This is a genomic window from Mycobacterium sp. MUNTM1, from assembly GCF_054660795.1.
Genome location: NZ_BAAGDE010000023.1, coordinates 1 through 53,113, shown reverse-complemented (window position 1 = coordinate 53,113; position 53,113 = coordinate 1). Strand labels below are relative to the sequence as shown.

Annotated in this window: 62 protein-coding genes and 1 pseudogene (1 of these 63 cut by a window edge); 33 read left to right on the top strand and 30 right to left on the bottom strand. The window is 67.3% G+C overall.

Going from position 1 to position 53,113, the window contains the following annotated elements:
• Both ACYQ8K_RS15145 and ACYQ8K_RS15140 read left to right on the top strand, forming a co-directional pair.
• Window positions 1-626: the 3' portion of a class I SAM-dependent methyltransferase gene (locus tag ACYQ8K_RS15145; RefSeq protein ID WP_459970217.1), read on the top strand. Its footprint begins 133 nt before the window's first position; the window shows 626 of its 759 coding nt (coding positions 134-759); the start codon falls outside the window, past its left edge; the stop codon is at window positions 624-626.
• Complete coding sequence (locus tag ACYQ8K_RS15140; protein ID WP_459970215.1) at window positions 613-1,689, top strand: prenyltransferase; 1,077 nt, start codon at window positions 613-615, stop codon at window positions 1,687-1,689. The genes ACYQ8K_RS15145 and ACYQ8K_RS15140 overlap by 14 nt, the downstream gene beginning before the upstream one ends.
• Before the next feature lie 12 nt (window positions 1,690-1,701).
• Here ACYQ8K_RS15140 and ACYQ8K_RS15135 read toward each other — a convergent pair whose 3' ends face one another.
• Window positions 1,702-2,364, bottom strand: coding sequence for a class I SAM-dependent methyltransferase (locus ACYQ8K_RS15135; protein WP_459970214.1), 663 nt, complete (start codon window positions 2,362-2,364; stop codon window positions 1,702-1,704).
• Window positions 2,365-2,540: 176 nt separating this feature from the next.
• Between ACYQ8K_RS15135 and ACYQ8K_RS15130 the strand changes: the two genes are divergently transcribed.
• From ACYQ8K_RS15130 to ACYQ8K_RS15110, 5 genes are all read left to right on the top strand, one after another.
• Window positions 2,541-3,182: a cutinase family protein gene (locus ACYQ8K_RS15130; RefSeq protein ID WP_459970212.1), complete on the top strand. Its 642-nt coding sequence runs from the start codon at window positions 2,541-2,543 to the stop codon at window positions 3,180-3,182.
• A gap of 85 nt (window positions 3,183-3,267) precedes the next feature.
• Entirely contained in the window at window positions 3,268-4,752 is a 1,485-nt protein-coding gene (locus ACYQ8K_RS15125; protein WP_459970210.1) for a UbiD family decarboxylase, read from the top strand.
• Window positions 4,749-5,384: a UbiX family flavin prenyltransferase gene (locus ACYQ8K_RS15120; protein WP_459970208.1), complete on the top strand. Its 636-nt coding sequence runs from the start codon at window positions 4,749-4,751 to the stop codon at window positions 5,382-5,384. The genes ACYQ8K_RS15125 and ACYQ8K_RS15120 overlap by 4 nt, the downstream gene beginning before the upstream one ends.
• A 250-nt stretch (window positions 5,385-5,634) precedes the next feature.
• Window positions 5,635-6,162, top strand: a complete 528-nt coding sequence (locus ACYQ8K_RS15115; RefSeq protein ID WP_459970207.1) for a TetR/AcrR family transcriptional regulator — start codon at window positions 5,635-5,637, stop codon at window positions 6,160-6,162.
• Window positions 6,163-6,257: 95 nt separating this feature from the next.
• Complete coding sequence (locus tag ACYQ8K_RS15110; RefSeq protein WP_459970206.1) at window positions 6,258-6,899, top strand: carboxymuconolactone decarboxylase family protein; 642 nt, start codon at window positions 6,258-6,260, stop codon at window positions 6,897-6,899.
• 380 nt (window positions 6,900-7,279) lie between these two features.
• Here the strand turns inward: ACYQ8K_RS15110 and ACYQ8K_RS15105 are convergent, their stop codons facing one another.
• Window positions 7,280-7,492 (bottom strand): hypothetical protein, encoded by a 213-nt coding sequence (locus tag ACYQ8K_RS15105; protein WP_081286866.1) that lies wholly within the window; start codon window positions 7,490-7,492, stop codon window positions 7,280-7,282.
• A 248-nt stretch (window positions 7,493-7,740) separates the two neighbouring features.
• Between ACYQ8K_RS15105 and ACYQ8K_RS15100 the strand changes: the two genes are divergently transcribed.
• Complete coding sequence (locus ACYQ8K_RS15100; RefSeq protein WP_459970204.1) at window positions 7,741-8,589, top strand: glycoside hydrolase family 16 protein; 849 nt, start codon at window positions 7,741-7,743, stop codon at window positions 8,587-8,589.
• Between the two features lie 10 nt (window positions 8,590-8,599).
• Here the strand turns inward: ACYQ8K_RS15100 and ACYQ8K_RS15095 are convergent, their stop codons facing one another.
• Complete coding sequence (locus ACYQ8K_RS15095) at window positions 8,600-9,442, bottom strand: class I SAM-dependent methyltransferase (protein WP_459970203.1); 843 nt, start codon at window positions 9,440-9,442, stop codon at window positions 8,600-8,602.
• Window positions 9,443-9,472: 30 nt separating this feature from the next.
• Window positions 9,473-10,141 carry a hypothetical protein gene (locus ACYQ8K_RS15090; RefSeq protein ID WP_459970201.1) on the bottom strand — a complete coding sequence of 223 codons (669 nt, stop codon included), beginning with the start codon at window positions 10,139-10,141 and terminating at the stop codon, window positions 9,473-9,475.
• Between the two features lie 169 nt (window positions 10,142-10,310).
• Here ACYQ8K_RS15090 and ACYQ8K_RS15085 point away from each other — a divergent pair, with 169 nt between their 5' ends.
• On the top strand, window positions 10,311-10,565 hold the full coding sequence (locus tag ACYQ8K_RS15085; protein WP_459970200.1) for a hypothetical protein: 255 nt from the start codon (window positions 10,311-10,313) through the stop codon (window positions 10,563-10,565).
• Window positions 10,566-10,637: 72 nt separating this feature from the next.
• Here ACYQ8K_RS15085 and ACYQ8K_RS15080 read toward each other — a convergent pair whose 3' ends face one another.
• The 5 genes from ACYQ8K_RS15080 to ACYQ8K_RS15060 form a co-directional block, all read right to left on the bottom strand.
• Entirely contained in the window at window positions 10,638-12,092 is a 1,455-nt protein-coding gene (locus tag ACYQ8K_RS15080; protein ID WP_459970199.1) for an aldehyde dehydrogenase family protein, read from the bottom strand.
• Window positions 12,093-12,204: 112 nt separating this feature from the next.
• Entirely contained in the window at window positions 12,205-12,615 is a 411-nt protein-coding gene (locus tag ACYQ8K_RS15075; protein WP_459970197.1) for a VOC family protein, read from the bottom strand.
• Window positions 12,616-12,619: 4 nt separating this feature from the next.
• Window positions 12,620-13,072, bottom strand: coding sequence for a helix-turn-helix transcriptional regulator (locus ACYQ8K_RS15070; RefSeq protein ID WP_459970195.1), 453 nt, complete (start codon window positions 13,070-13,072; stop codon window positions 12,620-12,622).
• Between the two features lie 67 nt (window positions 13,073-13,139).
• A complete protein-coding gene (locus ACYQ8K_RS15065) occupies window positions 13,140-13,994 on the bottom strand; it encodes a lysophospholipid acyltransferase family protein (RefSeq protein WP_459970193.1) in 855 nt (284 codons plus the stop codon).
• Window positions 13,987-14,805, bottom strand: coding sequence for a class I SAM-dependent methyltransferase (locus ACYQ8K_RS15060; protein ID WP_459970191.1), 819 nt, complete (start codon window positions 14,803-14,805; stop codon window positions 13,987-13,989). The genes ACYQ8K_RS15065 and ACYQ8K_RS15060 overlap by 8 nt, the downstream gene beginning before the upstream one ends.
• Before the next feature lie 79 nt (window positions 14,806-14,884).
• On the opposite strand from ACYQ8K_RS15060, the gene ACYQ8K_RS15055 reads away from it, so the two are divergent.
• The gene (locus tag ACYQ8K_RS15055) at window positions 14,885-15,454 is read left to right on the top strand and encodes a TetR family transcriptional regulator (RefSeq protein ID WP_459970189.1); all 570 of its coding nucleotides are present in this window, start codon (window positions 14,885-14,887) and stop codon (window positions 15,452-15,454) included.
• A gap of 28 nt (window positions 15,455-15,482) precedes the next feature.
• Here ACYQ8K_RS15055 and ACYQ8K_RS15050 read toward each other — a convergent pair whose 3' ends face one another.
• Window positions 15,483-16,385, bottom strand: a complete 903-nt coding sequence (locus ACYQ8K_RS15050) for an NAD-dependent epimerase/dehydratase family protein (protein ID WP_459970187.1) — start codon at window positions 16,383-16,385, stop codon at window positions 15,483-15,485.
• A gap of 48 nt (window positions 16,386-16,433) precedes the next feature.
• Window positions 16,434-17,618, bottom strand: coding sequence for an acyl-CoA dehydrogenase family protein (locus tag ACYQ8K_RS15045; RefSeq protein ID WP_459970185.1), 1,185 nt, complete (start codon window positions 17,616-17,618; stop codon window positions 16,434-16,436).
• A 78-nt stretch (window positions 17,619-17,696) separates the two neighbouring features.
• On the opposite strand from ACYQ8K_RS15045, the gene ACYQ8K_RS15040 reads away from it, so the two are divergent.
• Together ACYQ8K_RS15040 and ACYQ8K_RS15035 are read left to right on the top strand one after the other, a co-directional pair.
• On the top strand, window positions 17,697-18,077 hold the full coding sequence (locus ACYQ8K_RS15040) for an NYN domain-containing protein (RefSeq protein ID WP_459970183.1): 381 nt from the start codon (window positions 17,697-17,699) through the stop codon (window positions 18,075-18,077).
• A complete protein-coding gene (locus ACYQ8K_RS15035) occupies window positions 18,074-19,042 on the top strand; it encodes an NAD(P)H-dependent flavin oxidoreductase (RefSeq protein ID WP_459970182.1) in 969 nt (322 codons plus the stop codon). Before ACYQ8K_RS15040 ends, ACYQ8K_RS15035 begins: the two co-directional genes overlap by 4 nt.
• 19 nt (window positions 19,043-19,061) lie before the next feature.
• Here ACYQ8K_RS15035 and tpx read toward each other — a convergent pair whose 3' ends face one another.
• Entirely contained in the window at window positions 19,062-19,556 is a 495-nt protein-coding gene (gene tpx, locus ACYQ8K_RS15030; RefSeq protein ID WP_459970181.1) for a thiol peroxidase, read from the bottom strand.
• Window positions 19,557-19,677: 121 nt separating this feature from the next.
• Between tpx and ACYQ8K_RS15025 the strand changes: the two genes are divergently transcribed.
• Window positions 19,678-20,628 carry a GlxA family transcriptional regulator gene (locus ACYQ8K_RS15025; RefSeq protein WP_459970179.1) on the top strand — a complete coding sequence of 317 codons (951 nt, stop codon included), beginning with the start codon at window positions 19,678-19,680 and terminating at the stop codon, window positions 20,626-20,628.
• A gap of 19 nt (window positions 20,629-20,647) precedes the next feature.
• Window positions 20,648-21,391 carry a DJ-1/PfpI family protein gene (locus ACYQ8K_RS15020; RefSeq protein ID WP_459970178.1) on the top strand — a complete coding sequence of 248 codons (744 nt, stop codon included), beginning with the start codon at window positions 20,648-20,650 and terminating at the stop codon, window positions 21,389-21,391.
• A 65-nt stretch (window positions 21,392-21,456) separates the two neighbouring features.
• Here ACYQ8K_RS15020 and ACYQ8K_RS15015 read toward each other — a convergent pair whose 3' ends face one another.
• A complete protein-coding gene (locus ACYQ8K_RS15015) occupies window positions 21,457-21,933 on the bottom strand; it encodes a nuclear transport factor 2 family protein (RefSeq protein ID WP_459970176.1) in 477 nt (158 codons plus the stop codon).
• Between the two features lie 58 nt (window positions 21,934-21,991).
• Between ACYQ8K_RS15015 and ACYQ8K_RS15010 the strand changes: the two genes are divergently transcribed.
• Window positions 21,992-22,762 carry an SDR family oxidoreductase gene (locus ACYQ8K_RS15010; RefSeq protein WP_459970174.1) on the top strand — a complete coding sequence of 257 codons (771 nt, stop codon included), beginning with the start codon at window positions 21,992-21,994 and terminating at the stop codon, window positions 22,760-22,762.
• 5 nt (window positions 22,763-22,767) lie between these two features.
• Here the strand turns inward: ACYQ8K_RS15010 and ACYQ8K_RS15005 are convergent, their stop codons facing one another.
• A complete protein-coding gene (locus tag ACYQ8K_RS15005) occupies window positions 22,768-23,445 on the bottom strand; it encodes a hypothetical protein (RefSeq protein ID WP_459970172.1) in 678 nt (225 codons plus the stop codon).
• Between the two features lie 49 nt (window positions 23,446-23,494).
• On the bottom strand, window positions 23,495-25,333 hold the full coding sequence (locus tag ACYQ8K_RS15000; protein ID WP_459970171.1) for a fatty acyl-AMP ligase: 1,839 nt from the start codon (window positions 25,331-25,333) through the stop codon (window positions 23,495-23,497).
• Window positions 25,334-25,542: 209 nt separating this feature from the next.
• On the opposite strand from ACYQ8K_RS15000, the gene ACYQ8K_RS14995 reads away from it, so the two are divergent.
• Window positions 25,543-26,010, top strand: coding sequence for an SRPBCC family protein (locus ACYQ8K_RS14995; protein WP_459970169.1), 468 nt, complete (start codon window positions 25,543-25,545; stop codon window positions 26,008-26,010).
• 57 nt (window positions 26,011-26,067) lie between these two features.
• Here the strand turns inward: ACYQ8K_RS14995 and ACYQ8K_RS14990 are convergent, their stop codons facing one another.
• From ACYQ8K_RS14990 to ACYQ8K_RS14965, 6 genes are all read right to left on the bottom strand, one after another.
• On the bottom strand, window positions 26,068-26,451 hold the full coding sequence (locus ACYQ8K_RS14990) for a hypothetical protein (RefSeq protein WP_459970168.1): 384 nt from the start codon (window positions 26,449-26,451) through the stop codon (window positions 26,068-26,070).
• Between the two features lie 167 nt (window positions 26,452-26,618).
• Complete coding sequence (locus tag ACYQ8K_RS14985; protein WP_459970166.1) at window positions 26,619-27,782, bottom strand: LLM class flavin-dependent oxidoreductase; 1,164 nt, start codon at window positions 27,780-27,782, stop codon at window positions 26,619-26,621.
• Between the two features lie 170 nt (window positions 27,783-27,952).
• Window positions 27,953-28,297: a hypothetical protein gene (locus tag ACYQ8K_RS14980; RefSeq protein WP_459970165.1), complete on the bottom strand. Its 345-nt coding sequence runs from the start codon at window positions 28,295-28,297 to the stop codon at window positions 27,953-27,955.
• 151 nt (window positions 28,298-28,448) lie between these two features.
• Window positions 28,449-28,667, bottom strand: a complete 219-nt coding sequence (locus tag ACYQ8K_RS14975) for a hypothetical protein (RefSeq protein WP_459970164.1) — start codon at window positions 28,665-28,667, stop codon at window positions 28,449-28,451.
• A 261-nt stretch (window positions 28,668-28,928) separates the two neighbouring features.
• Window positions 28,929-31,217 carry an isocitrate lyase ICL2 gene (gene aceA / locus ACYQ8K_RS14970; RefSeq protein WP_459970162.1) on the bottom strand — a complete coding sequence of 763 codons (2,289 nt, stop codon included), beginning with the start codon at window positions 31,215-31,217 and terminating at the stop codon, window positions 28,929-28,931.
• Window positions 31,218-31,462: 245 nt separating this feature from the next.
• Window positions 31,463-32,176 (bottom strand): MBL fold metallo-hydrolase, encoded by a 714-nt coding sequence (locus ACYQ8K_RS14965; RefSeq protein ID WP_459970160.1) that lies wholly within the window; start codon window positions 32,174-32,176, stop codon window positions 31,463-31,465.
• Window positions 32,177-32,281: 105 nt separating this feature from the next.
• Between ACYQ8K_RS14965 and ACYQ8K_RS14960 the strand changes: the two genes are divergently transcribed.
• The 5 genes from ACYQ8K_RS14960 (at window position 32,282) to ACYQ8K_RS14940 (ending at window position 35,063) form a co-directional block, all read left to right on the top strand.
• On the top strand, window positions 32,282-32,608 hold the full coding sequence (locus ACYQ8K_RS14960; protein ID WP_459970158.1) for an ArsR/SmtB family transcription factor: 327 nt from the start codon (window positions 32,282-32,284) through the stop codon (window positions 32,606-32,608).
• On the top strand, window positions 32,605-33,021 hold the full coding sequence (locus ACYQ8K_RS14955) for an SRPBCC family protein (protein ID WP_459970157.1): 417 nt from the start codon (window positions 32,605-32,607) through the stop codon (window positions 33,019-33,021). Before ACYQ8K_RS14960 ends, ACYQ8K_RS14955 begins: the two co-directional genes overlap by 4 nt.
• Window positions 33,022-33,071: 50 nt before the next feature.
• Entirely contained in the window at window positions 33,072-33,518 is a 447-nt protein-coding gene (locus tag ACYQ8K_RS14950; RefSeq protein WP_076056250.1) for an SRPBCC family protein, read from the top strand.
• A 65-nt stretch (window positions 33,519-33,583) separates the two neighbouring features.
• Window positions 33,584-34,192 carry a YbhB/YbcL family Raf kinase inhibitor-like protein gene (locus ACYQ8K_RS14945; RefSeq protein WP_459970155.1) on the top strand — a complete coding sequence of 203 codons (609 nt, stop codon included), beginning with the start codon at window positions 33,584-33,586 and terminating at the stop codon, window positions 34,190-34,192.
• 70 nt (window positions 34,193-34,262) lie between these two features.
• Window positions 34,263-35,063, top strand: a complete 801-nt coding sequence (locus ACYQ8K_RS14940; protein WP_459970153.1) for a lipase family protein — start codon at window positions 34,263-34,265, stop codon at window positions 35,061-35,063.
• 4 nt (window positions 35,064-35,067) lie between these two features.
• Here ACYQ8K_RS14940 and ACYQ8K_RS14935 read toward each other — a convergent pair whose 3' ends face one another.
• Window positions 35,068-36,645: a phytoene desaturase family protein gene (locus tag ACYQ8K_RS14935; protein WP_459970151.1), complete on the bottom strand. Its 1,578-nt coding sequence runs from the start codon at window positions 36,643-36,645 to the stop codon at window positions 35,068-35,070.
• Window positions 36,646-36,757: 112 nt separating this feature from the next.
• Between ACYQ8K_RS14935 and ACYQ8K_RS14930 the strand changes: the two genes are divergently transcribed.
• Window positions 36,758-37,357 carry a TetR/AcrR family transcriptional regulator gene (locus tag ACYQ8K_RS14930; protein WP_459970150.1) on the top strand — a complete coding sequence of 200 codons (600 nt, stop codon included), beginning with the start codon at window positions 36,758-36,760 and terminating at the stop codon, window positions 37,355-37,357.
• A gap of 27 nt (window positions 37,358-37,384) precedes the next feature.
• Here ACYQ8K_RS14930 and ACYQ8K_RS14925 read toward each other — a convergent pair whose 3' ends face one another.
• The gene (locus ACYQ8K_RS14925; protein WP_459970148.1) at window positions 37,385-38,254 is read right to left on the bottom strand and encodes a LysR family transcriptional regulator; all 870 of its coding nucleotides are present in this window, start codon (window positions 38,252-38,254) and stop codon (window positions 37,385-37,387) included.
• Between the two features lie 109 nt (window positions 38,255-38,363).
• Between ACYQ8K_RS14925 and ACYQ8K_RS14920 the strand changes: the two genes are divergently transcribed.
• The 7 genes from ACYQ8K_RS14920 to ACYQ8K_RS14890 all read left to right on the top strand — a co-directional run bounded on the left by ACYQ8K_RS14920 (window position 38,364) and on the right by ACYQ8K_RS14890 (window position 43,184).
• On the top strand, window positions 38,364-38,756 hold the full coding sequence (locus ACYQ8K_RS14920; protein WP_459970146.1) for a tautomerase family protein: 393 nt from the start codon (window positions 38,364-38,366) through the stop codon (window positions 38,754-38,756).
• 8 nt (window positions 38,757-38,764) lie between these two features.
• Window positions 38,765-39,736 (top strand): NAD(P)H-dependent flavin oxidoreductase, encoded by a 972-nt coding sequence (locus tag ACYQ8K_RS14915; RefSeq protein ID WP_459970145.1) that lies wholly within the window; start codon window positions 38,765-38,767, stop codon window positions 39,734-39,736.
• A gap of 65 nt (window positions 39,737-39,801) precedes the next feature.
• Window positions 39,802-40,284 carry a carboxymuconolactone decarboxylase family protein gene (locus ACYQ8K_RS14910; RefSeq protein WP_459970144.1) on the top strand — a complete coding sequence of 161 codons (483 nt, stop codon included), beginning with the start codon at window positions 39,802-39,804 and terminating at the stop codon, window positions 40,282-40,284.
• Window positions 40,285-40,301: 17 nt separating this feature from the next.
• On the top strand, window positions 40,302-40,943 hold the full coding sequence (locus tag ACYQ8K_RS14905; RefSeq protein WP_459970142.1) for a nitroreductase family protein: 642 nt from the start codon (window positions 40,302-40,304) through the stop codon (window positions 40,941-40,943).
• Window positions 40,943-41,437 carry an SRPBCC family protein gene (locus tag ACYQ8K_RS14900; RefSeq protein WP_459970141.1) on the top strand — a complete coding sequence of 165 codons (495 nt, stop codon included), beginning with the start codon at window positions 40,943-40,945 and terminating at the stop codon, window positions 41,435-41,437. The genes ACYQ8K_RS14905 and ACYQ8K_RS14900 overlap by 1 nt, the downstream gene beginning before the upstream one ends.
• A 68-nt stretch (window positions 41,438-41,505) precedes the next feature.
• Window positions 41,506-42,147, top strand: a complete 642-nt coding sequence (locus tag ACYQ8K_RS14895; protein WP_459970139.1) for a hypothetical protein — start codon at window positions 41,506-41,508, stop codon at window positions 42,145-42,147.
• 71 nt (window positions 42,148-42,218) lie between these two features.
• A complete protein-coding gene (locus tag ACYQ8K_RS14890) occupies window positions 42,219-43,184 on the top strand; it encodes an FAD-dependent oxidoreductase (protein ID WP_459970137.1) in 966 nt (321 codons plus the stop codon).
• On the opposite strand, the gene ACYQ8K_RS14885 is transcribed toward ACYQ8K_RS14890, so the two are convergent.
• Entirely contained in the window at window positions 43,181-43,576 is a 396-nt protein-coding gene (locus tag ACYQ8K_RS14885; RefSeq protein WP_459970135.1) for a phage holin family protein, read from the bottom strand. The genes ACYQ8K_RS14890 and ACYQ8K_RS14885 overlap by 4 nt on opposite strands.
• Window positions 43,577-43,623: 47 nt before the next feature.
• Window positions 43,624-44,691, bottom strand: coding sequence for an amidohydrolase family protein (locus ACYQ8K_RS14880; protein ID WP_459970134.1), 1,068 nt, complete (start codon window positions 44,689-44,691; stop codon window positions 43,624-43,626).
• Window positions 44,692-44,767: 76 nt separating this feature from the next.
• Here ACYQ8K_RS14880 and ACYQ8K_RS14875 point away from each other — a divergent pair, with 76 nt between their 5' ends.
• Window positions 44,768-46,030 (top strand): MFS transporter, encoded by a 1,263-nt coding sequence (locus ACYQ8K_RS14875; RefSeq protein WP_459970132.1) that lies wholly within the window; start codon window positions 44,768-44,770, stop codon window positions 46,028-46,030.
• Window positions 46,031-46,108: 78 nt separating this feature from the next.
• Here ACYQ8K_RS14875 and ACYQ8K_RS14870 read toward each other — a convergent pair whose 3' ends face one another.
• Window positions 46,109-47,395, bottom strand: coding sequence for a competence/damage-inducible protein A (locus tag ACYQ8K_RS14870; protein ID WP_459970131.1), 1,287 nt, complete (start codon window positions 47,393-47,395; stop codon window positions 46,109-46,111).
• 39 nt (window positions 47,396-47,434) lie between these two features.
• Here ACYQ8K_RS14870 and ACYQ8K_RS14865 point away from each other — a divergent pair, with 39 nt between their 5' ends.
• The gene (locus ACYQ8K_RS14865) at window positions 47,435-47,929 is read left to right on the top strand and encodes a macro domain-containing protein (protein ID WP_459970129.1); all 495 of its coding nucleotides are present in this window, start codon (window positions 47,435-47,437) and stop codon (window positions 47,927-47,929) included.
• Here ACYQ8K_RS14865 and ACYQ8K_RS14860 read toward each other — a convergent pair.
• Window positions 47,908-48,231: an MTH1187 family thiamine-binding protein gene (locus ACYQ8K_RS14860; protein ID WP_459970127.1), complete on the bottom strand. Its 324-nt coding sequence runs from the start codon at window positions 48,229-48,231 to the stop codon at window positions 47,908-47,910. The genes ACYQ8K_RS14865 and ACYQ8K_RS14860 overlap by 22 nt on opposite strands.
• Before the next feature lie 51 nt (window positions 48,232-48,282).
• Between ACYQ8K_RS14860 and dtd the strand changes: the two genes are divergently transcribed.
• Together dtd and ACYQ8K_RS14850 are read left to right on the top strand one after the other, a co-directional pair.
• The gene (gene dtd, locus ACYQ8K_RS14855; protein WP_459970125.1) at window positions 48,283-48,714 is read left to right on the top strand and encodes a D-aminoacyl-tRNA deacylase; all 432 of its coding nucleotides are present in this window, start codon (window positions 48,283-48,285) and stop codon (window positions 48,712-48,714) included.
• A 65-nt stretch (window positions 48,715-48,779) separates the two neighbouring features.
• Window positions 48,780-49,691, top strand: a complete 912-nt coding sequence (locus ACYQ8K_RS14850; RefSeq protein ID WP_459970124.1) for a class I SAM-dependent methyltransferase — start codon at window positions 48,780-48,782, stop codon at window positions 49,689-49,691.
• Between the two features lie 4 nt (window positions 49,692-49,695).
• Here the strand turns inward: ACYQ8K_RS14850 and ACYQ8K_RS14845 are convergent, their stop codons facing one another.
• From ACYQ8K_RS14845 to ACYQ8K_RS14835, 3 genes and pseudogenes are all read right to left on the bottom strand, one after another.
• A complete protein-coding gene (locus ACYQ8K_RS14845) occupies window positions 49,696-50,721 on the bottom strand; it encodes an alcohol dehydrogenase catalytic domain-containing protein (RefSeq protein ID WP_459970122.1) in 1,026 nt (341 codons plus the stop codon).
• A gap of 28 nt (window positions 50,722-50,749) precedes the next feature.
• On the bottom strand, window positions 50,750-52,681 hold the full coding sequence (locus ACYQ8K_RS14840; RefSeq protein ID WP_459970121.1) for a flavin-containing monooxygenase: 1,932 nt from the start codon (window positions 52,679-52,681) through the stop codon (window positions 50,750-50,752).
• 106 nt (window positions 52,682-52,787) lie between these two features.
• Window positions 52,788-53,113: pseudogene (locus ACYQ8K_RS14835) on the bottom strand (hypothetical protein); the annotation flags it as partial.

The following is a 53,113-nucleotide window of genomic DNA, read 5'->3' as shown; positions in this document are numbered from 1 at the left end:
AAGCCGAATTGCGTTCGGTGGACACCGTTCTGCGCGCGATGGCCGAAGCCGGCGAGGCGCCCGCCGGCGCGTCGGCAAAGGTGATCGTCGGTGACGCACTCAAGCTGCCCTACGCCGACCAGACGTTCGACTGCGTCATCGCGTCGGAGATCCTGGAGCACATCCCCCACGACGACGCGGCGATCGCCGAGCTGATCAGGGTGCTCAAAGTCGGTGGCACGCTGGCGGTCAGCGTGCCGCGATGGCTGCCCGAGCAGGTGTGCTGGTGGCTGTCCGACGAGTACCACGCCAACGAGGGTGGCCACGTACGCATCTACCGGGCCAGCGAATTGCGCACCAAGATCCTGGGCGGCGGACTGGAACTGACCCACACCCATCACGCCCACGCACTGCACTCCCCCTTCTGGTGGCTCAAATGCGCTGTGGGCGTGGAGAACACCGATCATCCCGCGGTGACCACCTACCACAAGCTGCTGGTGTGGGACCTGATGCAGCGGCCGAAGATCACCCAGCTGGCGGAGTCGCTGCTCAATCCGCTGGTGGGCAAGAGCGTAGCGATGTACTTCGTCAAGCCGCAGGAGGCGAAAAGCCAAGCCACTGAAGGATATTCAGTTGCATCGGTCTAACTTGCCCGCCGTCCCGGGAGTCCTGACTCCCGAACAATGCCGACAGACCGCTCTTTCCATCGTCGCCGCACAGGAACCATCAGGGGCAATCCCCTGGTTCGAGGGCGGCCATACCGATCCGTGGGATCACATCGAGTGCGCGATGGCGCTCACCACCGCCGGGCTGCTGGAGCCGGCGCGCGCCGCCTTCGACTGGAGCCGCCGCACCCAGCGCCCCGATGGCTCGTGGCCCATCCAGTTCCGCGCCGGTGTCATCGAGGACGCCAACAGCGACAGCAACTTCTGTGCCTACATCGGCGCCGGCGTGTGGCACCACGTGCTGGTCACCGGCGACGAGACGTTCGCCGCCGAGATGTGGCCGGTGGTGCACAAAGCGATCGACTTCGTCATCGACATGCAATTCGGCTACGGCGAGATCGGTTGGGCGCGAAGCGAAGCCGGTGTGTTGCCGGAAGCCCTGCTGACCGGATGCTCGAGCATCTTTCATAGCATCCGCTGCGCCCTGGCCCTGGCCGCCTTGGTCGATGACCCGCAGCCGGAGTGGGAATTGGCGCTGGGCCGGTTGGGTCACGCCATCTCCGCGCACCCCGAGGCGTTCACCGAAAAGGACCGCTACTCGATGGACTGGTACTACCCGATCCTCGGCAGCGCCCTGCGCGGTCCGGCGGCGGACGCGCGCATCAAGCAGCGTTGGGACGCCTTCGTGGTGGACGGCCTGGGAATCCGGTGTGTCGGCGACCGTCCCTGGGTGACCGGGGCCGAAACCTGCGAGCTGGTGATGGCGCTAAACGCCATCGGGCAGCACGCGGATGCTCACCGGCAGTTCGCCGCGATGCAGCATCTGCGGGAAGGCGACGGATCTTATTGGACGGGACTGGTTTTCGCGGACGGCAAGCGGTGGCCCGAGGAGCGCACCACCTGGACCGGTGCGGCGATGATCCTGGCGGCAGACGCCCTGTCGAACACCACCGCCGGGGCGGGAATCTTCCGCGGCGATGAGCTGCCGGTGGGCCTGCAGACCGACTTCGATTGCGAATGCGTGGTCACCGGTCCGGGCCGGTGACCCGGCGCCTCGCTAGAGCTGCTCCCCCGGCTGGCCACTGACACGTTCGAGCAGCCGCAGCGATCCGGTGGCCGATACCTCCCGGAACTGTCCGGAATCGAGTGCGCGACAGTAGATGTAATAGGGCGGCCGCCCGCCGTCCTTCGGGTCGGGGAACACGTCGTGGATGACCAGCGCCCCACCAATGTCGACCCATTTGGCCCAGCCGTCGAAGTCCTGGTTCGCGGCGGCCTCGCTGTGTCCGCCGTCGATGAACAGGAACTGCAGCGGCGCGCGCCAGGCCCGCGCCACCAGCGGTGACTTGCCGACGATCGCGACGATGTGGTCGGCCAACTGGGCGGTATCGAGCGCACGACGAAACGTCGGCAGTGTGTCGAACAGGCCCGTGACCTCATCCACCATCGATGCGTCGTGGTACTCCCACCCGGCCTGGTGCTCCTCGGAACCGTGATGATGGTCGACCGTGTAGATCACGCCACCGGTCTGTTGCGCCGCCGCACCCAACAAAAGGGTGGACTTGCCGCAGTAGGTGCCGATCTCGACGCCGATGCCGGCGCCGAGATACCGCAGCGCGGCGTCGTACAGCGCGCGGCCCTCGTCGACCGGCATGAAGCCCTGCACCTGTTCGGCCAGCGCGAACAAGCGGTCGGGCGCATTCGCGTCGACGTGACTCATCAGCTGAACCTATCGTCTCGATCGACGCCGCCGACACCGTGGTCGTTGTTCGCGCTGAGCGATCATCCGCGATCCCTATACCGGCTGCCCAGCGGGCGCAGCCGGTTCGCTCTACCATCATCTGCGTGCGCGCGTTGCTTGTCTGCAGATTTGCTGGTGTTGGTGTTGCCGCGGTCATGACCGCGGCCGCCCTGATGTTGCCCGCCGCGGTGCTGCCGCCCGGGACGCCGGGGGCGGCGGCGCCGGCCGCGGCCGCGAACTGCCCACCCGTGCAGATCGTGTTCGCCCGCGGCCGTAACGAGTCCCCCGGTCCGGGTGTGCTGGGCAATGCGTTCATCAGCGATGTGCGCAGCAAGGTGAACAGGACCGTCGGCGTCTACGCCGTGCAGTATCCGGCCGACACCGAGGTCGCCCAGGGCGCCAACGACATGAGCCACCACGTCCAGGACATGGTCAACAACTGCCCCGACACCCGGCTGGTGCTGGGCGGCTACTCGCTGGGCGCTGCGGTCACCGATGTCGTGCTGGCGGCGCCCATCGGTGCGTTCGGTTTCGACAGCCCGCTGCCGCCGGGCGTCGATCAGCACGTCGCCGCCGTCGCTCTGTTCGGCAACGGAAGCCAGTGGGTGGGGCCGATCACCAACTTCAACCCGACCTACAACGACCGGACCATCGAGTTGTGCCACGGCGCCGATCCCATTTGCAACCCGGCCGACCCGAACACCTGGAAGGAAAACTGGCCGCAGCACCTCGCCAGCGCCTACATCGACGCGGGCATGGCCGATCAGGCCGCCGACTTCGTCGCCGGCAAGCTCTGACCGGCTTCACCCAACGCGGCCCCTGTCCGGTTATCTCGCGTAAGCGGGTACTACACTTCCAAGCGCGCGCGGAAGGGATCAGCCATTGTCGGATGACCAGATCGGCGACCTCAGATCCGCGCTGGCCCGGCTGGCGCGTCACTCCGGGCAGCTGATCGAGACCGATCATCCGATCGACCCGATCGGCGAGCTTGCCGGCGTCTATCGGCGCATCGGCGCGGGCGGCACCGTCGAACGACCGACCCGCATCGGACCGGCGATGATCTTCAACAACGTCACCGGGTTTCCCGGCTGGCGGGTACTGGTCGGACTGATGGCGAGCCGTAAGCGCGTCGGCATACTGCTCGAGTCGCCCGCGAACCGGCTCACCCAGCGGATGGCCGAAGCCTACGAGAACGCCTTGGGTCCGGCCGACTTCGGCGACGGTGATGCGCCCTGCCAGCAGGTCGTCCATCGCGCCGACGACCCGAGCTTCGATCTGCGCACACTGCTGCCCGCACCCACCAACACCGACCTGGACGCGGGGCCCTACTTCTGCCTCGGCCTGGTGCTGGGCAGCGACCCCGAACTGGGCACCGACGTCACCATTCACCGGTTGTGCGTGCAGAGCCGCGACGAGATGACGATCTTCTTCGCGCCCGGCCGGCACATCGACGCCTTCCGGCAGCGCGCCGAAGCCGACGGACGCAAGTTCGAGATCACCGTCAATATGGGGCTCGACCCGGCGATCCCGCTCGGCGCCACCTTCGAAGCGCCCACTACCCCGCTCGGCTACAACGAGCTGGCCATCGCGGGCGGTCTGCGCGGCAAACCGGTCGAACTCGTCAACGGCGTCACCGTCGAACAGAAGGCCATCGCGTCGGCCGAGGTGGTCATCGAGGGCTACATCATCCCCGGCCAACGCCAGGCCGAAGACCAGAACACCCACACCGGTCACGCCATGCCCGAATTCCCCGGCTACGACGGGCCGGCCAATCCCGCGTTGCCGGTGATCAAGGTGACGGCGGTGACCACCCGCGCCGACCCGATTCTGCAGACCCTCGTCGGCCCCGGGGAAGAGCACGTCAGCCTCGCCGGAATCCCCACCGAGGCAAGCATCTTCCATGCCCTGCACGCCGCCATGCCCGGCTTCGTGACCGATGTGTACTCGCACAGCGCCGGGGGCGGCAAGTTCCTGGCCATCCTCAAGTGCAACAAGACCAAGGCCTTCGACGACGGCCGCGCCCGGCAAGCCGCCTTGGTGGCGTTGGGCGTGTACTCGGAGTTGAAGAACGTCATCCTGGTCGATGGCGACGTCGACATCTTCGACAGTGAAGATGTGTTGTGGGCGATGCAAACCCGGATGCAGGGCAACCGCGACATCATCACCATCCCCGGCGTCGCCGGTCACGTTCTGGATCCCACCCAGCAGCCCGAGTACGACCCGACCCTGCCGGCCAAAGGCACCAGCTGCAAAACCATTTTCGACGCCACCGCACCGTTTCGCATGCGAGCCCAGTTCGAACGGGCGCACTTCCGCGACGTCGACCCCCGCCCCTACGCCCCCGATCTGGACTTGGAGTATCCGTGACGACCCGGCCGAACCAGCCCGACCGCGTCATCGTCGGCATCACCGGCGCCACCGGAATCATCTACGGTGTCCGCGCCCTCGATGTGCTGCGCAGCGTCGGCATCGAGACCCACCTCATCGTCACCCGCGCCGGACATCTGACCCGGGCGTACGAAACCGATTTGACCCGAGAGGAAATCGAGGCGCACGCCGACCACGTGTACAGCGTCACCGACGTCGGCGCCCCGATGGCGTCGGGGTCCTTCCTCACCCGTGGCATGCTGATCGCGCCCGCGTCGATGCGCAGCGTGGGCGAGATCGCCAACGGTGTGTCCAGCTCGCTGCTGTCCCGCGCGGCCGACGTCGTCCTCAAGGAGCGTCGCCGGCTGGTGCTCATGGTGCGTGAAGCGCCGCTCAACCTGATCCACCTGCGCAACATGGCGACCATCAGCGAAGCCGGCGGCACCATCTTCCCGCCGGTACCGGCCTTTTATTTCCGGCCCACCAGCATTGAAGACCTCGTCGACCACTCCGTCGGTCGCGCCCTCGACCAACTCGGCATCCATACCGACGTCTTTCCCCGCTGGGACGAGAACCTGCGCCGGGCCATCGTCCAAAGCGAAGCGCATGACGTCCCGACCGGTAACGCGTAACGCGTAACGCAGGTTGGTGGGATTGAGACGCTGCCCGGGATTTGTCACGTCAACGGTCGCGTTGACAGTCGCGTTAAACCTCAGGTCAGCTCGCCCGATGGCGTATTTTGGCATCGCAGAACCCGCACAACAGGACTCCGACGACTCCAGCCGTACGTCAGCAGAGCGATAACGCTCGGCGCCGCAACGAGCGGCGGAACGCGGACCGTCCAACGAGCGGTGGCAGACCGTCCTCAAGGGTGCGGCGGAGGTGTTCCGCCGCCAGGGATTCGCCCGGGCGCGGCTCGAAGACGTCGCCGTCGAGGTGGGCATCAACCGGGCCTCGCTGTATTACTACGTGGGCACCATTGAGGAGCTGCTGGTCGCGCTCATCGAGGCGCCCGCCTACGAGATGACCCGGCACTGCCGCGAAGCGCTCGAATCGGACGCGGCGCCCGAGGAGAAGTTGCGTCGCGCCCTGGGCTCCTACATCGAGGACTTGGCCACCCATCCCGAGCTCTTCGTGTTGCTCGGCGAAAGTCAGTACATTGCAACCATTCCCGAGGCGCAAGGCATCGTCACCAACGCCGACGACTACGGCAAGACGGTCGTGGCGATCATCGAAGAGGGCGTGACGGGCGGCGTCTTCCGCTCGGACCTGGACCCTCGGCTGGCGATGCTGGGCATTCTGGGCATGTACAACTGGATCCCCCGCTGGTATGTCCCCGGTGGGCGCAATTCGCTGACTGAGATCGGCGACGCCTTCGCCGCGATGGCGCACTCCGGCCTGCGCCCCTGAGCCGCCGCGCACTGCGATGCCACGGCGGCAGAACCTACGATCGAATGCAATCTGCAGTATTGGCACATCCGAGCTGCCAGCCGAGAGGAGACGCAATGCCGCGTCTGAAGCCGATCCCGCGGGGTGAAGTCAGCGACGAATTCACGCTGAAGATGTACGACTTCATGTTCGGCGATCGCGATCCGGTCGCCGAGCCGGGTGCGGTCGGTGGCACTCCCGGCAACTGGTGGACGGTAATGGCGCAATCCCCCGCCGCCCTGCGCCATGCGGTGGCCGGTTTCCGCCTCTACCGCGAAGAGGTCTCCATCCGGGCCGATCACCGCGAGTTGGGCCAGATCCGGGCAGGCTGGGTGATCGGCAGCCAGTTCGTCTTCTCTCAACATTGCAAGGCCTGCCGTTCGGCGGGGTTGTCCGAGGAGAAGATCGCGGCCATACCGGGGTGGCAGACCGCCGAATGTTTCGACCACGCCGAGCGGCTGTTGCTGGCGTATGCGGATTGCCTGGCGGGACAGCACGGCCGGGTGCCCGAGCGGCTGATGACCCAATTGCGCGAGGTCTTCACCGATACGGAGATTCTCGAATTCACCTACACCACGACCATGTACGTGATGCACGCAATCATGTCTCGGGCGCTGCGGCTGGAGTTCGACGACGTCGACGACCCGATCGTCGAGGTAGACGATCCGGCGGGGGGCGGTGTGCTCGATATCGGCGCCGCGACATCGGGGCGTGACTGACGTGATCGCGTTAAGCAGGTTCTCGACGGCGTTGAATGGACACGGCCTCTCCGCGCCGCGGCGGGCCCGCGTCGCCAAAAATCGGCCGTCCACGTAAACATCCCGCCGAAAATGATCGACTCCAATGCGAGCGCAAACGCGGCCCGCAGGTGACCATTGCCGCGGTTAGCGAAGGGAGCGTTGTCACCGCGTGCCAGTCGTTGGACATTGGCGGGTCGCGACCAATGGCTACTATGCACAGTAGTAGTTATTGGAGCGGCAAAACACCTCGACTAGACCTTGAGAGTTTCGGGGCTCCCCGGGGAGGATTAACGTTTGCTCCGAGACCAATTTTTTCAGGGCCCGGACGCGAACGGGTTCACGCCAATTGGGCGGCTAATTCAGGCGGGAGTGTTGCCGCTGGAGTACAGCTTGAAGTTGCGGACCATCGGAACCACCGGGTTGCCAGCTGCGGCGCGCTGACGGGCGCGGAACGAAGGGTGACGGCGCATTGCCTCATTGCGTTCGCGTTCGCGGCGTTGGGCGGCAGCCCATGCCGGATGGGACTGAAGGAATATAACCGTGCCTTCTTGTGTATTCGCCACGATCGTCACTCCTCTCAGCACCACCCGCAAAAGCTACAACAGTGTGGTTATCGGATCGTGATTCCAGAATGCCCGCCGAATCCTGAGACCAAACCACCTGTCAAGGTGAGAATTGGCCGTGAATTCGCGAACGTAATCCGTTGCCACTGCCCGCTGTCGTCCGTGCTGGTACGACCGCGATCAGAACGATAGCGACGGGCACCGACAGAATTCCCGTTTGAGCTTCCTGCGCGGTTGGCTGCTAGGGTCCCTTGCTTATGCCGGAGATCGATCGCCGCCGCATGATTCTGACAACCGGGATCGGTGTGCTGGCAGCCGTGCTGCCGGCCCCGAAAGCCTGGGCCAACCCGCCCCGACGGGACGAACCTGCCGGGCGGATACCGCCGCCCGCGGCGCCGAGCGGCCAAAGCGGGACGTACATCTTCTCGGACGAGTTCGACGGCCCGGCCGGTTCGGCCCCCGACCCGTCGAAGTGGGCGATCGCCAAGGCCCGCGAGACGATCAAGGACCCGACCTATTGGGAGCTGCCCGAGCACATCGGGCAGTACCGCGATGATCGCCGCAACGTGTTCGTCGACGGCAATTCCAACCTCGTCCTGCGCGCCGCGAAGGACGGTCCCACGTACTACAGCGGCAAGGTGCAGAGCAATTGGCGCGGCGGCGTCGGCCATACCTGGGAAGCCAGGATCAAACTCAACTGCCTGACCCCGGGCGCCTGGCCCGCCTATTGGCTCGGCAACGACGATCAGGGCGAGATCGACGTCATGGAGTGGTACGGCAACGGCAAATGGCCGTCGGCCACGACCGTGCACGCCAAGGCCAACGGCGGCGAGTGGAAGACGCACAACATCGCGGTGGACAGCGCCTGGCATACCTGGCGCACGCAGTGGGACGAGGCGGGCATCCGGTTCTGGAAGGACTACACCGACGGCGCTGCGCCCTACTTCGACGTGCCGGCGAGCTCGCTGCCGGACTGGCCGTTCAACGGGGCGGGCTACACGGTCTATCCGGTGTTCAACCTGGCGGTCGCCGGATCGGGTGGCGAAGACCCGAGCCCGGGCACCTACCCCGCCGACATGCTCGTCGACTGGATACGCGTCTGGTAGGCGGCGCGTCTCAGTGCGTCAGCAGCGCGACCGCAGTCGTGGGCCTGCCACCCGGATGGCGCAAATCCGATCGCAGCCACGCAAGCGGGCGCATCCATATCGGTAAGCGGCCGAACCGTTTCGCGGCCACCAGCAGCGATTCCGCTTGGAGGGGTCGCCAGCCGAGGTCTTCGAAGAAGGCCAGCCCGTTTTCAGGCGCGAACTTGAAAGGCGCGTTTTCCGAAATCCCGGCGACGTTCTTGTTGATTCGCTCTCTCAGGCCGGGGAAGGCGAAATCGATCATCCACCAGGCGACCTCGGGTCGCTTGATCGCACCCGAAAGGGCCGCGACGTCGGAGGCCTCCAGATACATCGACAGGCCCTCGGTCAGCACGAAGGCCTTCGTCGCGCCGTCGAGCGCCTCGTTGAAGAAGGCGTCCCGGGCCTGTGGGTCGGCGAGGTCGACCGCGATGCGGTTGAGCCGGCAGCGCGGGGCCTGATCGGCAAGCACGTGCGTCTTCTCGGCGAGCAGCTTGGGTAGATCGGCCTCGATCCAGGTGAGATCCGGTGGGAGGTCTAACCGATAGGGCCGGGTGTCCAGGCCGGCGGCCAGGTTCAGAACGCGGTCGCAGCCGTGCGCGAGTGCGTCGGCGATGGCGTCGTCGATGAGCTTGGTCCGCGCGACCAGCCACCAACCGCTGCGATCCGTCCACGGAACGTTGTCGACGATTGCGCGGCCCCGCTCACCGGCGAGGCGTTCCGCCAGGTGGTCGTTGAACAGCGCGTCGGGGCGGGCTGATTCGGTGGCCCGGTGCAGCGCCGTCCACCTGGCCGTATCGGAGACATGGGTAATGGTGTGCGCGGGACCAGACATACGTTGCGTTATAGCAGGACCGGCTGCGCCCTACTGACCAGCCCTGCCTCCGGCGAACCAGGCCTCGGTCACCATGCGGGTCGCAGGCGGTGGAAGGACGGCGTCCGGTGCGCCGAGCCGACCGACCTTGACGGTCCACGCCGGCGATGAGCGGTCGATGCACGATCCGGCGCCCTGGCTGGGCAGCCACAGCACGGCAAGGTCGCTGCCGCATCCGTAGACGCCGCTGTACCCGTCGGCTCGGCCACCCCACGCGCCGCCGTTGCGCAGCAGGCAACGGGTGCCGTCGTCGAGGGTGAGCGCGAACGGATCCGGGGTGGCGGTCGGATGCACGGGCGGGAGCTGACCGTCGAACATCACCCGGTGCATCTGCATGTCCCACGGATTGTCCACGCACAGAAGCGATCCCGGAGTCGACGGCCAGCAGGTGCCGGCCCCGGCCGCGCTCGGCGAACAGTAGTAGACGTTGTCGGCAACCGCTGACGGCGACGGTTCCGAGCAGGCGCTGGCCTGTCCGACGTTGCCCGGGCCGGATGCCACCTTGTAGCCGTTGATCGCTTCACCGCCGGGGCCGACGGCCATCACCGTGATCACCTGTGTGACCGGCGGATCGGCGACCCCGGGGCCGGCCGTCGAGATCGCCATCATCGCGGTCGGCACGGCGATCCAGACCAGCGCCATGCGGGGCACCATGTTCATCGAGCCAACCCTTCTGCCCGCCCCCTTTGTGCAGAGTAGAGCGTGGGTTGGATTCGTCGGGCCGGTTTGGGCGGTGACGGGTGATTGGGATCGGTAGCCGCGGGACGCGTCTGTACTTACCGCAACGACGCCGCCGCGGTGGTGGCGCCCCACGAAAGGAAGACAGCAAATGAACATCGTGCCGACCAGCATCCAAGAGCAGATCAACCGTGTCGATCGCCAACGAAGCCTGTACATCGGGATCAGCACCGGCCTGCTCGCGATGTGGAGCGTTTACCGGCTGATCTGGATGCTTTACCTCGGAATGACTTTCGGCTGGTTCTTCGGCGCGATGGCTTTCCAGGTGGTGCTGTGGGGCGTGATCGGGACCGCCGCCGCGGTGGCCTCCGTCGGATTCCTCACCCGCTACAACAAGGGATCTTGACTCGTCTGATGGCCGTCGGAGAAGTCCCGGACCTGGTTGGGGTCCGGGACTTTCCGTTGTGAGGCAACAGCTTCAGAGCTGAGCCCAGACCGACTTCGTCTTCAGGTAGATCTCGAGGCCCTCTTTACCGAACTCGTGCCCCCAGCCGGACTGCTTGTAGCCACCGAACGGCACATCGTGGTCGAAGACCAACTGGCAGTTGACCTGAACGCTGCCGGCCTGCAGTCGCCGCATGATGCGATGGGCCCGGCCCAGGTTCTCCGTCCAGGCGGTGGCCGCCAGGCCGTAGGTGGTGTCGTTGGCCAGGGCCACGGCCTCGTCCTCGTCGTCGAACGGCAGGATGGTGACCACCGGCCCGAAGATCTCCTGCTGGTACAGCCGCATGCTGGTGTCGACGTTGGTGAGCACCGTGGGGTGCACGAAGTACCCCTTGCGGTCCAGGCGATGGCCGCCGGTGACCACCTCGACGCCGTCCTTCTTGCCCTCGTCGATGAAGCCCATCACGCGGTTCAGTTGCTTCTCGCTGATCAGCGGGCCGCTGACGCAGCCCTCCTCGCTGGGCGCGCCCAGCTTGAACGAATTCGCCATCATGGCAATGCCTTCCACGACCCGGTCGTAGACGCCGCGCTGGGCGAAGATGCGCGACCCGCACACACAGCCCTGGCCGGAGTGCACGAAGATGCCCAGCGACGCCATCATGATGGCGTTGTCCAGGTTGGCGTCGTCGAAGATCAACACCGGCGACTTCCCGCCGAGTTCGAGCGTGACCTTCTTCAGGTTGTCGGCCGAGGCGCGCACGATCTCCTTGCCGACCTCGGTCGAGCCGGTGAAGGCGACCTTCTGGACGTCGGGGTGCGCGGTGATCGCGGCGCCCGCGGTGTGGCCGTAACCGGTCAGCAGGTTCACGACACCCTCGGGCACGCCGGCCTCGTGAATGAGCCTGTCCAACAGCAGCGCCGACAGCGGCGTCTCCTCGGCCGGCTTGACCAGCAGGCTGCCGCCCGCGGCCAGGGCCGGAGCAAGCTTCGCGCTGGCGTTGAAGATCGGGCCGTTCCACGGGAAGATCAGGCCCACCACGCTGTACGGCTCTTTGAGCGTGTAGGCGTGCATGTTGACGTAGTTGTCGGTGGCGATGCCGTCGGTCTTCACGTCGTATGCGACGCCGTTGATCTTCGAACACCAACCGGCGTAGTAGCGGAAGAACTCCGAACAGGTCGACATCTGCAGCTGGGCCTGCATCAGCGGCATGCCGGTGTTGAGCGAGTCGAGTTGGGCGAACTCTTCGGCGTGCGCGTCGATCAGCTCGCCGATCCGCCATAGGATCTTGGCCCGCTCACGGCCCGGAAGGTCCGCCCAGACGCCCGACTCGAAGGTCGCCTTCGCTGTCGCCGCCGCCTCGTTGACCGCTTCTTGTCCGCAGTCGGTGAATTCGGTGATCGTCTCCTCGGTCGCGGGATCGATGACCGAGATGACGTCACCCGTTCCGGGGCGCTTGCGAATGTCGTCCAATACCGCCTGCACCGTCATCTGATCCCTTTCGTATTGCCGGTCGTGGCGCCCCGGCGCCCAATGCGCTCAGTGCTGAGCACTTGCTTAGCATTGTGCACACGACTGGTCAAGCATCCGCACGCGGATCCGCTCAGGACAGTTCTTGGATGCGAACGAGGTTTCCCGCGGGATCGCGGACGGCGCAGTCGCGGAGCCCGTACGGCTGGTCGGTGGGCTCCTGGACGACGTCGACGTCGCCGGCCTGCAGCCGTTCGAAGGTGCCGTCGAGGTCCTTGGTGGCCAGCAGCAGCGTGGCGTAGCTGCCCTTGGCCATCAGCTCGGCGATGGTGCGACGCTCGTCATCGGTGATGCCCGGGTTGGCGGCGGGCGGATTCAAGACGATTGACGTGTCCGGCTGGTTCGGCGGACCGACCGTGATCCAGCGCATCGCGCCCCCGCCGACGTCGAGCCGGACCTCGAACCCGAGGACGTCGCGGTAGAAGGCGAGCGAAGCTTCCGGGTCCTGATGGGGAAGGAAGCTCGAGTGAATGGTGATGTCCATGCGGTCAGGCTAGGTGCGGCCCGACGGCGGACGCTTCTTGATTCCTGATCGGTCTCGTCACCTGTTTGGCCACGCAGGGCGGCATGCCCGCCAGCGCGCCGGCCGACCGGCGGCGGTACGCACTGGGTGGTACGCCGACCAGTTCGGTGAATCGGGTGCTGAAGGTGCCCAACGACGAGCACCCGACCGCGAAGCACACCTCGGTGACGCTCAGATCGCCGCGGCGCAGCAAGGCCATCGCACGCTCGATGCGTCGAGTCATCAAGTAGGAGTACGGCGATTCGCCGTAGGCGCGCCGGAATTCGCGGCTGAGGTGGCCGGCCGACATGTGCACCCCGCGGGCGAGCGCTTCGACGTCCAGCGGCTGCGTGTAGTCCCTGTCGATGCGGTCGCGCACGCGGCGCAACAGGACCAATGTGCGCAGGCGTTGCGCGGCCGCCTCGGAAGTGTTGGTCACCCGTGTGATGCTGCCACCCGGACCGTAAATCGCCTAGGAGCGCCCCGATCTCGGGCTGTTGCGCACGTCAGACCGTCGTGGCGCTGTGTCGCGCCAGCGGGTTCAACCCGCGATAGGGATCATGATCGCGCAGCCGGAGCAAGTCGGCCAGCATGTCTTCCAGCCGGTGGCGAGTCTCTTCTTTGACGATATTCACCCACTGATCGTTTCCGACACCCAGCGGTGTCGTCGTGTCGATCGGCGCGCCGAACCGCAGATACATCCGCTGCGGGCGCGGGATGAGCGTCGGTCCGATACCCCGCAGCAATGGCATCGCCATGTCCGGTCGGCCACCGAGTCGACGGCTCAGTGCCACACTGAATTTCGCGTATGCGCTGTCGCGTGTGGTCCAACTGCGATAGACGTCGTCGCCCCCGACCAGCCCGACCGGCACGATCGGGTAGCCATGCTCGACCGACAGGCGGGCGAAGCCGGAGCGCCCGTGCCAGCGCAGTGTGTACTCCTCGCCTTTGAATTTCGCGATCTCGCCTCCGCCGCCGGGAAACACCAGGATGGTTTCGTCGTGACGCATCAGTTCACGGGCATTCTCGGGCGCGCCGATCACACCGCCGAAGGCCGCCACCAGGTCGGCGGGCAATCCGCGGAGCCGACTGAAATTGCGATCGGCCAGCGGCCGTACCCGCGTTCCAATGCTGCGCCGCACCGCGTCTGGGATCATGAAGACCTCGGAACCGAACTGAGTGTGGTTGCCCACCAGCAAGAATCGCCCGTCGGGCGGTAGATTCACCAGGCCGTCGATGTAGGGTCGGGACAGGTTTACAACGGGGTGCAGCCTGTCGGTCACCGCATCAAGTACCCGGCGCAGCGACCGGACACGTTCGTTAGGTTCCATGATGGCGACGAGATCAGTTCCGTCACTCATGGTCGGCGAGTCCGTCCGGGCGCGAGAACACGACGGCGTTCGAGGGCATCCCGCGCCGCCACGGCGACGGCAGGACCTCCATCCGTATCCCCGGGCCCGCGGTGTGACCCAGGGTCTCGAGCGCCGATGTGCTGTATGCCCTCAATGCACTGATGAACCCGTCGTGCAGGCACGGTTGTATCCAGGACCACGGCAACAGCACGAGGTTCACCGGCAGCGTCAGCACCGGAAACAGTAACGTGGCCAACGGTGTTCGCCTCTTGAGGTCAATGACCAAGAACCGCTTCCCGACCCGCGTTGCTTCGGCGATGGCACGACAAGCGATTGCCGGTGGCAGGTGGTGAAACCCCATTGCGAACACCACCAAGTCGTAGCTGTAGTCCGCAGCGTCGATCGCCGTTGCGTCGATGATCTCGATGTGCGCCCGAGGATGCGCGCCAAGCTCACTCGCGCTGATGTTGGCCACCGAGGTGGAGTTCACATCGGAGGCGGTGACCGTCGCGGTGGGGTGCAACTCGAGAATCGTAGCGGACAATTTGCCGTGACCCGCGCCCAACTCCAAGACGCGGGGGTTAGGGATATCCGCCACGACGTCTAGGGCGATCCGCGCGTATTTCTCGTGCTGGTTGGTTAGGGTGCCGATGCGATCCAGCATCCCGATAACCTTCTGCTTGACCTCGTCGGCGACGTCGTCGCGATCGAGATACTCGGGCGCATCGGTTTCGAACCGACGATCCAGCCACGACGCATCGGGGCCACCCCGCGGCATCGTCGCAATGGCCGCCTGATCGGGCGTTTTGGCCGTACCCATCAGAACGTCTCCTTCTCGTCTTTTAGCGTGCTTCCACCACCGTAACAAACGAACCAGTTCGTCTGCTTATGATGTGTCTGTGAGGACCACCACTGAGCTGCGCGGCGAGATTCTCGCTGCCGCTCGCGCGGAATTCGCGCAATACGGATTGGCGGGAGCCCGGATCGACCGCATCGCCCGGGCCGCCAGCGCAAGCAAAGAACGCCTCTATGCGCATTTCGGCGACAAAGAAACCCTGTTTCGCGACGTGGTCGCCGCGGACGGCGCGGAGTTCTTCCGTGCCGTGGCGTTGCGCCCCGAAGCCGTACCCGAGTTCGTCGGTGACATCTTTGATCTCGCGCAGAACCGACCGGAGCACCTGCGGATGATCACCTGGGCGCGGCTGGAAGGCTTTCCTCTCGACAGGCCGGATTTCGACGGGGAATCTCCGCCCGATACGGCCATCGCGGCACTCGAACAGGCCAGACTAGATGGTCATATCGATCCGGCGTGGGACCCCAGCCAATTGTTGGTCCTGCTGTTCGGAATCGGACTCGCGTGGGCCCACTGGCCCGACCCCGACGCGGCGACCACGGACGCGGATGTCATCGCACGACGCCGCGCCGCCGCGGTGGAGGCGGCAGCGCGCCTTGTGAAGGGCCGAGCGTAATTCGGTCGGCCCACGCGCCGTGTCGCCCCTAGACGCCGACGAGTTCGGGATGAAACTTGGCCGCCATGCGGCGGATTCCGTCGCGCCAGTCGACCGACGTGCCGCCGATGAGTTCGTGCATCCGGTCGATGGTGGTGGGATTGCCGCGCAGCGCTTGGTCGCTCGCCTCGAAGATCGGCTCCCTGCCGACGAGCGAGCCGAGGTAATCGCACCACTCCTGCAGGCTGACCGTCTGGTCGCCGCACCAGTTGACCGTGGTCGCCGGGACCGACGCGACCTCGAGCAGCTTGGGGATGGTCGCGATGATGTCGTCCTCGTGAATGGGGTTGTAGCGGGCGGGTTCACCGGGTGGAACGGGAATCGGGATGCCGGCCAGCATCATCTCCATGTGGTAGAACGGCCACCCGCCGTTGTCGCCGTAGGGGACGTTGAGCCGGGCGATCGTGGTGGGCACGCCGACGACTCGCGCCACCGACCGGGCGACCACTTCCCCGGCGATCTTGGAGATGGAATAGGTGGGGAACAACGGCTTGTGGTTGTCGCCCAGGGCCGACCGCTCGCTGCGCGGGTCGTCGCCCGGCGGGTCGTACACGGCGGCCGACGAGCAGTGCAGGAAGGCCTTCGCGTTGCGGCAGTGGGCCATCAGCGGGCCGACCGACTCCGCGTTGGCCGCCAGGTCCTTATCCCAGCTTCCGCTCTTGGCCACCGCCAAGTTCAGGACATAGTCGAAATCCGTTGGCAGAGCACTGAAGTCGCCGGCCGCCAGATTCACTTTCTCGCAACGAATGCCGGCCTTCTCCAGGCCTTCTCGCGCGGCGGGGTCGGTGAAGCGGGCGATTCCCCAGACCTCGTTGTCGGCGGCGAGCGCCCGGGCGATGGGGGTGGCGAGTTGCCCGGTTGGGCCGGTGATCAGGATTTTTGAGCCGCGCATGCGCGCAATGGTAGCGAGGACCTCTCGGGCGTATCTAGATTCAGCGCATTACAAGCCGGGCTGGTCGTCGATGATGCCCAGCCAGATCTGGGCGACGTCGATGGCGACCTTCTCGCTGATGAAGGCGTGCTGTGTTCCGGTGTAGATGTCCCGGAAGGCACGCTCGAGCCGGCTGCCCTCGCGGATCGAGCTGGTCCCGGCGACCAGGTGGGCCCATTCGGCGCAGCTGCGGGCCGTGTCGGTGGCGTAGACGGCGGCCACCCGCATGTCGGCGCGCAGCGCCGGTGTCAGGTCCTGTCCCGATGCCACCGCCCCCTCGGCGGTGGTGAACGCGTCGAGCACCAGCAGGCGCGCGGCACGCCAGGCCGCGCGGTGATGCGCCAGGTCCTTCTGGAAGGTGGGGCGGCTGGCCAGTGCCGCCATGTCGCTCATCCGGAACTTCGTGGCGGCCAACTCCTGGACGTCGTCGAGCATGCTCTTGGCCACGCCCAGCGCCCACGAGGCGTGCCCGGCGGCGGTCACGGGCATCAGCCCCATCCGGGTGGCCGGCGAGGCCCCCCGGTAGGGCTGCCGCACGAACAGTTCGAACGTGCGGCTCTCGGGTACGAACACCTGCTGCGCGCTGTAGTCGTAGGAGCCGGTCCCCTTCAGCCCTTGCACGAACCAGCCGTCGTTGAAACTGATCTCCTCCCGCGGAATCACCGCGACCCGCATCTCGGGGAAACCCTCACTGATCCAGCGCATCTCGCCGTCGTCCATCGGGAAGAAGCCGGCCGCAACGTATTGCGCGTGACCGGTGCCCGAGCCGAAGTTCCAGGCGCCGGTGACCCGGTAGCCGCCGTCGACGGCGGCGCCTTGGCCGTTGGGAAAGAACTGGCCTCCCAGGGTGACCCGGTTGTCGTGCGCGGTAAACACTTCGGCGAAGCCCTCGTCGGGCAGGTAGGCCGACGCGGCGAAGGACGACGGCAGATTGGCGATCCCCACCCAGCCGAATGACCCATCCTGCCAAGCCATTTCGATCCACGTTTCGATCATCTCGGTGAACGACGGCTCGACTCCCCCGGCCACGACCGGGTTGAACGCCGACATCAGCCCGCTGGCCCACATCGCGTCGACGATCGCCGGGGTGAGGGTGCGCGCCCGCTCGGATTCGGCGGCTTCGGCGCGCACCAGGTCCCGCATACCGCGGGCCAGCGCGATCACCCGGTCTTCGGTGTCGGCGATCGAGGTCATGAGGGTGACCGTATCAACCACAGATGGCTTCCCGAACGAAAATCAGTCGGTCGCGCCGGGTCGTTTACGGTGTGGGTTGTGCGCTGGATCGTCGACGGCATGAACGTGATCGGCAGTCGTCCCGATGGCTGGTGGAAAGACCGCACCGGTGCCATGGTCACATTGGTGGAAAGCCTGGATCGATGGGCGTCGGGTCGAGGAGAAACGGTGACAGTGGTTTTTGAACGACCGCCGTCGAAGGCCATCACGTCATCGGTGGTCGAGATCGCGCACGCCCCCCGCGCGGCCGCGAATTCGGCCGACGACGAGATCGTCCGGCTGGTCGCCACCGACGCTGCGCCACACGACATTCGCGTCGTGACGTCCGACCGGGCGTTGAGCGAGCGAGTGCGAAGCCTCGGCGCATCGGTCCGCCGGGCGGAGGGCTTCCGCGACCTCATCGATCCGCGGGACCCATGACCACCGGCGCCCCGAGTCCCGCGGCCAACCGGGTCTGCACGCTCGCGCACATCGACATCCCGATCATCCAGGCGCCGATGACCTACATCGCCGGCGCCCAGCTGGCCGCCGCGGTGTCCAACGCCGGTGCCCTTGGCATCATCGAGACCACCTCGGACCAGGGTCGGGCCGACCTGCGACGGGTGCGCGAGCTGACCGACGGTGCCGTCGGCGCGAACATCGCGTTGCTGTTCAACCGCGACCCGGCGATGCTGGATCTGCTCGTTGCCAACGGCATTCGGTTCGTCACCACCTCGGCCGGCAGCCCGTCGGTGTTCACCGAGCGCCTGCACGACGCGGGCATCACCGTGTTCCACGTGGTGGGCACGCTGGCGGCGGCCAAGAAGGCCGTCGATGCCGGAGTCGACGGGCTGGTGGTCGAGGGCGTCGAAGGAGGCGGATTCAAGAACCGGTTCGGCGCGTCGACCATGGTGCTGCTGCCGCTGGTCGCGGCGCACGTCGATGTCCCGATCGTGGCGGCCGGCGGGATCTGCGACGCGCGGTCCATGGCGGCCGCGTTTGTCCTCGGCGCCGAAGCGGTGCAGATGGGCACCCGGCTGCTGGCCTCCGCGGACTCGCCGGTGCACGGCAACCTCAAGCAGGCGGTCGTCGACGCCGACGAGACGGGCACGGTGATGCTCCCCCTGGACGGCACGCGAATGATGCGCGTCATCCGCACCCCGGCCGCCGAGCGGCTCGACGCCGCGACATCGGCCGAAGCGGGCGCCGCTGCGCTACAGCGCGTGCAGCGGCTCTACTTCGAGGGCGACCTGGACGCCAGCGTCGCCAACACCGGGCAGGCGGCCGGGCGCATCCAGGATCTACCGCCGGCCGCCGACATCATCGACGAGATGTGGCGAGGCTGCCGCGAGGTGCTGGCGGCCACGTCGGAGCGGGTGGGCCGGGCCGAATTCGAAGAGGCCTAGCCCAAGGCGGGCGCGAAGGTCAGCCCGCCGCCGCCAGCGCCGCGTCGTAGTTGGGCTCCTGCGCGATTTCGGGCACCAGCTCGGTGTAGGCGACGTTGCCGTCGGCGCCGATCACCACGATGGCCCGCGCGAGCAATCCGGCCATCGGACCGTCGGTGATGGTGACCCCGTAGTCCTCGCCGAAGCTGTCGCGGAACGCCGAACCGCTCTTGACGTTCTCGATGCCCTCGGCGCCACAGAATCGCGCCTGCGCGAACGGCAGGTCCTTCGAGACGTTCACCACGGTCGCCCCGCCGCCGGCGGCGCGCTCGTTGAAGGTCCGCACGCTGGTGGCGCACACCGGCGTGTCGATGGACGGAAAGATGTTGAGCACCAAGGGCTTACCACCGAATTGTTCGCTGCTCACCGGGGCCAGATCGCCGCCGACCAGACTGAAGGCCGGGGCTTTGGATCCGACGGCAGGCAGCTCGCCGACAGTGTTGATCGGGTTTCCACGCAACGTTATCTGTGCCATGGGCAACAGTCTGCCAAGGCCGCCGTGGCCGCCGCTGGGCAGGGTGCGTGCAGGTCCCATGTCCTAATTGGTGGGATACATGGCGTAGACGACAGGCCCTGGCGTGCCCAACACTGAATCCATGCCTCGCAAGGTGGTCATCGCCGGCTTTCCCGGCGTGCAGGCGCTCGACGTCGTGGGCCCGTACGACGTGTTCACCGGCGCATCGCTGTTGACGGGCGGTGGCTACGACGTCGCGGTGGCCTCCGTCGGTGGCCAACCGGTGCAGACAGCCACCGGGTTGGCTTTCGTGGCGACCCCGTTGCCGGACCCGGGAGACCCGATCGACACCGTCGTCCTGCCGGGCGGGGCAGGCATCGACGCCGCCCGCTCCGACGCCGACCTGGTCGCCTGGATCAAGGCCGTCGCCACCCACGCCCGCCGGATCGTCACGGTGTGCACCGGCGCGTTTCTCGCCGCCGAGGCGGGCCTGCTGGACGGGCACCGGGTGACCACGCATTGGGCGTTCGCCGAGCGGTTGGCGAGTGAGTTCCCCGCCATCGACGTCGATGCCGACCCCATCTTCGTGCGAAGCTCGGACACCCTGTGGACCGCCGCGGGCGTCACCGCGGGCATCGACCTCACGCTCGCGCTGATCGAGGACGACCATGGAACCGAGCTCGCCCAGACGGTTGCCCGCTGGCTCGTGCTGTATCTGCGCCGGCCCGGCGGTCAGACCCAGTTCGCCGCGCCGGTGTGGATGCCGCGGGCCAGGCGGGACTCGATCCGCGAGGTGCAGGAGACGATCGAGGCCGAGCCGGGTCGTCCGCACAGCATCGAGGAGCTGGCTCGCCGCGCCGCGATGAGCCCGCGGCATTTCACCCGGGTGTTCACCGCCGAAATCGGTGAGGCGCCCGGCCAATACGTCGAACGTGTCCGCACCGAAGCAGCACGCCGGCAATTGGAGGAGACCGACGACACCGTCGTCGCGATCGCCGCTCGGTGCGGCTTCGGCACCGCGGAAACCATGCGACGCAATTTCCTTCGGCGCGTTGGCATTTCGCCGGACCAATACCGCAAAGCCTTCGCCTGATATCGAAAGGACGACCCTGATGACCCAAATCGCCATCGTGACCTATCCGGGATTCACCGCGCTGGACATGATCGGTCCCTACGAGGTGCTGCGCAACCTGTCGGGCGCCGAGGTGCGCTTCGTCTGGCACGAGGCCGGACCGATCATCGCCGACTCCGGAGTGCTCGTCATCGGCGCCACCCACTCGCTGGCCGAAACCCCCTCCCCCGACGTGATTCTCGTCCCCGGGGGACCGTCGACACCGGTTCACGCCCGCGACGACGCGCTGCTCGACTGGCTGCGGCAGGCCCACCACAGCGCGAGCTGGACGACGTCGGTGTGCTCGGGGTCGGTGATTCTGGCGGCCGCCGGCCTGCTGGACGGGCGCCGGGCGACGTCGCATTGGCTGACGGTCCCCGCGCTGAAGGCGTTCGGCGCGGTTCCCGTGGCCGACGAACGGATCGTGCACGCGGATGACATCGTCACCTGTGCCGGCGTGTCGGCCGGGCTCGACCTCGCGCTATGGCTGGCCGGCCAAATCGGCGGCGAATCCCGCGCGAAGGCAATCCAACTCGCGATCGAATACGACCCGCAGCCGCCGTTCGACTCGGGTCACATGTCGAAGGCGTCGGCGACCACGAAGGCCGCCGCGACGGCGCTGCTGTCCCGCGACAGCGTGAAGCCCGCCAACGTGAAAGCCACGACCCTGCTCGCGTGGGAGCAGGCGCTGGGCAAGGTCCGGTCGCGGCGCCGCGCGCGGACGGTCGCTTCCGGTACGGCGTAGGTGGGCCTGAAAAAAGCCGGCGCCGGTGACAGGGCTTGGCGCGCAAGCACTGTCGCTTCGCGACGCTAGGCGCCGGGCTGCAGGATCTCGGTGGTGGCGAGCTGACCGCCGGCCTGCAGCCACGCCGCGACGACGCCGGGAGCGTCCCGGTCGGGGTTGTAAATGTCTTCTTCGCTGGAGAACAGCCCGTCGCCGGCGTACACCAGCCGGGTCCAGTTCGGAAACCAGAACGGTTCGCCGTTCGGGTCCGTCGGGTGATCGAGCAGGTTCTTGATCATGACCACGACGGCGTCGTTGTCCTCGTCGTGGGCGACCCAGTCGTTGGGAAAACGCATGTGCGGGAAGGGCGCCATCACCGCGACGATCCAGTCGCGAACCGCCTCGCGCCCGTGAAAGACGCCGTAGTGGTGTTCGGTGTAGACCACGTCCTCGGTGAAGAGGTCCGCGAATGGCCGCCAGTCGCCCGAAGCGCTGCACCCTTCGACGACTTTGGTGTAGTTATCGACGGCTTTGTCGATTTCTGCCCTGGTGAATCTGCCCATAGCGGACACACTAGAACGTGTTCCGGTTTTGGGTCGCTTGTATGGATGGGGATCTCGGATGAACGTGATGGACTTGTTCGGCCTGCGCGGCAAGAGGGCGTTGGTCACCGGGGCCTCCAGCGGCATCGGCAGGACGGTGGCCCAGGCCTACCTGCAGGCCGGTGCCGACGTGGCCATCGCGGCGCGGAATCTCGAGGCGCTGGAACGCATCGCCGGCGAACTGGCGGCGGACGGTGACGGCAAGGTGGTGCCGATCCGATGCGACGTGACCCGGCCCGATCAGGTGACCGGCATGGTGGACCGGGCGATCGCGGAGCTGGGCGGCCTCGACATCGCGGTCTGCAACGCCGGCATCATCGACGTCGTCCCGATGCTGGACATGTCGCCGGAAGAATTCCAGCGCATCCAGGACACCAACGTGACCGGTGTTTTCCTGACCGCGCAGGCGGCGGCGCGGGCCATGGTGGCCCAGGGGCGCGGCGGCGTCATCATCACCACCGCCTCGATGTCGGGCAGCATCATCAACATCCCACAACAGGTCGGCCACTACTGCGCCTCCAAGGCGGCCGTCATCCACCTGACCAAGGCCATGGCGGTCGAGTTCGCGCCGCACAACATTCGGGTGAACAGCGTCAGCCCCGGCTACATCCTCACCGAGCTTGTCGAGCCGCTGACGGAGTACCACCGGCAGTGGGAGCCGAAAATTCCGCTGGGGCGCATCGGCCGCCCCGAAGAGCTCACCGGCCTCTACGTCTATCTGGCCAGCGAGGCCTCCAGCTACATGACCGGTTCGGACGTCGTGATCGACGGCGGCTACACCTGTCCCTAGGCCGGCTATCGCTCCAGCTCGCCGGATATCCCTCGCTCGAGGTTCGCCTGTGTCGCCGTCGGCAACACCAGCAGGCCGTCGAGTTCGTTGCGGGCCACGTCGTAGGCGCGCTGGCGTTCGTGTGAGGCCGCCGCGGGGTCGGCCGCGACCCGCAACAGGTTCTGCGCCCGCGCAATTCGCTGCTGATCCGGCCGGGAGAAATCGTTGCGGCGCCGGCGGATCGCTTCGGCCTCGGCCGCGTTGAATGCGGTGACGTAGTCCTCGACGGCGGCCATGTATCGCGCGGCGCTGTCGCGGTCGTCGAGCAGATCCTCGGCCTTGACGGGGCGCAGGAAGTCGGCCCGTAGCTTGGCTTTGTGAAACGCGATCGTGTTTGCATCGCGCATGTCGGTCATCAGGGGGAAGTCCAACAGCTTGGCGACGTCGAGCTCGTACTCGAGCCAGCGCGCGTCGGTGCGGCCGTGCTCGTCGAGAACGCGGCGGATCGAGCGCCAGTGGGCCGCCTGATTCACGCCGGCCCCGTCCGCGGCGGGCGCCTCGGGCGGTGGAGTCCGATCGATTTCCCGCGACCGCTCGTCGGTGCGCCGGCGGTAGGCGCCGAACGCGCGCACCGCGGCGACGATCGCCCCCGTCAGCGGCAGGATCAAGATCAGCAGCTCCGCCAACCGGAATATCAAGCCCACCTGGCCAGGATGCCACCCGCGACGGCCGGCGTTCGGTCAACTCTGCGGGTCAGCGGACGCCCAGAGTGCCGTCGAGGTATTCCGCCCGGCAGGCCCGGCGGGCCAGCTTGCCGCTGGTGGTGCGTGGGATGGCGCCGGCCGGCAGGAGACGCACGTCCGAGACGGTCAGGCCGTGCCGCTGCGCGACCGCCGCGCGGATCGCCTCGATCGCCGGCTGCGGATCCTGACGGCTGGTGCCCGCGGCCCGTTCGGCGATCACGACGAGCCGGGCGGCATCTGGGTCATCGCCGGCCGGCGCGCAGAATGCCGTCACGTATCCGCGCCGGACGATTTCCGACGCTTCGGCGACGGTGGCCTCGATGTGTTGCGGGTAGTGGTTGCGGCCGTCGATCGTCAGCAGGTCCGCGATCCGGCCGGTCACGTACAGCTCACCGTCCAGGTACACCCCCAGGTCGCCGGTGCGCAGCCAGGGGCGGTCCGGATCGGCGCCGTCGGCGTGGCCGCCCTCGGCGAGCCGGGATCGCAGCTCGGCGCCGAACGTCCGCCGCGTCTCATCGGGCAGCCCCCAATAGCCGCGCCCGATGTTGTTGCCCTGCAACCAGATTTCGCCCACAGCACCGTCCGGCAACTCGGATCCGCTGGCCTGGTCGACGATGACGGCCCATTCGCTGCGTGCGACCTGGCCACACGACACCTGCGCGACCGCGTTGGGATCATCCGCGTCGACGCGCACCGCATGCCCCGCGCCGAGCCGCTCTGAGTCGAAGTAGACTGCCGTCGCCTCGGCGCCTGGGGCGATGGTCGCGACGAACAACGTGCCCTCGGCGATGCCGTAGGACGGCTTGAACGCGGTCCGCGGCAACCCGTACGGAGCGAACGCCTTGTTGAAGGTCCGGATCGCCTCGATGCTGACGGGTTCAGAGCCGATGATCATCACCACGTTGCGCAGGTCGATCTCCGCACCTTGGCCGGGCAGGCCGCGCTGCGCCGCCCACTCGTAGGCGAAGTTCGGCGCGGCGGTGACGACGTTGCCCTGCCGCGACCCGTCGGACAGCGCCTGGATCCATCGCTGCGGCCGGCGCACGAACGCGGTGGGAGACATCAGCGTGGAGTGACCGCCGTAGACCGCCGGGAAGCCGATCATCGACAAACCCATGTCGTGGTAGAGCGGTAACCAGCTGACGCCGTGGGTATTTCGGTCCAGCAGGTCGATCGACAGGATCATCTGCACCAGGTTGGTGCCCACCGCGCGGTGGGTGATCTGGACGCCGACCGGCGGCCGGGTCGAGCCCGACGTGTATTGCAGGTGCGAGACGTCGTCCATGCCGATCTCGGTGGGCACGAACGAGTCCGCCGCCGAATCGGGTATCTGGTCAATGGCGATCACCCGCGGCCGGCGCAGGTGCGGGTGGCCGGCCAGGAACTTCTCCACCGCCTCTCGGGCGGGCGTCGTCGTGAGTACGGCGGTGGGCTCGGAATCGCGCAGCGCGGTGTCGAGCCGTTCGGCGTGGCCGGGCAGTTCGGGGGCGAACAACGGCACCGCGATGGTTCCGGCTTTGACCGCCGCATAGAAGCCGGCGACGTAGTCGATGCCCTGCGGCGCGAGGACCGCGACGCGTTCACCGTGACCGGCGACGTGCTGGATGCGCGCGCCGATGGCCTCCAGCCGGACGCCGAACCGGCTCCACGTCACCTCTTCGGCGCCGCCGTCCGCCGAACGGCTGTAGTCGAGGTAGCGGTATGCCACGGTGTCACCGACGTTCGCGATGTTGCGATCGATGAGCGAGATCAGGTTGACCCCGGGCGGCAGCACGACTCGGCCGGCCGCGTCCAGGCAGTCCTCGATTCGAAGTAGGCCTGGGTCGTCCTGCCGGGAACCGCGATCCATCACTGCAGTCTAGGCAAACCGATGTGACCGTCCCCGCAAGGTGGATCGGCAAACATCAAGAGCGGCGGGCGCATTCGCCGATTCCGGCAATCGCCCGATCACCGGGTTGACGGCAGCGATCCACCCGATCCGGCCGACGCCGGGCGCGGGCGGTAGCCTACCGGCGAGCGGCGTACAGGGCCGTCCGTCTGCTACCACCAGGAGTTGTCATGCCGGGCCGGAACTTTTCCTTCGAAATCACCCGCACCAGCAGCGCGCCCCCGGCGACGGTGTTCCGGTTGGTGGCCGACGGCGCCAACTGGTCGCGGTGGGCCAAGCCGATTGTCATGCACTCGAGTTGGGCCCGACAGGGCGATCCCGCGCCCGGCGGCGTCGGGGCGATCCGCAGGGTGGGCATGTGGCCCGTCTACGTGCAGGAGGAGACGGTCGAGTACGAGCCGGACCGTCGCCACGCCTACAAGCTGGTGGGCCCGGCCACCCCGGCCAAGGACTACGCCGGTGAGGTGGTCCTCACCCCCAATGCGTCGGGCGGGACCGACATCCGCTGGACCGGGTCGTTCACCGAAGGCGTTCGCGGGACGGGCCCGCTGATGCGCGCCGCGATGGGCGGAGCGGTCCGGTTTTTCGCGGGCCGGCTGGTAAAGGCGGCCGATCGCGAATCCGCCGGGGGCCGCTAGGTTCTCGCATGGCGCATGACGGCCGCGCGCAGCGGCCGCCACGCTTCGATACACGATTTACGGGTTGTTGAACTGATTCTCGTAGGTCTGTTGCTGCTGCATGTCCTGATTGAACTGCTGCTGGGCCTGCTCGTTCTGCTCTTCGGCCTGTTGCATGGCCTGCTGCAGCTGCTGCTGATTCAGCTGCTGTTGCAGCTGGGCCTGGTCGTCGCCGTCATCGGCCGCGAAGCCGTCGCCGGTGAGCCCTGGCGGCGCCTGGGGTGAAAAGGCCATGTCCGTCAGGCGCACCGATTCCGATCCGAGCGGGCTTCCGGGGGTCTGGGGCTGCGCCGCGTCGCAGAGGGCCAGGGCGGCCAGGGTCGCGGCGCCCGCAATGGTGAGGCGCAGTAGTCGCCGACGGCGCCCGCCGGCGGTCGTGGGGTCAGCGGTGTGGGTGGTCATCCTCCAGGTATGCGCCGCGTCCCTAGCTGCCCCCTGGGACCCGGCTGTCGCCTAAATATGAAGCCGCGCGACGGCCGCCGGGCCCGGGTCGTCACCGGAAACGTTGCCGAATTGCAGCGAAAGAGTTGTCCACCGAGGGAATTCGCGAGCGTACGCGTGTGTGACGCCTACTTCGCGTCGACCTCGTCCTGGTACTTCTTGGTCATGTGGGCCACGGCGTCCAACTGCGACTGTGCGAGGTTCTCCCGGGCCTGGCCGGCGCGCGCGGCGGCGTCCAGCGTCGGCTGCGCCTGCCCCTGGAAGTGCGGCATCACCTCGGCGGCGAACAACTCGGCGGACCGCCGGGTGGCGGCCGGGTTGGCCCACTCGTGGCCCATCTGCAGCATGCAGCCGAAACCGCCGGACTGATCCCACAACCGCTGCACCTGTTCGCGCGCCCGCTCAGGCGTGCCGATGACGCCCGCCCCGTTCTCGTTGATGACGTCGATCATCTCGTCGAGCTGCTCGCCGGGCATCGTCATCTGCGGGAACGCGGCCACTTTCTGGAAGTACCGGAACCACGGCTCGATGCCGAACTTGACCTCTTCGCGGGCCTGCTTCTCGGTCTCGGCGAGGTGGAACAGACCGACCAGGCTCCAGTTCTTGCGGTCGACCTGCGTGCTGAACGCCGCGGCGCGCTCCTCGACGATGCCCCAGTGGTAGGACAGCGCGTTGAAACCCTCGACGGTCAGGGTCGCCCCGATGGACAGCAGGCCGATGCCGTGCTTGCCGGCCAGCCGCGCGCCCGTCGGCGACGCGACCGCGGCGACGGACAGCGGAATCCCGCCGTCGGAGAAGGGGGCGAGCTGCAGCTTGGCATCGAAGAGCTGATGGGTGGCGGTCTTGGCGCTGACCGTCTCCCCCGCCAGCAACCGCACGACGATGTCGAGGTTGGTTTCCAGCAGCTCACGGGTGTCGGTGGGGGTGAGCCCGATCATCGACGAGTCGCTGGGCAGCGAGCCGGGCCCCACACCGCCGATGATGCGACCGTGCGTCAGGTGATCCAGCAGCATCAGCCGGTCGGCGACCCAGAGCGGGTTGTGATACGACAACGAGATGACCCCGGTGCCGAACCGGATCCGCTTGGCCCGCTCGGCGGCCGCGGCGATGAAAATCTCTGGGGAGCTGATGATTTCGCTGCCGGCCGAGTGGTGCTCACCCAACCACACTTCGTCGAAGCCGAGGGCATCGAGGTGTTCGATGAACGCAAGATCGCGCTGCAGGGCCAGCGTCGGGTTGGTGCCCGCGCGGTGGAACGGGGCGATGAAGTATCCGAATCTGAGCTTCGACATTGAAGTCCCCTTGCATCCGAGTTGGCCAGAACCATAACCCGGATCGCGGGGTCGCCCTAGGGCCCGCAGCAGGGTTCAGCCGATGGGGCCAGGTAATCCCGGCCCCACCGGCTAGGGAAACAAGTCTTTTGTGTGGTGCGATTCAGCGCCGGGTCAACGCGGCACGGCGATCAGTAGCCGCCGCAGACGTTGCCGACGCAACCGCCACCGCCACCCGGTCCGCCGCCGCCACCGCCGATGCCGGGAATGCTGCCGCCGCCTCCCCCGGGGCCGCCGCCACCGGTCGGGCCGCCGGGAATGCTGCCGCCGCCGCCCCCGGGGCCGCCGCCACCGGTCGGGCCGCCGGGCACACCGCCACCGGGTGCAGTGGTGGGCGCGACGCTGGACGACGGGGTGGTCGTCGGGGTGGTGGTACTGCTTGGGCCGCCTTTATGACCGCCGCCGCAGGCGACCGACAGCACGAGCATCGCCGCACCGCCGAACAGCGCGACCGTCGTCCTCGGTCCAGATCTCATCAGATCCCCCAATCTCCACTTGCGTCACTTCGCCCCGCCCACTTTTTCTTACCCCCGGCCGCGGCAGCGCAAACAGATTTCGGCGCCGAGATTGCGCCCAACGAAGATGGCCCATCACGCCGGTGTGATGGGCCATCGCGGAGGTGATCGGCTAGCAGTTGGCTCCCGGGATGCAACCGGCAAGCGTGGCGACGTGCACGCCTGGCGCGGGCGCGCCCGGCTGCGACACGGCGACACCGGGTGACTGATGCGTGCCCGCCGTCGATGCGCTGCCCGTCGAGCTAACGCCGCCGGCACCGAATCCGACCGCCAGAGCAACCGCCGCCGCACCACCGAACACGGCGACTGCCTCCTTGACTGTGGGTCTCATCAGGCACTCCTCTCTGTTCCGGCGCGTTTGTTAAATCTGAGCGCACAATTGTTACAAGCTAATTCTACACCTGGGCAACTGTTCGCAAGGCAGATTTTTGGCCTGGGTTACGGTGGCGAACGACGCGGGCCGGACACGCGCGCGAAAGGGATGGCGCGGACCGAGGCCCGCGCCTCAAGCGAAAGCGGGCCGGCCTGGATCGATAACGTCGGTCAGCGGCCGCCGGACGCGTCGATGGTGCGGCCGCTGCCGACTCGCTGGCTAATTTTCTTTCGTGATCAGCTTGCGCAGCGCGACCCGGTCGGGCTGCAGCAGCTCGGCGATGCGGGGCCGGTTTACCTCGGCAACGATGATCTCGCCGACCTCTTGGTAGACCTCGCTGAAGATGCCGTGCGATTTCATCTTCTCGGTCTGATACTGGTTGTCCTCGGTCGGCGTCACGTAGATCACCGCGTCGGCCTTGAAGCGGTGCACCAGCCAGAGGTGGATCAGCGTCATCAGCCGCTTCTGCCGCAGCTTCTCGGCGAAGGTGTTCTGGTCGCGCACCTGCAGGATGCTGCGCCCGTGCCGGTCCTTGATCGGGTCGACGACGACGTTGGCGAGCTGCTCGTCGTCGTTGCCGTAGATGCCCAGTTCGAGGACGTCCGAGCCGGCCCGGCGGGGCCGCAGTTGCACGCGGAGTTTCTCGCCGAGGTTGTAGTTGTCGCTCCACATCGCCAGCCACTCCTCGAGCAGCTTCTTCGGCACCTCGGTCTGCACCAGGTGCTGGTGCTGGGTGGAGCCCTCGCCCATCGCCTTGGTGGTCGCGGTGCGACCCGAGGAGGCGGTGAGCGCCGCGTCGCTGCGCGGCCCGCCGACCAGGGTTTGCGGTGTGCGGTAAGGCGATTCGACCAGCCGCATTTTGCGCTGCAGGCGGGCCAGCGCCAGCATGCCGTCCTGTTGCAGCGAGGTGGCGAACTCCTCGGCCGCGACTCCATCGATCTGGTGCCCGCCGTAGGTGATGAAGTTGAAGACGAAGCCCATCTTGCCCAGCTCTTCGGGGAACTGCTTCATCTGTTCGTCGGTCATGCCGGTGGTGTCCCAGTTGAACGACGGCGACAGGTTGTAGGCCAGCATCTGGTCGGGGAACTCGGCGTGGATGGCGTCGGCGAACTGCTTGGCGTCGGCCAGGTCGGCGGTCTTGGTCTCCATCCAGAGGATGTCGGCGAACGGCGCGGCCGCCAGTGATTTGGCGATCGCGTACGGGATGCCGCCGCGGATCTGGTAGTAGCCCTCGGGAGTCTTGGACAGCTCGCAGTCCCAGCCGGGGTCGACGCCCAACTGCTTCGCCTTGGTCTTGGCGGAGTACAGGGAGGCACGCGCGGCGAAAGCGCGCCACTCGTCCACGCTCATGTCGGCCGGCTCGCCCTCGCTGGCATCGAATTCGAGCACTTCGGCCACGGCCTCGCCGTACGTCATCAGCCCGGCGTCATCCTCCCAGGCCGCCACGAACCGCGATTCGACCTGGTCGAACAGGTCGTCGATCGATTTCTGACCGTTCTCGCGCCACGTGTTGACGGCCTCGGAGATCACGCCCTGGATGCCCTGCCGTTCGAGCCAGGCGCCGGCCTCGGCGTACTCGCCCTCGGGCAGCGCGTAGAGCAGGTGACCGTTCAGGTCTTTGACCCCAAGCTCGTAGAAACGGCGAACCATCGCCAGGAAGCACGACTTGTACGACGGGATGTTGAGGTTGGTGGCGCCGAGCAGGAACGGCTGGTCGCGCTCGTCGGCCCTGCTGTCGAGCAGGTTGGCCGCCTCCGCGTCGGTGCGGGCGACGATGATGCCCGGCACCTTCATGATGTCGAGCTGGAAACGCGCGGCGTTGAGGCGTTTGATCTGCTCGTCCGACGGGACGAGCACCTTGCCGCCCTGGTGGCCACACTTCTTGGTGCCGGGGCGCTGATCCTCGATGTGGTACCCGGGCACGCCGACCTCGACGAACCGGCGGATCAGGTTGCGCACGTGCGGATCACCACCGTGGCCGGTGTCCGCGTCGGCGATGATGAACGGCCGGTAGTCGTACTCCGTGGCGGTGGCGCGCTGCTGCTCGCTCATGTTCAGGCGCTGGTACTGCTGGTTGCGGTCGGCGGTCAGCAGCGCACGCACCAACACCGCTGCGTCGTCGGGCACCTGACTCAGCGGGTAGCTGGCGAGGTCGGGTCCGGGATCCTCGGTCGTGGAGCCCTTGGCGGACGTCGCCCAACCGCCCAGATAGATCCCCTCGATGCCCATGCGCTTCATCGCGACGGCCTGGCCGGGCGAGTACGGGCCAAAGGTGGTGATGCTCTTCTTCTCGGCGAACAGCTCACGCAGCCGCTCGTAGAAGGCGGCCGCCGCGTTGCGGGCGACGGTGTAGTCGGTGGGAATGGTGCCGCGCTGCTCGGCTACCTGGCGGGCCGTGAAGAGGCGCGTGATGCGAGAAAAGCGCGGGTCGTCGAAGTATTGCTGCGTGGCAGCGACCTCGTCGTCAAACGACGGCCGGACTTGTGTGTCCCTGTCAATGATCGCCATGTCTTCCGCTCCTCTTCGCGCACGATTCCACTGAACGTGAGTCTATCCCCGGGAACGGCAGTTCAATCAGGCGTCGAAGGACTCGAGCCAAAACTGTTGCCGCACCCAGTACTTGCGAGAGCTTTTCGGCGGCGGCTCAGTGATCGCCACGGTTCGTTCGCCTCCCGGGCGCTCGCCGATCCGGGTGCCGCGCCATGGTGGGACGCCGATACCTTGGGAGACAATACTTTTCGGCATGGTGTCGATCACCGGGCGGCTGCGCGACGGGCCAGCCAGTCCCGCTGGCGCCGGACGAACCCCGCGCCGACGACGGCGCCATGGCCCGGGACGTAGATCGCGTCGGGGCCGCCGACCGCCAGCAGCCGGTCCAGGGTCGCGGGCCAGGCCGCGACATCGGAGTCGGCGTCGATCGCGGGGTCGCCGGACTCCTCCACCAGGTCACCGGTGAACACCACGTTCCGCTCGCCATCGTCGGCCGCGGGCGCGACCACCACCAGGTCCGACGCGGTGTGGCCCCGGCCGAGGTGGGCGATCGCCACCGTCCGGCCTCCGAGGTCGACGACGGCGTCGTAACCGCCGCGGTGCGCGGGCCGCAGGGCGGCGATCGCCGCGTCCACCTCGGCGGGGTCGGCGCCATGCCGTAGTGCGTCCGCGCGGAGCTGGTCGGTTGCCGAGGACAGGTATTCGGCCACCTCGGGGGCGCAGTGCACCCGCGCCCCGGAGAACACCGACGCACCCAGCACGTGGTCGAAGTGCTTGTGCGTCAAGACAATATGATTCACCGGGCGTCCGGCGAGCAGCCGGACGTCGGCGTCGATCGCGGCCGCCTCGGTGAGCGTGGTTCCGGTGTCGACGAGCAACGCCTCGCTGCTGCCGCACACCAGCCCGATGGTGACGTCGCAGAACGGGAGCCGGCAGCGATGCACGCCGCGGGTCAGCGGTTCCCAGGCGAGATGCATAGCCTCCGAAGGTAGCCGCGCCGGCTTGCGGTCGCCGCCCCTTTGTCCCGCGCACTTCCGCGCAATTATGTCGGAAATAGTTGACATGTCGGGAATGTCCGACATATGTTGTCGGCTGTGGCCAGCGTCGATCGCGTCTTCCTTGCCTTGGCGAACCCGGTACGGCGCGAACTGCTGGAGATCCTGTTCGACCAACCGCTGTCGGCGGGGGAACTCAGCGAACGGTTCGAGCTCAGCCGGTCCGCGGTCGCCGAGCACCTCAAGGTGCTGCGTGCGGCGGGGCTGGTGGCCGACCAGCCGCAGGGGCGTCATCGGATCTACCGCCTGACCGCGGAGCCGCTGGCCGACCTCGGCGAGTGGTTACATCCCTTCGAGAAGTTCTGGCGTGCCCGGCTGGCCACGCTCGCCGAGGTCGCAGAGGAGCTGACATGACCGAAACGTCACGATCCGCGACCATCCGGCTGGATCAATTCGTGGCGGCACCGCCGGCCAAGGTGTGGCGGTTGCTGACCGAACCCGCGCTGCTGAGGCTGTGGTGGGCCGAAGGGCAGGTGGCCGCGGTGGTGGGACACCAGTTCACCCTCGACATGCCGGGCTACGGCAAGCAGCCGTGCACGGTGCTCGAGGTCGACCCGCCGCACCTCTTCGTCTATACGTTCACCGCCGCCTGGACTCTGACCTGGCGGCTGGAAGCCGAAGGGGGCGGCACCCGAGTGTTCTTGGAACACAGCGGCTTTGACCTCGAGGACAATCTCATGGCGCAAGCCTTCGAGCGGATGGGGCCGGGATGGCGCGACGTCGTCCTGCCCCGACTCGCGCGGATCGCTGCCCAACCAAGTCTCTGACGTGCCGTTGGGCTGGTTTCGAGCCGCACCGCACCGGCTATTTCCCCGACATGGCTATTACCGATTCCCGCGAAGTCGTCATCGAGGCGACGCCCGACGAAATCATGGATGTGCTGTTCGACATCGAGTCGTTGACCGAGTGGTCGTCAGCCCACAAGAAGGTCGAAGTGCTCGAGCGCGACGACCAGAATCACCCGACCAGATCCCGGCAGGTGGTCAAACTCGTCGGCGTTAGCGATGAGCAGGAGCTGGCCTACACCGTTCACGACGATGGGGTCGGCTGGACACTGATCAGCGCCAAACAGCAACGCGCTCAGGAGGGTCGGTACACGCTCACCCCCGAAGGCGACTCCACCCGGGTCCACTTCGAGCTGACGGTGGACCTGGTGGCGCCCGTGCCCGGGTTCCTGGTCAAGAAGGGGGCCAAGAGCCTGATGGACACGGCCACCGAGGGACTGCGCAAGCGGGTGCTCGAAGTCGAGAAGCGCGGCAAGTAACGTCACAAACGCCCGGGTGAATCGGGTCCTTCCCCACCGCGGGCGCGCGAGTCAGACTGTTATGCATGGAAACGACGCCGGCGGGCACACTTCACCGAATCGCGGCGGTCATCGGGGCGTTGGCGATTGCGCCGGGGCTGGCCGGCTGCGGCGGCCACGGTAGTAGCCACCAGACCACACCGTCGACGCCGAAGATCACCACCCTCGGCCGCACGGCGCCCAACGCGCCCGGCGACGGGCCATTGACGATCAGCAGCCCGGCTTTCGCCGACGGCGCGCCGATTCCGGTGCAGTACACCTGCAAAGGCGCCGACATCGCGCCGCCGCTGGCGTGGTCGGCGCCGCTGGGCGCGGCCCTCGTCGTCGACGACCCCGACGCCGTCAACGGCCTGTACATCCACTGGGTCGTCGTCGGGATCGCCCCCGGCTCGGGCAGCACCGCCGACGGTCAGACTCCCGCCGGCGCGACCGCCTTGCCGAACACCGCGGGTCAGCCCGCCTACAAGGGTCCCTGTCCCCCGGCCGGAACCGGCACGCATCATTACCGGTTCACCCTCTACCAGCTGCCCAATGACTATCAACTGCCCGGCGGCCTGGCCGGCGTTCAGGCGGCCCAGACGATCGCCGGCGCCGCGACCGCGCAGGCGCAACTCACCGGAATGTTCGGCGGCTGAACCCGAGCGGCCCGCCATGCCAACACAATCGACGTTAGACGTAACGCAGGCAATACAATTCGGCCAGCTCGTGAACGCTACCTATAGGACGCCGCCCGGCGATCTGAAGAACGCGGCCGGCCAAGCGTTGAGCGCCGGCGGCGTCGACTACACCGTGGTCACCACGGTTTACGCCAACGATCTGGCAACCGACATGAACCCGGCCCGCGCCGTCGACGAAGTGTCCATCGGTCTGATCTGCCAGGAGGACAAGACGGGCGACGTCGCGATCGCGATCCGCGGCACCGAGGGATGGCTGGAATGGATTCACGACGTCGACTTTCTCCAAGTGCCATGCCCGTTTCTGGCGGGCGCCGGCCACACCGAAGACGGCTTCACCGCCATGTACGAGTCCCTGCGGACCGCGGCCACGCCGGGTTCGCCGACGGTGGTCGAAGCGCTCAAGACACTTTCATTCCCTCGACCCGTCGGTTCGCTGACGATCTGCGGGCACAGCCTGGGCGGGGCACTCGCGACACTGCTCGCCCTTGACGTGGCCGCCAACACAACGTTTACCGACCCGGCCGTTTACACGTACGGCAGTCCGCGTACCGGCGACGCGCTGTTTGCGGCCACCTTCGACCAGGTGGTCAAAAACTCCTGGCGCGTCGCGAACCGGCTGGATATCGTCCCCGCGCTGCCCCCGCCGCTGGACTACGAGCATGTGCTCAATCCGGTCGAGCTCATCCCGGTCCGCTTGGTTCCGTGGCCCCCGAAGACATTGGTGAAATACACGGTGACATGCGAACATTCGCTCGCGACCTATCTGTACCTGCTGTCCCTACAATCCGGTGGCCCCGAGCTTACCCTCGAAGCCGCCTGCAAACCCTGATGACTCAGGACGCGTCGTCGAGCACCTGATAGGCGGCGTTGTAACCGGGGGTGAAGGTGATGCCCGGTCCGCCATGGCATCCGGCGCCGGCGAGATACAGGCCGTCGATGCCGATGGGCATATCGAGAAAGCCCTTCGGGCCGGGCCGGTTGGGACCCATCAGGTCGGGGTGCAGCAGCCCGTGGCAGAAGTCGCCGGAGGGCGCGCCGAACATGGTGTGCATGTGGTAAGGCGCGAACGTGATGTGGCGTATCAATATGTCCTTGAAGTTCGGCGCCAGGCGAGTGATCTTGTCGATAACCCGTTGCGCCATCTCGTTTTTGAGATGCCCGTGCTGGTCGCGGTTGACCTCGACCGGGAATGCGTAGGCGAACGCGCTCGCCGCATGCTTGCCGGGCGGCGCCATGCCGGGGTCGTGTACCGAGGGGATCTGCATTCCCATCGACGGGCTGTCCGGAACGATTCCCCGCCGGCAGTTCTCCCAGTGCAGTTGTTGCGATTCGGGCGACCCGAAGATTCCGATTGACTGTTGCATGCCGTCGGCGTTGAGGAATTCATAGGGCGGGGCGAATTCGGGCAGCCCATCCAGGGCGAAGTGGATCTGCACGAACGAGGCCCGGTGGTCGCGGCCGGAGACGCGTGAGACCAGCCGCGCCGGAACGTGTTCGGGTGCGATCAGTTCGGTGAGCGTGATGTCCGGCGACAGGTTGGACACCACGATCGGCGCCGAGATCGCCGATCCGTCGCGCAGTCGCACACCGGTCACTTTGCCGTGGTCGACGAGGATCTCCTCGGCCTTGGCGCGGAACCGGATCTCGCCACCGTGGGCGATGAACAGCTCGCGGAGGTGTTCGGTGAGCGCGCCGATGCCGCCCTTCAGCTTGGTCATCATCGCGGTACTGGCCGCGTCGTCTTGGGGCACGGCTAATGCGAACGCCAAACACGTTGCGCTGCCTGGGGTATAGGGGCCGCGGTAGGTCGAGTTGACGGCCAGGAATGCCAGCATCCCCCGCATGACGGCGTGCTTGTCATTGTCGGGCAGGTAGCGGTCGATCACGTCCATGGCCGAGCCGAACAGCATCTCGTGAATCGCCCGGCGTTCGTCATCGGTGGCCGCGCAGGCGTACATCTCGTCGAGGGTCTTGGGCGGCCGGCGGACGTCGAAGCGGCCCAGCGCTTTCGCCGGCCCCTGACTCCAGCCGATCAATTCGGCCATGCCGGTGACCGCCTCGAGGCCGTGCCTATCGCTCAGATGCGTCATCAGCCGCATCGGGTCGCGGTAGAAGATCATCGGCTCCTCGCCGTGCTCGCCGATGTTGATCGACATCACGTCGGGCTCCACCGCCGGCAGCGTGTCCAGCCCGAGGTCCTTGGTGAGCCGGCTCGCCATGGGGAACTGCACCGAACCGGCGATCTCGTACCGGAAGCCGTCGATCAATTCGACTGTTGCGGCCATGCCGCCCGCGTAGGTGTTGGCCTCCAGGCACAGCGTGCGCAGGCCCGCGCGTTGCAGGATGGCCGCGGCGGTCAGGCCGTTGTGCCCGGCGCCCACCACGATTGCGTCGTACTTCCTGTCGGTCATGCTGTTGGCCCTCGCCTCCGTCGGGTGGTCGCGCGTCAACAATATGTCAGTACTGACACAATTGGAAGATGGCAGTCGTGACCCGCTCGGCTGGGATACGATCACCGCTGAGATGACCGGCCCGGGCAACCGTCACGAGCAACGACGACGATCGACGCATGAGGCACTTCGCCAAGCGGCGTTGAAGAGCTTCGCTCGCAAGGGGTTTGCGAACGTCACCGTCACCGAGCTGGCCCGCGAGGCCGGTGTCACCGAACGCACCTTCTTCCGGCACTTCCCGACCAAGGAAGCCGTGCTCTTCCAGGACTACGAGACCCAGTTGGGGTGGCTGGCCGAAGCGCTGGCCCGGCGACCGGCCTCGGAAGCATTGTTCGACGCGGTGCTGGCCAGCGTCGCGGCCTTCCCGCACGACCTCGAAGTGGTGCGCCAGGCCGCGACCGCCCGTGCCGAGCTGATCAGCGCCGAGCGGATCGCCGGCCACCTGCGGGTGGTGCAGTCCTCGTTCGCCCGGGTGCTCACCGACTTCGTCAGACAGCGGAACCCGGAGCTGGCGAACATCGACCTGGCCGCCGAGGTCGCGGGTTCCGCGATCGCCGCGGCCCTCGTTGCGGCAGTGGAGAATTGGGGCCGCAGGGGTTGTTCGGGCGACCTCGGCGCCGACGTCACCGCGAGTCTGGATCTGGTGCGATCCGGCCTGGCGCCGCTGGCCTGACCCTCCCGTGCCCTCGGGGGCGATCCGTCACGGGTCGGGTACGGCGTCCACGGCCGCCTCGATGAAGCGGCGCAGCACGGGGCCGTTGGCCCGCTTCAAGAACGCCAGCGCGACGGGAATGTCGGGGGCGCCCCGCAGCGCGACGAACCGCACGCCCGGGTGGATGTTGCGTCTGACGGCGACGTCGGGAATCACCCCGATACCCCGGTCGGCGGCGACGGACTCGATCCACTCGTCGAAATTCGTTGTCTCAACCACGGTTTCGGGCCCGACGCCCGCGGGCCACGACCAGGGGCCGGTGGTGCCGCTGGCGGTGTTCACCACCAGCGGCCACCGTGGCACCTCGGCCCAGTCCAACTCGGCGCGCTCCGCGAGGGGCGAATGCATCGCACACACCGCCACGCGTGGCTCGTCGAAAAGGTGCACGATCCGAACGGAGGTCGACGTGACATGCCCGCGCACCAGGGCGACGTCGACCCTTCCCTGCTGGACCGCGCCGAGCGCGTCGTCGGTGCGGATCAGGTTGACCGTGGTCCGGGCGGCCCGCTCGAATCGCATGACGGTGTCCTGCGCCCACGGGTCGGGCAGCAGCCAGCTGAATCCGAGGCGGATGCTCGCCTGTTGCCGCACGGCGTCCACACCGCGTCCCAACTCGGCGAGGACCCGTTCGACGTGATCGAGGAAGATCCGCCCAGCCTGGGTGGTCGCCACGCGTCGCGAACTCCGGTCCAACAGCGTCGCTTCGAGGGCGTCCTCGAGCTGCTGGATGGTTCTGCTCAGCGCCGGCTGGGTGATGCTGAGTTCCTGGGCGGCCTGCGTGAACGATGCGAGTCGGGCCACCGCTGCGAATGCTCGCAGGTGGCGTAACTCGACCCGGCCGGCCTGCACCACGTCCATGCCTGTTGAGCATAGATGCCCTACAGAAGGCATTTCACGCGGGATTCCCATGGACCTACCGTCGGTTGCACTGGATGCGCAATCCGCGCGTTGTCCGCAGGAGGGAAAAATGCCGCTGTTGTATATCGACCTGATCGAGGGCCGTTCGCCCGCCGAGGTGCGTGCACTGCTGGACGCGATCCACGAGACGGTCATCGACGCGTTCGGCGTCCCCGAGCGGGATCGCTACCAGGTGGTGCACACCCACCCGGCCTACGAGATCGTCACGCTGGATACCGGCCTGGGCATCGACCGATCGTCGCGACAGGTGGTCTTGCACGTGGTGAGCCGGCGACGGCCCCGCGAGCTCAAGCAGAAGTTCTATGAGCTGCTGGCGTCCCGCCTCGCGGACCGCTGCGGGCTCGATCCCGCCGACCTGATCGTCTCGGTCACCGAAAACGACGACGAGGACTGGTCTTTCGGCCACGGCAGGGCGCAGTTCCTCACCGGCGAGCTGAAGTGAGCGCCGCGATGGGTCTGAGGACGCGGCTCACCGAGTCGTTCGGAATCGAGCAGCCGATCGTGCTCGCGCCGATGGCGCTGGTCTCCGGGGGCCGGCTCGCGGCGGCGGTGACGCGGGCGGGCGGACTGGGCCTCATCGGTGGGGGCTATCCCGACGCCGAATGGCTGCTGGCCCAGACCGACCGCGCCGAAGGCGCCCGGGTCGGATACGGCTTCATCACCTGGAGCCTGGCCCGAAACCCGGGAGCGCTCGACCTGGCGCTCGAGCAGCGGCCTGCGGCCGTGATGCTGTCGTTCGGCGAGCTACGGCCCTTCGCCGACCGCATTCACGCTGCCGGCGTCCCGCTCCTCGCGCAGGTGCAGAACCTCGCCCAGGCGGGCCAGGCGTTGGACGCCGGGCCGGAGGTCATCGTGGCTCAGGGCGGCGAGGCCGGCGGCCACGGCATGAGCGTGCGGTCGACCTTCACCCTGGTGCCCGAGGTCGTCGATTTCGTGGCGGAGCGCTCGCCCGACACCATGGTGGTGGCCGCGGGCGGCGTGAGCGATGGTCGCGGGTTGGCGGCCGCGCTGGCGCTGGGTGCCGATGGCGCGCTCGTGGGGACCCGGTTCTGGGCGACGCCGGAGGCGCTGGTCTCACCACGGGCACAGTGGCGCGCCGTCGCGGCGGGTGGGGACGACACGGTGCGCACCCGTGTGTATGACGTTGTGCGCCGCCTCGATTGGCCCGCGGGATACGACGCGCGGGCGCTGAGCAACGCCTTTCTGGACACCTGGCACGGTAACGAGGCCGGGTTGTCGGCGCAACTACCCGAAGCGATAAGCGCCTACGAAAAGGCCGTCGCCGCTGAGGATTTCGATACCGCAGCCATATTGATCGGCGAGGGGGTGGGGCGCATCCGCGAGGTCCGTCCCGCCGCGGACATCATCTCCGACATGGTCGGCGAAGCGGCCCACATTCTGAATCGGGACGGCGCGCCCTAGACAGCCGAGCGATGAGTCTGGTTTGCTCAGCTCAGTACGTCTCTGCACCGGGCAGGAGTTCGCTGATGGCCCGACTCAACGTGCCGGATGGTCCCGGCGGCGAAGCCGCCATGATCTGGACGCTACGGCCGGAACTCGGCGGCATGGTCGAGCGCATGATCCGCGGCGCCTACCAGCAGAGCATCCTGCCGGCCGACGAGCGGGAGCTGGCCCGGATGCGCATCGCGCAGATCAACGATTGCGTTGCGTGCTCGGACTTTCGCGCCCAGTCCGTGCTGAACGCCGGGGTCGCGCCCGAGCTGTACGACAATGTCGCCGGGTATGCCGGCTACCCGGGATACACGGCGCGCCAACGCCTTTGCATCGAGTACGCCGAGCGCTTCGCCACCGACCACGCCTCATTGGATGACGCCTTCTTCCAACGACTTCGGCAGTCGTTGACCGACGAGGAGATCCTGGATCTGACGCTGTGCGTCGCCGTCTTCCTCGGCCTCGGGCGCTCGTTGAGCGTGCTGGGCGTCGACCAGTCCTGCGCCATCGACCTCTGACGACCCGGAAGGAACCCATGGACATCGCCACCGTCGACGAACTGCTGAGCACCACCCGGTCGGTTCGCAAACGTCTGGACCTGACCCGCCCGGTAAGTCGCGAGGTGATCCTGGACTGCATCGAGCTGGCGATGCAGGCACCGACGGCCAGCAACTCGCAGGACTGGCGCTGGCTGGTGATCACCGACGCTGACAAGCGTGCCGCGATCGCCGAGATCTACCGCAGCATCGGCGCGCAATACCTGGCGTACGCGGCGGACAACGCGACGGACCCCCAGACGCAGCGGGTGTACCAGAGCGCGATGAGCCTGACCGAGACACTGGCCGACGTGCCGGTGCATGTCATTCCGTGTATCGAACAGCGCATCGACGGCGCCCAATTAGGCATCGCCGCGGCGGCCTGGGCATCGATCATCCCGGCGGGCTGGAGCTTTCTGCTGGCGCTGCGGTCGCGGGGTCTGGGATCGGTATGGACGACGATGCATCTGTTCAAGGAGCAGGAGGTCGCCGAGCTGCTCGGGATTCCGCCCACCGTCACGCAGGCCGCGCTGTTCCCCGTCGCCTACACGATCGGCACCGACTTCCGGCCGGCCAAGCGGCCCCCCGCGGAGACCATCACGTTCTGGAACAGTTGGATACCGGCTGATGGAGAAGGCTGATGCAGTCCTACACCGTGCGATTCCACATCGACGCTCCGCCGCGGAAAGTCTGGCGGGTGCTGCATCCGCCGGCGCCGCCGAACGCCCCACGTCCGCGGGTGCTCACCTGGCCGACCGGCAGCATGGAAATCCTGAACGAGGGCAACGAAGCCGGTGAGGGCCTGGTCCGCACCTGCATCTTCGAAGTGCCCAGATACCTGCTGACCGGCGGCAGGGCGCGATCCTGGGAAACGGTGACCGAGGCAGAACTCAACAAGCTGTCGCGCTACGTGGCCGTCGGCGCCCCACTGTGGTCACGCGCCGAGGGTTATCACCGGCTCGAGGAGCAGCCCGACGGCACCACCGTACTGACGTTCCACGAGACCTATCACGCGTACAACCCGGTGCTGCGCTTCTTCCTCGAACGCCCGGTGCACGCGAAGATTTCCCGCGACAACCTCGAGACCTACGAGCACGCGCTCGGCTACGCCGGCAAGGTGCGGCGGCTCGCGTAGGCGTTCTTCGCGGCTCGGCGATGTCACAACGGTGAATTAGGTTCCTGACCCCGGTACCCTCGATGTCTATGGGTGGAGTAGCTACTGCGGCAAGGTTGGTTGCTGCGGGCCTGATGGTCGCCGGCTTGGCCGCGTCCACCGTGGTCGCCAGTGCCGATCCGGACGAGACGCAGGGACCGGCGCCGGGGCCGTCGGCGTCACCGGCACCGGCCGCGTCACCAGCACCGTCGCCCGGCGCCCCGCCGGAACCAGCCGGGCCGAAGACGACCATCGACAAGGACGGCATCTACGCGGTGGGAACTGACATCGCGCCGGGCATCTACAGCTCCGGGGGCCCCGTCGACAACGGCACCTGCTACTGGAAGCGGACCAGCAATCCGGACGGCGCCCTGATCGACAACGCCATGTCGAAGAAGCCGCAGGTAGTGCAGATCGATCCGGGCGACAAGGCGTTCAAGACCTCGGGCTGCCAGCCCTGGCAGCTGACGCCGGGCGCCGTTCCGCCCTCCACTGCGCCGCCGGCGGGCGTGCAGGGCACCCTCGGCATCCTCAACAGCCTGCTGGGCGGTCAGCAGCAGGCGCGGCCGGCCTCGCCGGCCCCGCAAGCTCCGGCCGCTGCACCGGCCCCGCAAGCTCCGGCGGCCTCCCCGGCCCCGCAGGCACCGGCCGCGCCGGCGACCTCGGCGGCCCCCCAGGCCGCGCATTCCTGACCCGCCTCGGGAGCACTCGACGCTGACCCCGGCGCAACCCGCGGCGGGCCAGTTTTCGCTACCGTGGCGCCGTGGCACATTCGCAGCAGATCCTCGTCGTCGGTGCCGGCGTCAGCGGATTGACGTCGGCCATCTGTCTGGCCGAGGCGGGCTGGCCGGTCCGGGTGTGGGCGGCTGCGACGCTGAAGCGGACGACGTCGGCGGTGGCCGGCGCGATCTGGCTCCCCCCACGGCCCGCCGACCGGGCGGCCGAGACGCTGGGCTGGGTCGAGCACTCGCTGCGGGTGTTCACCGATCTTGCCCGGGATCCCAACTCCGGGGTGCAACTGGCGCCGGTGCTGGCCGTCGGTGAGCTGAGCGCGAGCCAGGCGATGTCGCCGTCGGCCGCGGCCCTGATCCCCGACCTGCGCCCGGCCGACCCGGCCGATGTGCCCGAGGGCTTCGGCGCCGCTTTCCGCGCGACCGTGCCGATGATCGACATGCCGCACTATCTCGACTACCTCACGAGGCGGCTGGCGTCGGCCGGCTGCGCAATCGAGGAGCGTGCGGTGCAATCGCTCGACGAGGCCGCCGACGCCGCCGGAATGGTCGTCAACTGCGCCGGGCTCGCCGCGGGCACGCTGACCGGTGACGACACCGTCCGGCCGCTATTCGGCCAGCATGTGGTGCTCACCAATCCCGGTCTGCGGCAACCGTTTGTGCAAATCAACGACGGTCCGGAATGGACGTGCTACTTCCCCCACCCGCAGCGGGTGGTCTGCGGCGGCATCAGCATCCCCGACCGCTGGGACACCGCGGCCGACCCCGACCTGACCGAACGCATCCTGCGGCGCTGCCGCGCCGTCGAGCCGCGACTCAACGACGCTGAGGTGATCGAGGTGATCACCGGGCTGCGTCCCGACCGTCCGTCGGTGCGGGTGCAGGCCGAGCCGCTGGGGCGGGCGCGCTGCATCCACAACTACGGGCACGGCGGCAACGGCGTCACCTTGTCCTGGGGTTGCGCGCGCGACGTGGTGAGCCTGGCAAACGGCGGCTAGCGTCCGGCGCCGGTGCGCCGAATCACCAAGGACAGCAACCAACTAACGATCGACAGCACGATCGCGGCCCAGATCGCGGTCCACCAGAAATGGTCGATCTGCAGTCCCCAATGCGTGGTGTGCTCGGTGATCCGTGCGGTGATCCACAGCATCAGCGCATTGACGACGACATGGAACAGGCCGAGCGTCAGAATGTACAGCGGGATCGACAAGATCTGTACGACCGGCTTGATGAACGCGTTGACCAGACCGAAGATCACGGCGACGACGAAGATGATGCCGACCCGTTCCAGCTTCGTGTCGCCACCCACGAAGCTCAGGCCGTGCACGAAGAGGGTGACGATCCACAACGCGAGTCCGGTCAATGCGGCGCGCAACAGAAAGGGGCCCATGCCCCGGAATCCTGCCATCCACCCGGCCGGGACGTAAGCCGGACAGCTCAGTTCAGGTTGTAGAAGCGCTGGGCGTTCAGGCCGCCGATCTTTTCCCGGGAGCCCTCACTGATGTCGCCTCGGGTGCGCAGGTGCTTGGTGCTCTCCGGCCATTCGCCGTCCCAGTGCGGGTAGTCGCTGGCGAACATGATGAAATCGTCGCCCAGCACATCGATCACGCCGGGCAGGATCGGTTCCTCCGGCTCGCATGTCACCCAGATGTTGCCCGCGGCCAGATAGTCGTGCGGGTCGCGACGCCAGCCGCGCTCCACCCAGTCGCCGCGCTTCTCGTAGTGCTCGTGCAGCCGATCCATGAAGAAGGGCACCCAGCCCGCGCCCGCTTCCAGGAAGGCGACCCGCAACTCGGGATGGCGCTCGAAGACGCCGCCGGAGACCATCGCGGTCATCGCCGTCATCTGGTCGAACGGAAAACTGATGCAGTGCACCTGGATGTAGTTCGTGAACCGGTCCACGCCGATCTTGGGCAGGTGGATGCCCGGGGCGCCGTGCACGCCCAGCGGCATGCCGAGTTCGACAGCGGCGGCGTAGAACGGGTCGAGGTCGGCATGGTCGAGGTTGCGGCTCTTGAGCGCCGGCGGCACCAAAATCGCAATCAGCCCAAGCTCTTTGGCCTCCGTCATGACGTCGATGGCCACCCTGCCGTGCTCGATCGGTGTCACGGCGACACCGCGCAACCGGCCGCCCGACGAGGCGCAGTAATCCGCGATCCACTGGTTGTACAGGCGGGAGAATCCCGCGGCGAATTCCGGATCCTCGAGACTGGGCGCGCACAGCCCCATGCTCGGATACAGCACCATCGTGTCGATGTGGTCGCGATCCGCGTCGCCCAGCACGCCCTCGGGTGAGCGGCAATTGATGTCGGGAGCCTTGCTGATCCCGTGCTCGGGTGGGCACCCCGCACCCGGGCCCGTGTCCTCCGGGTAATTGCGGCCTTCGAGCCTCAGGCCCGGCCGCCCGTCCGTGCTGAGCGTGACGTGCTGCGGCCACCGTTTGATCGCTTCGATTGCCAGCGAAGAATTCTCGGCAACATGCCCATCGGCGTCGATGATCCGCATGTATCCGGAACATACTCCCGGAATCCGCATGGTGGAACGGGTCGCGCTATCGCGCCGCGTCCTGCACGATGCTGACGTGACCACACAACGGTTGACCGCCGATCAGCGAAACTCCTTCATCGCGGCGATCCTGGGCTGGACGATGGACGCCTTCGACTATTTCATCGTGGTGCTCGTCTACGCCGACATCGCCAAGACGTTCCACCACAGCAAGGCCGAGGTCGCGTTCGTCACGACGGCCACGCTGATCATGCGGCCCGTCGGCGCGCTGCTCTTCGGGCTGTGGGCGGACCGCGTGGGCCGTCGGCTGCCGCTGATGGTCGACGTCATGTTCTATTCGGTGGTGGGCTTTCTGTGCGCGTTCGCGCCGAACTTCACCGTGCTGGTCATCCTGCGCCTGCTCTACGGCATCGGCATGGGCGGTGAGTGGGGGCTGGGCGCCGCGCTCGCCATGGAGAAGGTTCCGGTCGAGCGCCGCGGCTTCTTTTCCGGGTTGCTGCAGGAGGGGTACGCGTTCGGCTACCTGCTGGCCAGCGTCGCCTCATTGGTGGTGATCGACTGGCTCGGCCTGTCGTGGCGGTGGCTGTTCGGCCTGAGCATCGTCCCCGCCCTGATCAGCCTGGTCATCCGCTACCGGGTGGAGGAGTCCGAGGTGTGGGAGGCCGCGCAGGACCAGATGAGGCTCACCAGCACCCGGATCCGCGACGTACTGCGTAGTGGCGCGATCATCCGGCGGTTCATCTACCTGGCGTTGCTGATGACGGCGTTCAACTGGATGAGCCACGGCACGCAGGATGTCTATCCCACCTTCCTGGGGGCGCACACCAACCACGGCGCCAACCTGGCCAGCACGACGGTCAAGTGGATCGTGGTGGTCTACAACGTCGGCGCCATCATCGGCGGGCTCGTCTTCGGCACGCTCTCGCAACGGTTCAGCCGCCGCTACACCGTGGTCTTCTGTGCGGTCCTGGCGCTGCCGATCGTCCCGCTGTTCGCGTACTCGCGCAGCGCGGCGATGCTGTGCCTGGGCTCGTTTTTGATGCAGTTGTTCGTGCAGGGCGCCTGGGGCGTGATTCCGGCCCACCTCACCGAGATGTCGCCGGATGCCATCCGGGGCCTCTACCCCGGCGTGACCTACCAGCTCGGAAACCTGCTGGCGGCGTTCAACTTGCCGATTCAGGAGCGCCTCGCCGAATCACACGGCTATCCGTTCGCCCTGGCGGCGACGATCGTGCCGGTGCTGATCACGGTGGCGGTGCTCACGTTGATCGGGAAGGACGCCACCGGGATTCGGTTCGGCACCACCGAAACCGCCTTCCTGGCAAGCGAAGTGACGTGACGCTGGTCCCCCACGTTGCCGAGCGTCATGCCACCGTGTCTCCCGGCCGCCGCGGCCACGCCAGCGTGACGCTCGGCGTCAGTCGGCGTCCGCGAGGAGGCGCCGCAGCAGGTGCATGGCCACCGTAGTCGAGCGCTCCCGGACATCCGAGCGATTGCCGGGAAGCCGCAGCGTACGGGTGTCGGTGCTACCGTTGGCCGTGACGCTGAAACAGACTGTGCCCACCGGCTTTTCTTCCGTCCCCCCGCCCGGGCCGGCGATGCCGGTGATCGCGACGGCGGTGTCGGCCCCAAAGCGCTGCAGCGCGCCCGCGGCCATCGCCTCGGCCACCGGTTCGGACACCGCGCCATGCGCTTCGATCAGCGCCGGGTCGACGCCGAGCAGCTCCGCCTTCGCTTCGTTCGAGTAGGACACCACACCGCCGGCCACATAATCCGACGAGCCGGGCCGGTCGGTCAGGCGCGCCGCCAGCAGTCCCGCGGTGCAGGATTCGGCCGTCGCAATCCGGTGGCCGGCCAGCAATTGTGCGACCAGATCGTCGACGCGGGAGCCGTCCTCGGAGTAGAGCTGATGTCCGTGCCTCTCCCGCAGCAGCTTGACCAGCTGTGTGTACGCGTCGGCGGCGTCCGGCTCGTAGCGGGTGACCATTTCGATCTCCCCGCGCCGCAGGCAGGTGGTGATCTCGAGTCGCCCAAAGCCGGGCACCGCCTGTTGGGCGTCGCGCAGTGTTTCGGCCAGCCCCGACTCGGGCAGCCCGAACATGCGCAGCATCTCCTGCCGGTAGACCGTCCGGCCGACGATCGCGTCCTGCGCCGCGGATGTCTCGATGGCGGTGTGCCACATGGGCTGCAGCTCGCGCGGCGGACCGGGCAGCACGATCACCGTCGGCTTGCCGGGTACGACGACGCCGGGCGCGGTGCCGACCGGGTCGAGCACCTGCGCCCCCGCGGGCACCATGGCCTGCTTGCGGTTGGCTGCGCGCAGCGACTCGAAAGTGCCGGGGTCCAAGGCGGATTGGAATGCGGGGTTGCGCGACATCAGCTTCTTGAGGATGTTGGCGATCTTCTCTTCGACCTCGGTGTCGAGCACCAGCTCGCGTTCACAGAACCGGGCCACCACCTCGACCGTCATATCGTCGGCCGTCGGTCCCAGGCCGCCGCTGGTGACGATCAGGTCCACCCCCTGATCGGCGAGGAACCGCAGCTGCGCCTCGATGTCGGCCGGGCGGTCGCCGCAGATGGTGATGTGTGCCAGCTCGACGCCCAGCTCCAGCAGGCGATCGGCGATCCAGGGGCCATTCGCATCTTGGACGCGTCCGGTGAGGACCTCGGTTCCGGTGACAACGATTCCTGCGCGTGCGCTCACTGTCATGAGCCTACTGATGGGCTGCGCGACAATGAGCCCATGATCGAGTTAGAGGTACTGCAGGCCGACGTCACCAAGCTCGAACTCGACGCGATCAGTAACGCTGCCAATACGGAGCTGCGGCATGGTGGCGGTGTCGCGGCGGCCATCTCGCGCGCGGGCGGACCAGCCGTGCAGCGGGAATCGACCGAGAAGGCGCCGATCGGGCTCGGTGAAGCGATCGAGACCACGGGCGGCGACATGCCGGCGCGCTATGTCATCCATGCGGCGACGATGGAGCTCGGCGGCCCGACGTCGGCCGAGATCATCGCGGCTGCCACGGCCTCGACGCTGCGCAAGGCCGATGAGCTCGGTTGCCGCTCGCTCGGATTGGTCGCCTTCGGCACCGGCGTGGGCGGCTTTCCGCTTGATGAGGCGGCGCGGCTGATGGTCGATGCCGTCCGGCAGCACCAACCGGGTTCGCTGCGCAAGGTGGTGTTCGCCGTACACGGCGAGGCGGCTGAACGGGCGTTTCAGTCCGCGGTGCGCGGCTGACCCTGCGAGAGGTAGCGCTCGACGGAGGCGACCTTCTGCGTCATCGCGTCGCTGGTTCCGGCACGCCAATCCGCCTTGATCACCGTGCTCACCCTGGGCGCGCGGGCGGCCACGGCCTCGACCGCGCGCTGCACCACGGCCATGACTTCTGCCCAGGTCTCGCCTTCGATGACGGTGAACATCGAATCCGTCTTGTTGGGCAGCCCGGAGTCGCGAACCACGCGAACCGCGTCGGCGACGATCTCGCCGACACCCTCGCCGACTCCCATCGGGGTGACGGAAAACGCGACGAGCACAGACACCCCACGAGCGTACCCAACCGGTGACAGGCCGATCTGGCACCATCGAGGCCCATGCGGGTGTTGGTGCAACGAGTCTCGTCGGCAACGGTCTGGGTGGACGGCGCGGTGGTGGGGGCCATCCACCCTGATGGCCAGGGCCTGCTGGCATTCGTCGGCGTCACCCATAGCGACGACCACGAGAAGGCGCGCCGGCTCGCCGAGAGGCTGTGGCAGTTAAGGATTCTCGCCGACGAGCATTCCGCGGCCGACGTCCGGGCGCCGATTCTGGTCGTCAGCCAGTTCACGCTGTACGCCGACACCGCCAAGGGCCGCCGCCCGTCATGGAACGCGGCCGCTCCGGGAGCGGTCGCCGAGCCGCTGGTCGCGGAGTTCGCCGGGGCGTTGCGGCAACTCGGTGCCGAGGTACAGACCGGCGTGTTCGGCGCGAACATGCAGGTCGGACTCGTGAATGACGGTCCGGTAACAGTGATCTTGGAGCTCTGAGGCCGCCCGGCAGGTACCGTGGGAACGTCGGCTCTTCGCGGCCGGCGCCGACGGGAGGAGCAGGCATGAGCACCACACCCGAATTCGGGTCGCTCCGTTCCGACGATGACAACTGGGACATCGTCAGCAGCGTCGGGTATACCGCGCTGCTGGTGGCGGGATGGCGTGCGTTGCATGCCGTGAGCCCGCGGCCCCTGGTGCGCGACGACTACGCGAAAGTCTTCATCGCCGCGTCGCAGGACCCGTATTTGGCCGGCGTGCTTGCCAATCCGGGTAGCACCGACGACGAGACGGCCTTTCCCCGTCTGTACGGCGTGCAGACCCGGTTCTTCGACGACTTCTTCGATGCGGCCGGCGCGGCGGGTATCCGGCAGGCGGTGATCGTCGCAGCGGGGCTGGATTCGCGGGCGTATCGGCTCGAATGGCCGGAAGGCACAAGGGTCTTCGAAGTCGACCTGCCGAAGGTCCTCGAATTCAAGGCCCGCGTCCTCGGCGATCAGTGCGCCACCCCGAAGGCCCGCCGGATCGAGGTGGCCGCCGATCTCCGCACCGACTGGTCCCGGCCGCTGGAAGCGGCCGGGTTCGACGTGGAGAGTCCGAGCGCCTGGTCGGTGGAGGGGCTGCTGCCCTACCTGACCGACGAGGCGCAACACGCGCTCTTCACCCGGATCAGCGGGCTGAGCGCCCCGGGTAGCAGGATCGCCATCGGTGCGCTCGGATCGCGACTGGACCACGACCAGCTCAACGCTCTGGAGACCGACCACCCGGGCGTCAATGTGTCCGGCAATGTGGACTTTTCAGCGCTGACCTACGAGCCCCAGTCGGACCCGGCGGAGTGGCTCAGTGCCCACGGATGGAGCGTCGAGCCCGTCCGCAACACGCTCGATCTGCAAGCCGGGTACGGCATGACCCCACCGGACGTCGACGTGAAGATCGACAGTTTCATGCGGTCGCAATACATCACGGCGACCAGGTGAGGGGCTAGGGTTTGAGCAGGATCTTCACGTCGTCGCCCGATCGCGACTCCGCGGTCGCGTAACCCTTGGCCGCTTCGTCCAACGGCATTGTGGTGGTGAAGATGCCGTCGACATCGAGCCGCCCCGACTGCAGCAGCGGGATCAATTCCGGCCAGGTGCGCTGCACCGGCGCGGTGGTGAATCGCACTGTCGTGCTGCGGATCAGGCAGCCCAGCGCGTTGAGCGGGAACGGGTTCATGTCGTGCACACCGACGACCGAGACGGTGCCGCCGGGCCGCACGGCGTTGATCGCGTCGGTCAGGGAGGCGTCCGTGGCGACGGCGTCGATCACCGCGTCGGCGCCGCGGCCACCGGTGGCGGCCATGATGGCCTCGAGCGCCGGCGCTTTGACCGGCGTTGCGCCCCACCGGGCGGCGCGGTCCAGTCGGCCATCGACCTGGTCCACCGCGAAAACCGTTGCCGCACCCTGAAAAAGCGCACTGCGCAGCGAACATAGGCCAACCGCACCCAGACCGATGACCGCCACCGTGCCGCCGAACGGAATATCGGCGCGCTGCGCTGCGGCCCAGCCGGTGGCCAGGTTGTCGGTCAGCAGCAGCGCCTGCTCGGTGCTGATGCCGTCGGGCATCTTCAGCAGCTGGAAATCGGCGGCGGGCACCGCGAGCAGGTCAGCCTGCGCACCGCCGAGCACACCACCGCCGAAGATCTGAAAGCCGGAGTGGCACATCACCGGATCGTGGGTGGCGCATCCCGCGCATGCGCCGCAACCGGTGACCGACGACACCAGGACCTGATCGCCGACCTCGACAGTGCGCACGTCCGGCCCGGCGTCCACCACGGTTCCGATGGCCTCGTGCCCGAGCGCGATCGGATCGGGCATCGGGAAGTCGGCCTCGTAGAAGTGCAGATCGGATCCGCAGATGCCGGCGGCTGTCACCTCGACGATCGCCCCGTCGGGCCCGGGCAGGGTCGGATCGGGCCGGGTGTCCACCCGGATGCTGCGGGGGCCGTCGACGACTACGGTGCGCATATTGAGGTGCTCACTTTCGTTGTTGCGCTCAATCTTTCGTTCGCACTGAAAATTGCGACCAGTCGGGCTCGCGCACCGCCGACCAGTACTCGTTGAGCCGCCACGGGCTCACGGTGTGGATCTCCCCGTCGGCGTTCTTGAAGTACGAATGCTTGACCGCGGGATGCGACCACACCATCTTCTTGATCTGGGCCTGTGTCCGCCGATGCCAATCGGCGGCGGCCTCGGGCTTGGGTTCGATGGAGTGCACGCCGGTCTCGGCCAGTCGCGCCAGGCACTGGTCGACGTAGCGCATCTGCAGTTCCGACTGGAAGATCAGGCTGCCGCCGTGGGCCAGGTGAGTACCCGGACCGTAGACGATGAAGAAGTTCGGGAATTGCGGGACGGTGATCCCGAGGTAGGCAAAGGGGCGGCTCCCCCACATCTCATGTAGGTCGGTGCCGTTTCGGCCGGTGACTTTCAGCGGCCACAGCACGTCGGTGTGCCGAAACCCGGTGGCGTACACGATGACATCGACGTCATGCGTGACGCCGTCGGCGGTGATGATGCCGTGCGGCGTAATCTTGTCGATGCCCGTGCGCACCAATTCGACGTTGTCGCGCTGCAGCGTTCGCAACCAGCTGCCGTTGTCCTGCAGGGTCCGTTTGCCACAAGCGGGATAGTCGGGCATCACCTTGGCCAGCAACTCCGAATCCTCGCCGACCTGGCTGGTGATCCATTGCGAGAACATCATGTGCGCGGCGGCGTTGATGTCGCTGACGGCGTGATCCTGGTCCGCATAGCCCGGGTCGCCTTCGGCGGCATCCAGGCCTTTGTCGGATCCGGGCCACATCACCAGGAAGCGGTACCAGCGGCCGTAGAACGGAAGGTGGCGCATCGCCCAGCGCACCCCGTCGCCGACCTCGTCGTGATACATCGGGTTGGGAAACATCCACTGCGCGGTGCGCTGGAACACGGTGAGGTGCTCGACGTCCCCGGCGACGGCGGGGGCGATCTGGAAACCGCTGGCGCCCGCGCCGACAAGCGCGACCCGCTTGCCCTTCAGGTCCACCGAGTGATCCCAGGCCGCCGAGTGAAAGGACGGCCCCTGGAACGTGTCCGCTCCGTCGAAGGCCGGAATGTTGGGACGGTTCAGCTGGCCCACCGCGGTGATGAGCGCACGTGCCCGCACGGTGGTCGTCTCCCCGTCGGCCGATTGTAGCCGCACGTTCCACGCGCCGTCGTCGTCGTTCCACTCGGCCGCGACGACCTCGGTGCGCCACCGCACGTGCTCGGCCAGGTCGTGTTCATCGATGACCTTGGTGAAATAGTCCTGCAGTTCATATTGCTCGGCGAAGAAATGCGTCCAGTCGTTGTTGGGTTCGAAGCTGTAGCAATAGAAATGGTTTGCCACATCTACCCGGGCGCCGGGATAGCTGTTCTCCCACCAGGTTCCGCCGGGGCCGGCGTTCTTCTCCACGATGGTGAACGGGATGTTCGCCTGCTTGAGGCGGACGCCGGCCAGGATGCCGGATTCGCCACACCCGACGACCAGGACCGGAAGCTGGGCGGTGCGCCCGGCCGGCAACGCGGCGGGACGCCGGGGGTCGACGCCGTCGAGGTCGAGCTCCTCGGCAACCAGCGGCAGGTAGTCGTCCGGAACGTGTTCGCACGCCGCCCAATCCAGCATCTCCCTGATGAGTTCGGGGCTCAGCGGCGGCGGTTCGGGGCAACCGCGATCCCGGTACTCGGTGATCACCGTCAGGGCCTCGGCGCGGGCGCGTGCCTTATCCTCCTCCGACATGAACCCCTGGACCTCGTTGAGGAAGATGCCCATCTGCTTGAAGTCGCGGATGAACCTGGGGTCGCCGGTGATGTGGACGAGCGAGAGCAGCAGCGTGGGGACGCTGACCTCCTCTAGCGCGGTGGCGATCTCGGGTGTGGGTGTGGTGAAGGGATCGCCCGCGTAGCGGCTGCGCATCAGCGGATCCTCTCGATGGTTTGGAAGCCAATTACGCTACGCATAGTTTCGTAATTGGCAGCATTACGGTACCCGGTCGCTCGGCACCGGATCAAGACTTCGCGTGCTAGGGATCGTCGCCGTCTTCGGCCAGCAACTTTTCGGGGTGATGAAACTTGTTGACCCGGGGTTGCCCGCGGTCGAGGTGGGGTGGTGGGATCCATTCGGTATCGCCGTTAGCGCGTTTTCGGGTGGTCCAGCCCTTCTCGAGAAGCCGGTGGTGTGGTCCGCACGCCAGAGTGAGTTGGTCGATGTCGGTGCGGTAGGTCCTCGCCCAATCTTCGACGTGATGGATCTTGGGCTTGCCCCGGTTTAGCGGACAGTTTTCATGTGATTCTGACGTAGCTTCGTGGTGTCTGGTACCCCAGCGACGAATGCAGCCGCTTGTTGTTG

Excerpts from the sequence above, each read along its gene's own strand:
- ACYQ8K_RS14865 (WP_459970129.1), top strand. The coding sequence starts at position 47,435 with ATGATCGAGTTAGAGGTACTGCAGGCCGACGTCACCAAGCTCGAACTC.
- ACYQ8K_RS15135 (WP_459970214.1), bottom strand. The coding sequence starts at position 2,364 with ATGAGTCACGTCGACGCGAATGCGCCCGACCGCTTGTTCGCGCTGGCC.
- ACYQ8K_RS14980 (WP_459970165.1), bottom strand. The coding sequence starts at position 28,297 with ATGAGATCTGGACCGAGGACGACGGTCGCGCTGTTCGGCGGTGCGGCG.
- ACYQ8K_RS15130 (WP_459970212.1), top strand. The coding sequence starts at position 2,541 with ATGACCGCGGCCGCCCTGATGTTGCCCGCCGCGGTGCTGCCGCCCGGG.
- ACYQ8K_RS15015 (WP_459970176.1), bottom strand. The coding sequence starts at position 21,933 with ATGGGCAGATTCACCAGGGCAGAAATCGACAAAGCCGTCGATAACTAC.
- ACYQ8K_RS15035 (WP_459970182.1), top strand. The coding sequence starts at position 18,074 with ATGACCACCGGCGCCCCGAGTCCCGCGGCCAACCGGGTCTGCACGCTC.
- ACYQ8K_RS15110 (WP_459970206.1), top strand. The coding sequence starts at position 6,258 with ATGCCGCGTCTGAAGCCGATCCCGCGGGGTGAAGTCAGCGACGAATTC.
- dtd (WP_459970125.1), top strand. The coding sequence starts at position 48,283 with ATGCGGGTGTTGGTGCAACGAGTCTCGTCGGCAACGGTCTGGGTGGAC.
- ACYQ8K_RS15100 (WP_459970204.1), top strand. The coding sequence starts at position 7,741 with ATGCCGGAGATCGATCGCCGCCGCATGATTCTGACAACCGGGATCGGT.
- ACYQ8K_RS14925 (WP_459970148.1), bottom strand. The coding sequence starts at position 38,254 with ATGGACGTGGTGCAGGCCGGCCGGGTCGAGTTACGCCACCTGCGAGCA.
- ACYQ8K_RS15065 (WP_459970193.1), bottom strand. The coding sequence starts at position 13,994 with ATGAGTGACGGAACTGATCTCGTCGCCATCATGGAACCTAACGAACGT.
- ACYQ8K_RS14965 (WP_459970160.1), bottom strand. The coding sequence starts at position 32,176 with ATGCATCTCGCCTGGGAACCGCTGACCCGCGGCGTGCATCGCTGCCGG.
- ACYQ8K_RS14935 (WP_459970151.1), bottom strand. The coding sequence starts at position 36,645 with ATGACCGACAGGAAGTACGACGCAATCGTGGTGGGCGCCGGGCACAAC.
- ACYQ8K_RS14885 (WP_459970135.1), bottom strand. The coding sequence starts at position 43,576 with ATGGGCCCCTTTCTGTTGCGCGCCGCATTGACCGGACTCGCGTTGTGG.
- tpx (WP_459970181.1), bottom strand. The coding sequence starts at position 19,556 with ATGGCACAGATAACGTTGCGTGGAAACCCGATCAACACTGTCGGCGAG.
- ACYQ8K_RS14905 (WP_459970142.1), top strand. The coding sequence starts at position 40,302 with ATGGACATCGCCACCGTCGACGAACTGCTGAGCACCACCCGGTCGGTT.
- ACYQ8K_RS14895 (WP_459970139.1), top strand. The coding sequence starts at position 41,506 with ATGGGTGGAGTAGCTACTGCGGCAAGGTTGGTTGCTGCGGGCCTGATG.
- ACYQ8K_RS14975 (WP_459970164.1), bottom strand. The coding sequence starts at position 28,667 with ATGAGACCCACAGTCAAGGAGGCAGTCGCCGTGTTCGGTGGTGCGGCG.
- ACYQ8K_RS15050 (WP_459970187.1), bottom strand. The coding sequence starts at position 16,385 with ATGCGCGGCTCAAAAATCCTGATCACCGGCCCAACCGGGCAACTCGCC.
- aceA (WP_459970162.1), bottom strand. The coding sequence starts at position 31,217 with ATGGCGATCATTGACAGGGACACACAAGTCCGGCCGTCGTTTGACGAC.
- ACYQ8K_RS14915 (WP_459970145.1), top strand. The coding sequence starts at position 38,765 with ATGGGTCTGAGGACGCGGCTCACCGAGTCGTTCGGAATCGAGCAGCCG.
- ACYQ8K_RS15075 (WP_459970197.1), bottom strand. The coding sequence starts at position 12,615 with ATGGACATCACCATTCACTCGAGCTTCCTTCCCCATCAGGACCCGGAA.
- ACYQ8K_RS15000 (WP_459970171.1), bottom strand. The coding sequence starts at position 25,333 with ATGGATCGCGGTTCCCGGCAGGACGACCCAGGCCTACTTCGAATCGAG.
- ACYQ8K_RS14950 (WP_076056250.1), top strand. The coding sequence starts at position 33,072 with ATGGCTATTACCGATTCCCGCGAAGTCGTCATCGAGGCGACGCCCGAC.
- ACYQ8K_RS15020 (WP_459970178.1), top strand. The coding sequence starts at position 20,648 with ATGACCCAAATCGCCATCGTGACCTATCCGGGATTCACCGCGCTGGAC.
- ACYQ8K_RS15045 (WP_459970185.1), bottom strand. The coding sequence starts at position 17,618 with ATGACCTCGATCGCCGACACCGAAGACCGGGTGATCGCGCTGGCCCGC.
- ACYQ8K_RS15010 (WP_459970174.1), top strand. The coding sequence starts at position 21,992 with ATGAACGTGATGGACTTGTTCGGCCTGCGCGGCAAGAGGGCGTTGGTC.
- ACYQ8K_RS15095 (WP_459970203.1), bottom strand. The coding sequence starts at position 9,442 with ATGTCTGGTCCCGCGCACACCATTACCCATGTCTCCGATACGGCCAGG.
- ACYQ8K_RS14850 (WP_459970124.1), top strand. The coding sequence starts at position 48,780 with ATGAGCACCACACCCGAATTCGGGTCGCTCCGTTCCGACGATGACAAC.
- ACYQ8K_RS14930 (WP_459970150.1), top strand. The coding sequence starts at position 36,758 with ATGACCGGCCCGGGCAACCGTCACGAGCAACGACGACGATCGACGCAT.
- ACYQ8K_RS14960 (WP_459970158.1), top strand. The coding sequence starts at position 32,282 with ATGTTGTCGGCTGTGGCCAGCGTCGATCGCGTCTTCCTTGCCTTGGCG.
- ACYQ8K_RS14985 (WP_459970166.1), bottom strand. The coding sequence starts at position 27,782 with ATGTCGAAGCTCAGATTCGGATACTTCATCGCCCCGTTCCACCGCGCG.
- ACYQ8K_RS14920 (WP_459970146.1), top strand. The coding sequence starts at position 38,364 with ATGCCGCTGTTGTATATCGACCTGATCGAGGGCCGTTCGCCCGCCGAG.
- ACYQ8K_RS14945 (WP_459970155.1), top strand. The coding sequence starts at position 33,584 with ATGGAAACGACGCCGGCGGGCACACTTCACCGAATCGCGGCGGTCATC.
- ACYQ8K_RS15025 (WP_459970179.1), top strand. The coding sequence starts at position 19,678 with ATGCCTCGCAAGGTGGTCATCGCCGGCTTTCCCGGCGTGCAGGCGCTC.
- ACYQ8K_RS14910 (WP_459970144.1), top strand. The coding sequence starts at position 39,802 with ATGGCCCGACTCAACGTGCCGGATGGTCCCGGCGGCGAAGCCGCCATG.
- ACYQ8K_RS14995 (WP_459970169.1), top strand. The coding sequence starts at position 25,543 with ATGCCGGGCCGGAACTTTTCCTTCGAAATCACCCGCACCAGCAGCGCG.
- ACYQ8K_RS15085 (WP_459970200.1), top strand. The coding sequence starts at position 10,311 with ATGAACATCGTGCCGACCAGCATCCAAGAGCAGATCAACCGTGTCGAT.
- ACYQ8K_RS14845 (WP_459970122.1), bottom strand. The coding sequence starts at position 50,721 with ATGCGCACCGTAGTCGTCGACGGCCCCCGCAGCATCCGGGTGGACACC.
- ACYQ8K_RS15080 (WP_459970199.1), bottom strand. The coding sequence starts at position 12,092 with ATGACGGTGCAGGCGGTATTGGACGACATTCGCAAGCGCCCCGGAACG.
- ACYQ8K_RS14900 (WP_459970141.1), top strand. The coding sequence starts at position 40,943 with ATGCAGTCCTACACCGTGCGATTCCACATCGACGCTCCGCCGCGGAAA.
- ACYQ8K_RS14990 (WP_459970168.1), bottom strand. The coding sequence starts at position 26,451 with ATGACCACCCACACCGCTGACCCCACGACCGCCGGCGGGCGCCGTCGG.
- ACYQ8K_RS14955 (WP_459970157.1), top strand. The coding sequence starts at position 32,605 with ATGACCGAAACGTCACGATCCGCGACCATCCGGCTGGATCAATTCGTG.
- ACYQ8K_RS15090 (WP_459970201.1), bottom strand. The coding sequence starts at position 10,141 with ATGAACATGGTGCCCCGCATGGCGCTGGTCTGGATCGCCGTGCCGACC.
- ACYQ8K_RS15060 (WP_459970191.1), bottom strand. The coding sequence starts at position 14,805 with ATGGGTACGGCCAAAACGCCCGATCAGGCGGCCATTGCGACGATGCCG.
- ACYQ8K_RS14880 (WP_459970134.1), bottom strand. The coding sequence starts at position 44,691 with ATGCGGATCATCGACGCCGATGGGCATGTTGCCGAGAATTCTTCGCTG.
- ACYQ8K_RS14840 (WP_459970121.1), bottom strand. The coding sequence starts at position 52,681 with ATGCGCAGCCGCTACGCGGGCGATCCCTTCACCACACCCACACCCGAG.